At 72.9% G+C, this 53,026-nt stretch carries 45 protein-coding genes, 2 tRNA genes, 1 pseudogene and 1 riboswitch; of the genes and pseudogenes, 19 read left to right on the top strand and 29 right to left on the bottom strand.

What is annotated here, in order from left to right:
• The first annotated feature begins 162 nt into the window (after positions 1-162).
• Positions 163-822 (top strand): MOSC domain-containing protein, encoded by a 660-nt coding sequence (locus tag ABD299_RS12835; protein WP_344261670.1) that lies wholly within the window; start codon positions 163-165, stop codon positions 820-822.
• 34 nt (positions 823-856) lie between these two features.
• Here the strand turns inward: ABD299_RS12835 and hutI are convergent, their stop codons facing one another.
• From hutI to hutU, 4 genes are read right to left on the bottom strand one after another with little or no spacing between them, the layout of a single operon-like run.
• A complete protein-coding gene (gene hutI / locus ABD299_RS12830; protein ID WP_344261668.1) occupies positions 857-2,041 on the bottom strand; it encodes an imidazolonepropionase in 1,185 nt (394 codons plus the stop codon).
• A gap of 52 nt (positions 2,042-2,093) precedes the next feature.
• Positions 2,094-3,506, bottom strand: a complete 1,413-nt coding sequence (locus ABD299_RS12825; protein ID WP_425581323.1) for a formimidoylglutamate deiminase — start codon at positions 3,504-3,506, stop codon at positions 2,094-2,096.
• Complete coding sequence (locus ABD299_RS12820; RefSeq protein ID WP_344261666.1) at positions 3,503-4,723, bottom strand: allantoate amidohydrolase; 1,221 nt, start codon at positions 4,721-4,723, stop codon at positions 3,503-3,505. Before ABD299_RS12820 ends, ABD299_RS12825 begins: the two co-directional genes overlap by 4 nt.
• A complete protein-coding gene (gene hutU, locus ABD299_RS12815; protein WP_344261664.1) occupies positions 4,723-6,390 on the bottom strand; it encodes a urocanate hydratase in 1,668 nt (555 codons plus the stop codon). The genes ABD299_RS12820 and hutU overlap by 1 nt, the downstream gene beginning before the upstream one ends.
• A gap of 106 nt (positions 6,391-6,496) precedes the next feature.
• On the opposite strand from hutU, the gene ABD299_RS12810 reads away from it, so the two are divergent.
• Positions 6,497-7,804 carry a type III PLP-dependent enzyme domain-containing protein gene (locus tag ABD299_RS12810; RefSeq protein ID WP_344261662.1) on the top strand — a complete coding sequence of 436 codons (1,308 nt, stop codon included), beginning with the start codon at positions 6,497-6,499 and terminating at the stop codon, positions 7,802-7,804.
• A gap of 6 nt (positions 7,805-7,810) precedes the next feature.
• Here the strand turns inward: ABD299_RS12810 and ABD299_RS12805 are convergent, their stop codons facing one another.
• A complete protein-coding gene (locus tag ABD299_RS12805) occupies positions 7,811-8,677 on the bottom strand; it encodes a MurR/RpiR family transcriptional regulator (RefSeq protein ID WP_344261660.1) in 867 nt (288 codons plus the stop codon).
• Between the two features lie 76 nt (positions 8,678-8,753).
• On the opposite strand from ABD299_RS12805, the gene ABD299_RS12800 reads away from it, so the two are divergent.
• Positions 8,754-9,191 (top strand): hypothetical protein, encoded by a 438-nt coding sequence (locus ABD299_RS12800; protein WP_344261658.1) that lies wholly within the window; start codon positions 8,754-8,756, stop codon positions 9,189-9,191.
• A 283-nt stretch (positions 9,192-9,474) separates the two neighbouring features.
• On the opposite strand, the gene ABD299_RS12795 is transcribed toward ABD299_RS12800, so the two are convergent.
• Complete coding sequence (locus tag ABD299_RS12795; protein WP_344261655.1) at positions 9,475-10,857, bottom strand: cystathionine beta-synthase; 1,383 nt, start codon at positions 10,855-10,857, stop codon at positions 9,475-9,477.
• A 180-nt stretch (positions 10,858-11,037) separates the two neighbouring features.
• On the opposite strand from ABD299_RS12795, the gene ABD299_RS12790 reads away from it, so the two are divergent.
• From ABD299_RS12790 to ABD299_RS12780, 3 genes are all read left to right on the top strand, one after another.
• Positions 11,038-12,111, top strand: coding sequence for an SGNH/GDSL hydrolase family protein (locus ABD299_RS12790; protein ID WP_344261653.1), 1,074 nt, complete (start codon positions 11,038-11,040; stop codon positions 12,109-12,111).
• Positions 12,112-12,189: 78 nt separating this feature from the next.
• Complete coding sequence (locus tag ABD299_RS12785) at positions 12,190-13,410, top strand: acetyl-CoA C-acetyltransferase (RefSeq protein WP_344261651.1); 1,221 nt, start codon at positions 12,190-12,192, stop codon at positions 13,408-13,410.
• Between the two features lie 261 nt (positions 13,411-13,671).
• On the top strand, positions 13,672-14,556 hold the full coding sequence (locus ABD299_RS12780; RefSeq protein WP_344261649.1) for a hypothetical protein: 885 nt from the start codon (positions 13,672-13,674) through the stop codon (positions 14,554-14,556).
• Positions 14,557-14,598: 42 nt separating this feature from the next.
• On the opposite strand, the gene ABD299_RS12775 is transcribed toward ABD299_RS12780, so the two are convergent.
• The 3 genes from ABD299_RS12775 to ABD299_RS12765 form a co-directional block, all read right to left on the bottom strand.
• The gene (locus ABD299_RS12775) at positions 14,599-14,907 is read right to left on the bottom strand and encodes a hypothetical protein (RefSeq protein ID WP_344261647.1); all 309 of its coding nucleotides are present in this window, start codon (positions 14,905-14,907) and stop codon (positions 14,599-14,601) included.
• Positions 14,908-15,013: 106 nt separating this feature from the next.
• The gene (locus ABD299_RS12770) at positions 15,014-15,874 is read right to left on the bottom strand and encodes a Bax inhibitor-1/YccA family protein (RefSeq protein ID WP_344261645.1); all 861 of its coding nucleotides are present in this window, start codon (positions 15,872-15,874) and stop codon (positions 15,014-15,016) included.
• 213 nt (positions 15,875-16,087) lie between these two features.
• Positions 16,088-16,172: transfer RNA gene (locus ABD299_RS12765), tRNA-Leu, on the bottom strand.
• Positions 16,173-16,548: 376 nt separating this feature from the next.
• Between ABD299_RS12765 and ABD299_RS12760 the strand changes: the two genes are divergently transcribed.
• On the top strand, positions 16,549-17,331 hold the full coding sequence (locus ABD299_RS12760; RefSeq protein WP_344261643.1) for an ABC transporter ATP-binding protein: 783 nt from the start codon (positions 16,549-16,551) through the stop codon (positions 17,329-17,331).
• Here ABD299_RS12760 and ABD299_RS12755 read toward each other — a convergent pair.
• Positions 17,301-18,599 (bottom strand): class I SAM-dependent methyltransferase, encoded by a 1,299-nt coding sequence (locus ABD299_RS12755; protein ID WP_344261641.1) that lies wholly within the window; start codon positions 18,597-18,599, stop codon positions 17,301-17,303. The genes ABD299_RS12760 and ABD299_RS12755 overlap by 31 nt on opposite strands.
• Before the next feature lie 178 nt (positions 18,600-18,777).
• A complete protein-coding gene (locus ABD299_RS12750; RefSeq protein WP_344261640.1) occupies positions 18,778-20,190 on the bottom strand; it encodes an NAD(P)/FAD-dependent oxidoreductase in 1,413 nt (470 codons plus the stop codon).
• Between the two features lie 426 nt (positions 20,191-20,616).
• On the opposite strand from ABD299_RS12750, the gene ABD299_RS12745 reads away from it, so the two are divergent.
• Together ABD299_RS12745 and ABD299_RS12740 are read left to right on the top strand one after the other, a co-directional pair.
• A complete protein-coding gene (locus tag ABD299_RS12745; RefSeq protein ID WP_344261638.1) occupies positions 20,617-20,889 on the top strand; it encodes a type II toxin-antitoxin system Phd/YefM family antitoxin in 273 nt (90 codons plus the stop codon).
• On the top strand, positions 20,886-21,155 hold the full coding sequence (locus tag ABD299_RS12740) for a type II toxin-antitoxin system RelE family toxin (protein WP_344261636.1): 270 nt from the start codon (positions 20,886-20,888) through the stop codon (positions 21,153-21,155). Before ABD299_RS12745 ends, ABD299_RS12740 begins: the two co-directional genes overlap by 4 nt.
• Before the next feature lie 50 nt (positions 21,156-21,205).
• Here ABD299_RS12740 and ABD299_RS12735 read toward each other — a convergent pair whose 3' ends face one another.
• The 8 genes from ABD299_RS12735 to ABD299_RS12700 form a co-directional block, all read right to left on the bottom strand.
• Positions 21,206-22,165, bottom strand: coding sequence for a Ppx/GppA phosphatase family protein (locus ABD299_RS12735; protein WP_344261634.1), 960 nt, complete (start codon positions 22,163-22,165; stop codon positions 21,206-21,208).
• Positions 22,162-22,722 carry a DUF501 domain-containing protein gene (locus tag ABD299_RS12730; RefSeq protein ID WP_344261632.1) on the bottom strand — a complete coding sequence of 187 codons (561 nt, stop codon included), beginning with the start codon at positions 22,720-22,722 and terminating at the stop codon, positions 22,162-22,164. Before ABD299_RS12730 ends, ABD299_RS12735 begins: the two co-directional genes overlap by 4 nt.
• A 138-nt stretch (positions 22,723-22,860) precedes the next feature.
• Positions 22,861-23,358 carry an FtsB family cell division protein gene (locus tag ABD299_RS12725; protein WP_344261630.1) on the bottom strand — a complete coding sequence of 166 codons (498 nt, stop codon included), beginning with the start codon at positions 23,356-23,358 and terminating at the stop codon, positions 22,861-22,863.
• A 157-nt stretch (positions 23,359-23,515) separates the two neighbouring features.
• Positions 23,516-24,796: a phosphopyruvate hydratase gene (gene eno / locus ABD299_RS12720; protein ID WP_344261628.1), complete on the bottom strand. Its 1,281-nt coding sequence runs from the start codon at positions 24,794-24,796 to the stop codon at positions 23,516-23,518.
• Between the two features lie 239 nt (positions 24,797-25,035).
• Positions 25,036-25,701 (bottom strand): LysM peptidoglycan-binding domain-containing protein, encoded by a 666-nt coding sequence (locus ABD299_RS12715; RefSeq protein ID WP_344261626.1) that lies wholly within the window; start codon positions 25,699-25,701, stop codon positions 25,036-25,038.
• A gap of 3 nt (positions 25,702-25,704) precedes the next feature.
• A riboswitch (cyclic di-AMP (ydaO/yuaA leader) is annotated at positions 25,705-25,913 on the bottom strand.
• Positions 25,914-26,132: 219 nt separating this feature from the next.
• Positions 26,133-27,134 carry a transglycosylase family protein gene (locus tag ABD299_RS12710; protein WP_344261624.1) on the bottom strand — a complete coding sequence of 334 codons (1,002 nt, stop codon included), beginning with the start codon at positions 27,132-27,134 and terminating at the stop codon, positions 26,133-26,135.
• Between the two features lie 88 nt (positions 27,135-27,222).
• Positions 27,223-28,476: a cytochrome P450 family protein gene (locus ABD299_RS12705; RefSeq protein WP_344261682.1), complete on the bottom strand. Its 1,254-nt coding sequence runs from the start codon at positions 28,474-28,476 to the stop codon at positions 27,223-27,225.
• 122 nt (positions 28,477-28,598) lie between these two features.
• Positions 28,599-29,960, bottom strand: a complete 1,362-nt coding sequence (locus ABD299_RS12700; protein ID WP_344261622.1) for a sensor histidine kinase — start codon at positions 29,958-29,960, stop codon at positions 28,599-28,601.
• 176 nt (positions 29,961-30,136) lie between these two features.
• Between ABD299_RS12700 and ABD299_RS12695 the strand changes: the two genes are divergently transcribed.
• Together ABD299_RS12695 and ABD299_RS12690 are read left to right on the top strand one after the other, a co-directional pair.
• Positions 30,137-30,853, top strand: a complete 717-nt coding sequence (locus tag ABD299_RS12695; protein WP_344261620.1) for a helix-turn-helix domain-containing protein — start codon at positions 30,137-30,139, stop codon at positions 30,851-30,853.
• Between the two features lie 15 nt (positions 30,854-30,868).
• Positions 30,869-30,941: transfer RNA gene (locus ABD299_RS12690), tRNA-Gln, on the top strand.
• A gap of 23 nt (positions 30,942-30,964) precedes the next feature.
• Here the strand turns inward: ABD299_RS12690 and ABD299_RS12685 are convergent.
• Positions 30,965-32,224, bottom strand: a complete 1,260-nt coding sequence (locus tag ABD299_RS12685; protein ID WP_344261618.1) for a serine/threonine-protein kinase — start codon at positions 32,222-32,224, stop codon at positions 30,965-30,967.
• The gene (locus ABD299_RS12680) at positions 32,221-32,841 is read right to left on the bottom strand and encodes a hypothetical protein (protein ID WP_344261616.1); all 621 of its coding nucleotides are present in this window, start codon (positions 32,839-32,841) and stop codon (positions 32,221-32,223) included. Before ABD299_RS12680 ends, ABD299_RS12685 begins: the two co-directional genes overlap by 4 nt.
• 221 nt (positions 32,842-33,062) lie before the next feature.
• On the opposite strand from ABD299_RS12680, the gene ABD299_RS12675 reads away from it, so the two are divergent.
• Positions 33,063-33,746, top strand: a complete 684-nt coding sequence (locus ABD299_RS12675; protein ID WP_344261614.1) for a hypothetical protein — start codon at positions 33,063-33,065, stop codon at positions 33,744-33,746.
• A gap of 58 nt (positions 33,747-33,804) precedes the next feature.
• Here the strand turns inward: ABD299_RS12675 and mfd are convergent, their stop codons facing one another.
• Positions 33,805-37,359 (bottom strand): transcription-repair coupling factor, encoded by a 3,555-nt coding sequence (mfd, locus tag ABD299_RS12670; protein WP_344261612.1) that lies wholly within the window; start codon positions 37,357-37,359, stop codon positions 33,805-33,807.
• A 224-nt stretch (positions 37,360-37,583) separates the two neighbouring features.
• Entirely contained in the window at positions 37,584-37,907 is a 324-nt protein-coding gene (locus ABD299_RS12665; protein WP_344261610.1) for a hypothetical protein, read from the bottom strand.
• Positions 37,908-38,051: 144 nt separating this feature from the next.
• Between ABD299_RS12665 and ABD299_RS12660 the strand changes: the two genes are divergently transcribed.
• Both ABD299_RS12660 and ABD299_RS12655 read left to right on the top strand, forming a co-directional pair.
• Positions 38,052-38,903: a helix-turn-helix domain-containing protein gene (locus ABD299_RS12660; RefSeq protein ID WP_344261608.1), complete on the top strand. Its 852-nt coding sequence runs from the start codon at positions 38,052-38,054 to the stop codon at positions 38,901-38,903.
• A gap of 15 nt (positions 38,904-38,918) precedes the next feature.
• On the top strand, positions 38,919-39,128 hold the full coding sequence (locus ABD299_RS12655) for a DUF397 domain-containing protein (protein WP_344261606.1): 210 nt from the start codon (positions 38,919-38,921) through the stop codon (positions 39,126-39,128).
• 72 nt (positions 39,129-39,200) lie between these two features.
• Here ABD299_RS12655 and ABD299_RS12650 read toward each other — a convergent pair whose 3' ends face one another.
• The 3 genes from ABD299_RS12650 to ABD299_RS12640 all read right to left on the bottom strand — a co-directional run bounded on the left by ABD299_RS12650 (position 39,201) and on the right by ABD299_RS12640 (position 43,456).
• On the bottom strand, positions 39,201-41,786 hold the full coding sequence (locus tag ABD299_RS12650) for an ABC transporter permease (protein WP_344261604.1): 2,586 nt from the start codon (positions 41,784-41,786) through the stop codon (positions 39,201-39,203).
• Positions 41,783-42,571: an ABC transporter ATP-binding protein gene (locus ABD299_RS12645; RefSeq protein ID WP_344261680.1), complete on the bottom strand. Its 789-nt coding sequence runs from the start codon at positions 42,569-42,571 to the stop codon at positions 41,783-41,785. The genes ABD299_RS12650 and ABD299_RS12645 overlap by 4 nt, the downstream gene beginning before the upstream one ends.
• Positions 42,572-42,856: 285 nt before the next feature.
• Positions 42,857-43,456: a DUF4352 domain-containing protein gene (locus ABD299_RS12640; RefSeq protein WP_344261602.1), complete on the bottom strand. Its 600-nt coding sequence runs from the start codon at positions 43,454-43,456 to the stop codon at positions 42,857-42,859.
• A 289-nt stretch (positions 43,457-43,745) separates the two neighbouring features.
• Here ABD299_RS12640 and ABD299_RS12635 point away from each other — a divergent pair, with 289 nt between their 5' ends.
• The 4 genes from ABD299_RS12635 to ABD299_RS12620 all read left to right on the top strand — a co-directional run bounded on the left by ABD299_RS12635 (position 43,746) and on the right by ABD299_RS12620 (position 48,282).
• The gene (locus ABD299_RS12635) at positions 43,746-44,936 is read left to right on the top strand and encodes an acyltransferase family protein (protein ID WP_344261600.1); all 1,191 of its coding nucleotides are present in this window, start codon (positions 43,746-43,748) and stop codon (positions 44,934-44,936) included.
• A gap of 177 nt (positions 44,937-45,113) precedes the next feature.
• Complete coding sequence (locus tag ABD299_RS12630; protein WP_344261598.1) at positions 45,114-46,400, top strand: DUF6716 putative glycosyltransferase; 1,287 nt, start codon at positions 45,114-45,116, stop codon at positions 46,398-46,400.
• 150 nt (positions 46,401-46,550) lie between these two features.
• Positions 46,551-47,195, top strand: a complete 645-nt coding sequence (locus ABD299_RS12625) for a SurA N-terminal domain-containing protein (protein ID WP_344261596.1) — start codon at positions 46,551-46,553, stop codon at positions 47,193-47,195.
• Positions 47,196-47,256: 61 nt separating this feature from the next.
• The gene (locus tag ABD299_RS12620; protein ID WP_344261594.1) at positions 47,257-48,282 is read left to right on the top strand and encodes a nucleoside triphosphate pyrophosphohydrolase; all 1,026 of its coding nucleotides are present in this window, start codon (positions 47,257-47,259) and stop codon (positions 48,280-48,282) included.
• On the opposite strand, the gene ABD299_RS12615 is transcribed toward ABD299_RS12620, so the two are convergent.
• Positions 48,237-50,288 (bottom strand): polysaccharide pyruvyl transferase family protein, encoded by a 2,052-nt coding sequence (locus ABD299_RS12615; RefSeq protein WP_344261592.1) that lies wholly within the window; start codon positions 50,286-50,288, stop codon positions 48,237-48,239. The two genes, ABD299_RS12620 and ABD299_RS12615, sit on opposite strands and share 46 nt — an antisense overlap.
• Before the next feature lie 214 nt (positions 50,289-50,502).
• Between ABD299_RS12615 and ABD299_RS12610 the strand changes: the two genes are divergently transcribed.
• On the top strand, positions 50,503-51,837 hold the full coding sequence (locus ABD299_RS12610) for a PP2C family protein-serine/threonine phosphatase (RefSeq protein WP_344261591.1): 1,335 nt from the start codon (positions 50,503-50,505) through the stop codon (positions 51,835-51,837).
• A 27-nt stretch (positions 51,838-51,864) separates the two neighbouring features.
• Here ABD299_RS12610 and ABD299_RS12605 read toward each other — a convergent pair whose 3' ends face one another.
• Complete coding sequence (locus ABD299_RS12605) at positions 51,865-52,305, bottom strand: SUKH-3 domain-containing protein (protein WP_425581322.1); 441 nt, start codon at positions 52,303-52,305, stop codon at positions 51,865-51,867.
• A gap of 126 nt (positions 52,306-52,431) precedes the next feature.
• A pseudogene (locus tag ABD299_RS12600) lies at positions 52,432-52,893 on the bottom strand (YwqJ-related putative deaminase); the annotation flags it as partial.
• Between the last annotated feature and the right edge of the window lie 133 nt (positions 52,894-53,026).

Below are 53,026 nucleotides of genomic sequence, written 5' to 3'. Positions count from 1 at the left end.
GCGTCGAGCGCCGGCAGGCGGCGCCCGGCGCACCGTGCCGCCGCGCGACGCGCGGGCACGGCACCGGCCCCCGGGCCCGGCGCGAGAGCGCGTCCGCGGTCGGCCGTCCGGGCACCGGAACGGCCCGCGGGCCCTCGCCGGACCGTGGCTACGCTGACCGCCATGCGAGTCCTCTCCGTGAACCTGGCCCACCCGTTCACCACTCCTCACACCAGCGCCGAGGGCGGACTGACCGGCATCGACAAGCGGCCCGCCGACGGGCCGGTGACCGTCACCGCTCCCGCGTCCGGCGGGCGCAGCGGGCTGGCCGGAGACCTGATCGGGGATCCCGCGTTCCACGGCGGGCCCGACAAAGCCGTCTACGCCTACGCCCGGGAGGATCTGGACCGCTGGGAGAACGAGCTGGGCCGCCCCCTGGCCAACGGGATCTTCGGGGAGAACCTGACCACCGGGGGCATCGCCGTCAGCGACGTCCGCATCGGTGAACGCTGGCGGATCGGCGGCACTCTTCTGCTGGAGGCCACCTCACCGCGCATCCCCTGCCGCACGTTCGCCGCCTGGCTGGAGGAGCGGCACTGGGTCAAGCGCTTCACGCAGGCCGGCGCCCCCGGGGTGTACCTGCGCGTCCTCGAACCCGGCACGGTCCGGGCCGGGGACCTCGTGGAGGTCGTGGAACGGCCGGGCCACGAGGTGTCGGTGGAGTTCGTGTTCCGTGCCGTCACCGGCGCCACCGGGCTGCGGCCCCGGGTCATCGCCGCCGGCGAGGCGCTGGGCGCCGAGGAACTGGCACTGGCCCGCCGGTGGGCCGCCGCGGCGTCCTGACCCCCACGTGCTCCCCCGGCCACCGGGGACGCCCTCAGCCTCCGGGCGACCGGACCAGCCGTTCACCGCTCCGCCAGACATCCGTGACCAGCGGAACACCGGGACGGTAGACGAGATGAACGGGTGACGGGGCGTCCAGCAGCACCAGGTCGGCCCGGGCCCCCGGGGACAGCCGGCCGATGTCGGTGCGGCGCAGCGCGGCGGCACCCCCCGCGGTGGCCGACCACAGGGCCTCGTCCGGCGTCATGCCCATCTCCCGGACGGCGACCGCCATGCAGAACGGCATCGAACTGGTGAAGGACGAACCGGGGTTGCAGTCGGTGGACAGCGCGACGACCGCCCCGGCGTCCAGCAGCCGCCGGGCGTCCGGATACCGGGCACGGGTGGAGAACTCGCAGCCGGGAAGCAGGGTGGCGACCGTCCGCCCCTGGGCGAGGGCGTCGACGTCGGCGTCGGTGAGGTGCGTGCAGTGGTCGGCGGAGGCCGCCTCCAGTTCGACGGCGAGCCGCACACCGGGGCCGTACGTGAGCTGGTTGGCGTGGACCCGGGGCACCAGGCCCCGCGCCCGGCCGGCGGTCAGCACCGCGCGCGCCTGGTCCCCGTCGAAGGCTCCCTGCTCGCAGAAGACATCGATCCAGCGGGCGTGCGGCGCGCAGGCGTCCAGCATCGGGCCGGTGACCCGGGCCACGTAGCCGTCCGGGTCACCGGCGTACTCCGGGGCGACGATGTGGGCCCCCAGGTAGGTGACCTCCGCGGTGTGGCGGGCGGCGATCCGCAGCGCCCGGGCCTCGTCCTCGACGGTCAGCCCGTAGCCGGACTTGGTCTCCACGGTGGTGGTGCCCTGGCGGAGCATCTCCGCCAGGTGGCGGGTGAGAGTGGCGGTCAGTTCGCGGTCCCCGGCCTGCCGGGTGGCCGCCACCGTGGTCCGGATTCCTCCGGCGGAGTAGGGGCGCCCGCTCATGCGGGCGTTGAACTCCTCGGTGCGGTCACCGGCGAACAGCAGGTGGGAGTGGGAGTCGACGAACCCGGGGACAGCGGCCCGGCCGCCGGCGTCCAGCCCGCGGTCGGCGGCGGGCGCGGCGGCCGAGGGCCCCGCCCAGGCGACCGTGGTGCCCTCGATGACGAGGGCCGCGTCGCGGATCTGCCCGAGCGGGCCGTCGCCCAGCGCCGGGTCGTTGGTGACCAGGCAGCCGATGTTGGTGATGGCGGTGGTCGTCATGACGGGTGAGCTGCTCCTCGTGTGCTCTCCGCGGGTGCCGTGCGGGGACAGGTCACCGGCCGCGGACGGCCGCGACGGCGGCGGCCAGGGCGCCGGGGACGTCGGGCACCAGCTGGTGGGTGCCGTCCCGCACGATGTGCCGTCCGGCTACCACCGTGTCACGGATGTCGGCGGCACCCGCGGCGAAGACGACGGTCTCCGCGGCGAGCGCGGCCGGGGGGCCGGCGGTGCGCACGGTGTCCAGCGCGACGGTGGTGAAGTCGGCGGCCGCACCGGTCTCCAGCCGGCCGGCCTCGGGCCATCCGAGCGCGGCGTGACCGTTGCCGGAGGCGGCTGCCAGCAGTTCGGTGGCGGTGAAGTGGCCGCGCCGCCCGGTGGTCAGCCGTTCGTGCATCTCCACGGCCCGGGCCTCCTCCAGCAGGTCGATGACGGCGTGGCTGTCGCTGCCCAGGCTGAGCGCGACGCCCGCCTGCCGGAGCCGGCCGGCCGGGCCGATGCCGTCGGCCAGGTCGCGTTCGGTGGTGGGGCACAGGCACACGCCGGTGCCGCTCTCCCCGAGCAGCGCGATGTCCTCGCCGGTGAGGTGGGTCGCGTGGACGGCGGTGGTGCCCGGGCCGAGCACCCCGTGATCGGCGAGCAGCCGCGTGGGGGTGCGGCCGTGGGCCTCACGGCAGGCGTCGTTCTCGGCCGGCTGCTCCGAGAGGTGGACGTGCAGCGGTGCCCCCCGCTCGCGCGCCCAGTGCGCGACGGTGGACAGCGCCTCGGCGGGGACGGCGCGGACCGAGTGGACGGCCGCGCCGGTGCGCAGCCTCGGCCCGTCCCGCAGGGCACCGGCGCGCTCGGCCCAGGCGTCGGCGGTGCCGTCGGAGAAGCGCAGCTGCGGCACGGTGGGGCCGGTGCCGAACCCTGAGGTGAGGTAGCAGGTGTCCAGCAGGGTCAGCCGGATACCCGCCTCGGCCGCCGCGGCGGCCAGTGCCTCGCCCATGGCGTTGGGGTCGGCGTAGCGGCTGCCGCCGGGCGCGTGGTGCAGGTAGTGGAACTCACCGGCGCAGGTGATGCCGGCCAGCGCCATCTCTGCGTAGACGGCACGGGCGAGGGAGAAGTACGTGTCGGGGTCGAGATGGCCGGCCACCTCGTACATGGTGTCGCGCCAGCTCCAGAAGGAGCCGCCGGCCGCCGGGCCGCTGCCGCCGGGTCCGGGGCGGTGCAGATGGACCTCCCCGGCGCCGCGCAAGGCCCGGTGGAAGGCGTGGCTGTGGGCGTTGGCGAGGCCGGGGACGGTGAGGCCGCGCAGCGAGACGGCGCCCACCGGCGGGCCGGGCACCCGGGTGCGCAGGGCGGTGATGGTCCCGTCGGGTCCGGTGGTGACGACGACCCCGGGCTCGACGGCACGCCCGGCGGGCCCGGGGCCTTCGGGCGGACGGTCCAGCAGTGCGTACTCGGCCCAGTAGGTCTGTGCGGTCAGCGACACGTCAGTTCCTCCAGTACGTCGGCGAGCGCGGTGACCCCGGCGGCGCAGTCGTCCTCGGTGGCGGACTCGGCCGGCGAGTGCGAGACGCCGGTGGGGTTGCGCACGTACAGCATGGCGGCCGGGAGGGCCGCGGAGAGGACACCTGCGTCGTGTCCCGCGCCGGTGGGCAGCTGGGGCGCCGGCTGTCCGGGGGCGCCGAGCAGCCCGGCGATCTCGTCGCGCAGCCGGTGGGCGAACTCCACGAGGGGGGTGAAGGACTCCCGGGTGATCTCGACCCGCACCCCGTCGCGGGCGCCGCGCTCGGCGGCGGCGGTGCCGATCCGGGCGACCACCGCGTCGAGGGTCTCCTCGTCGGGGGCGCGGGAGTCGAGCCAGCCGCGCACCAGGGAGGGGACGGCGTTGACGCCGTTGGGTTCGACGGCGACCTTGCCGAAGGTGGCCAGGGCCCCGGCGAGCCGGGCCTTCTTGCGGGCCGCGAGCACCGTGGTGGCATAGGTGAGCATGGGGTCCCGGCGGTCCTCCAGGCGGGTGGTTCCCGCGTGGTTGGCCTCGCCGTGGAAGTCGAAGCGCCAGCGGCCGTGCGGCCAGATGGCGGAGGCGACCCCGACCGGGTGCGGGGTGTCCGCCAGCGCCCTGCCCTGCTCGATGTGCAGCTCGACGAAGGCGGAGAGCCGTTCCAGCCGCTCCGGGTCGGGTCCCAGCCCGTCCGGGTCGTGTCCGGCCCGCTCCATGGCCTGCGCCAGGGTGACCCCGCCCGCGTCGCGCAGGGCGCGGGCGCGCTCGGGGGCGAGCTGTCCGGTGGCCAGCCGGGAGCCGGTGCAGGCCACGCCGAAACGGGCTCCTTCCTCGTCGGCGAAGTTCACCACGGCCAGCGGCCGCCGGGGGGTGTGCCCGCGGGCTCGCAGCTCGTCCACCGCCGCGAGGGCACCGACCACGCCGAGCGGTCCGTCGAAGGCACCGCCGTCCGGCACGGAGTCCAGGTGCGAACCGGTGGCGACGGCGCCGGGCGCGGTGGCGTCGCCCCACCAGGCCCACTGGTTGCCGTTGCGGTCGGTCTCGCAGTGCAGGCCGCGGGCCAGGGCCTGGTCCCGGAACCAGGCGCGGCACTCGGCGTCGGCCTCGCTCCAGGCGTACCGGCGGTAGCCGCCGGTGGCCCGGGAGCGTCCCACGGGCAGCAGGTCGCGCCACATCTCGTGGAAGCCGGCCGGCATCAGCCCTCCTCGCGCATCGGGACGCGCACGGACCGTTCGGCGGCGACCTCGGCGGCGCGGGGGTAGCCGGCGTCCACGTGCCGGATGACGCCGGTGGCCGGGTCGTTGGTGAGGACGCGGCGGATCTTCTCGGCGGCCAGCGGGGTGCCGTCGGCGACGGTGACCTGCCCGGCGTGCAGCGAGCGGCCCATGCCGACGCCGCCGCCGTGGTGGAGGGAGACCCACGACGCCCCGGAGGCGACGTTGACCATGGCGTTCAGCAGCGGCCAGTCGGCGATGGCGTCCGAGCCGTCGGCCATCGCCTCCGTCTCGCGGTAGGGCGAGGCGACCGATCCGCAGTCCAGGTGGTCCCGCCCGATGGCCAGCGGGGCGGCCAGTTCCCCGGAGGCGACCAGGTCGTTGAAGCGCTCCCCGGCCCGGTCGCGCTCCCCCTGGCCGAGCCAGCAGATGCGGGCGGGCAGGCCCTGGAAGCGGACGCGTTCCCCGGCCAGCCGGATCCAGCGGGCCAGCGACTCGTTCTCCGGGAAGAGGTCGAGGACGGCGCGGTCGGTGGTGGCGATGTCCTTCGCCTCGCCGCTGAGCGCCGCCCAGCGGAAGGGGCCCTTGCCCTCGCAGAACAGCGGCCTGATGTAGGCGGGAACGAATCCGGGGTAGTCGAAGGCGCGCTCGTAGCCGGCCGCGCGGGCCTCGCCGCGCAGCGAGTTGCCGTAGTCGAAGACCTCGGCGCCGGCGTCCTGGAAGCCGACCATGGCCTCCACGTGCCGGGCCATGGATTCGCGGGCGCGCTCGGTGAAGCCCGCCGGGTCCTCGGCGGCGTACCGGGCCATGTCGTCGAAGTCGACACCGAGCGGGAGGTAGGCCAGCGGGTCGTGCGCGCTGGTCTGGTCGGTGACGATGTCGACGGGGGCCCCGGCCGCCAGCAGCCGGGGGACGAGGTCGGCGGCGTTGCCCAGCACGCCCACGGACAGCGGGCGGCGCCGGTCGCGGGCCTCGGTGACCAGCCGCAGGGCCTCGTCCAGGGAGTCGGCGCCCACGTCGAGGTAGCCGTGCTCGATGCGGCGGGAGATGGCGCGCGGGTCGCAGTCGACGCACAGGGCGACACCGTCGTTCATGGTCACGGCCAGTGGCTGGGCCCCGCCCATGCCGCCGAGCCCGGCGGTGAGGGTGAGGGTGCCGGCCAGGGAGCCGCCGAAACGCTTGGCGGCGACCGCCGCGAAGGTCTCGTAGGTGCCCTGGAGGATGCCCTGGGTGCCGATGTAGATCCACGAGCCGGCCGTCATCTGGCCGTACATGGTCAGCCCCAGCTGTTCCAGCCTGCGGAACTCCTCCCAGGTGGCCCAGTCCCCGACCAGGTTGGAGTTGGCGATGAGAACCCGGGGAGCCCACTCATGGGTGGTGAGCACGCCCACCGGGCGGCCGGACTGCACCAGCATGGTCTCGTCCCCGCGCAGGTCGCGCAGGGTGCGGACCATGGCGTCGAAGGAGCCCCAGTCACGGGCGGCCTTGCCCGTGCCGCCGTAGACCACGAGCCGGTCGGGGTGCTCGGCGACCTCGGGGTCCAGATTGTTCTGGAGCATCCGCAGGGCCGCCTCCTGCGGCCAGCCGCGGGCGCTCATCGTGCTCCCGCGCGGTGCGCGCACCGGCCTCGGTCCCGGCTGTGCGGACATGGACCCGCCTCCTTGTGACGATCGCTATTCACTCACTCTACGGACTGAATACTTTCAGTCAACAACCTGTGTGCCGATCCGGCCGGAGCATGCTTGTCTGACTTTCATGGCATCCACCATCCGACGCGACCTGGCCGTGCGAGCCGTCGTGGAACGCGAACTACTGGACGACCATGTACCGCTCGTCGCGCTGCTGGACATCGAGACCGTGCACACCGCCGCCCTCGCGCTGCACGCCGCGTTCGACGAGGTGACCGCGTCCGGCCGGCACGTGCTGCACACCTTCGCGGTGAAGGCCTGCTCCCTCGTTCCCGTCCTGCGGCTGCTGGACGGCTTCGGCATCGGGTGCGAGGTGGCCAGCGCCGGTGAGCTGGCACTGGCCCGCGCGGCCGGCGTGGCCCCCGACCGCATCGTGCTGGACTCCCCCGCCAAGACCGTGACCGAACTACGGGCGGCCCTCGACCAGGGGATCGCCCTCAACGCCGACAACCCCCAGGAACTCGCCCGGCTGGACGCCCTGATCGGCTCCGGGCGGCCACGCTCCCCGCTGGGGCTGCGGATCAACCCGCAGCTGGGCGCGGGCAGCATCGACGCGATGAGCACCGCCACCGCCACGTCGAAGTTCGGGGTGGCACTCAAGGACGAAGGGGCTCGCGACTGGGTGGTGCGCGCCTATCTGGACCGGCCCTGGCTCACCCGGATGCACTGCCACACCGGCTCCCAGGGCGTGCCGCTGTGGCTGATGGCAGCCGGTGTGCACGCGGTCCACGAGCTCGCCGAGGAGATCAACGCCGCCGCCGGACGGCAGCAGATCGACACCCTCGACATCGGCGGCGGGCTCCCGGTCAACTTCGCCGGCGACCTGGTCACCCCCACCTACCACGAGTACGCCCGGCTGCTGCGCTCCGAGGTGCCCGGCCTGTTCTCCGGCCGCTACGCGCTGACCACCGAGTTCGGGCGTTCGCTGCTCGCCAAGGCCGGCACCGTGCTGGCCCGGGTGGAGTACACCAAGGACGCGGGCGGCCGTCGGGTGGCGATCACCCACGCGGGCGCCCAGGTGGCGACACGCACGGTGTTCGCCCCCGACGCCTGGCCGCTGCGGGTCGCCGCCTACGACGGGCACGGCCGGCCGAAGAACGGCGGCATGCTGCGGCAGGACGTGGCCGGGCCGTGCTGCTTCGCCGGCGACCTGGTGGCCCGGGACCGGGAGCTTCCCGCCCTGGAGCCGGGCGACCTGGTGGCGCTGCTGGACACCGGTGCCTACTACTTCTCCACGCCCTTCGGCTACAACTCGCTGCTGCGGCCGGGCGTCCACGGCTTCTCCGTCGCCGACGACGGAGCGGTCACCTTCGCCACCATCCGCCGCCCGCAGACCTGGGAGGAGCTGATCACCGAGTCCGGCGGCGACCGCTGAAGCGCCTCAGCCCAGGAAGAGTCCGCGGTCGGCGGCACGGGCGTCGAAGCTCTCCAGCCTGGCCTGCGCCCCCGGCAGCGCGTCGCACATGGCCTCCAGCAGGACCCGGCCCAGCAGCATCGGAGCACAGGCGGTGTCGAAGGCGAGCGCGGTGCTCACCGCGGCGGGCAGCAGCAGGTCGCCCTCGGCGGCCACCGGGGCGAAGACGCTGTCGGCCACGGTGACGATCCGCAGGCCGGCCCCGCGGGCGAGGCCGAGCGCGTCGGCGGTTTCGCGGGGATGCCGGGGCAGCGCGAAGCACAGCAGCGCGCTCGCCCCGGCGGACACGGCGGTCTCGATCCGGTCGGCCAGCATCGAGCCGCCCTCGTCGAGCAGCCGGATGTCGGGGTGCACCTTGGCCGCGAAGTAGGCGAACCCGCGGGCCTGTGCGGCCGCCGCCCGCAGCCCCAGCACCGGCAGCGGGCGGGAGGCGGCCAGCAGCCGGCCGGCCTCCTCCACGGGCGCCGGATCGGCCAGCAGCGCGGACAGCTGACGGAGATTGTCGATCTCCGTCTGCACCGCCTGCTGATACGCGTTGGCCGTCCGGCGCACCGCCGCGCCCTCCCCCGCCGTCCGGTCAGCGGTGACCGTCCCGGGCTCCCGCAGGCTCTCCCTCAGGTGGCGGCGCAGCGCCGGATATCCGTCGAAGCCCAGGGCCACGGCGAAGCGGGTCACCGACGGCTGGCTCACCCCGGCCAGCTCGGCGAGCTCCACGCTGGACAGGAAGGGGGCCTCGGCCGCCCGGCGCACCATGCAGTGCGCGATCCGCCGCTGTGTCGGGGTCAGCCGGTGTCCCTCGAACAGTCTCAGCAGCCGCGTGCTCGCCTCATGCATCTGCATAATCCTATGCAGCCCGGGCGGGGGGTTATCCCCAGTGCACCCGCCGGGGTGTCCGGCATAGCGTTCGGGCATGAACACTCGCGATCCCGACCCGCTCCGCGACCCCGAGCTCAAGGGCGACCTGGAGGCCACCCTGCAGACCCGCAAGGAACTGGGGGAGGGATACGAGTCGGAACTGGTGGACGCGTTCCTGGAGAAGGTCGAACGGCGGATCGACACCGCCGTGGACCGGCGGGTCCGCCGGCGGCTGGCCGAGGAGCAGATGGCCCCCGGCAGGACGGCCCGGGGCCGGCCCCGGGGCAATGGCTCGAACGGTCCGGGGCCCGCCTTCGGCCTGGCGGCACTGTCCTTGATGATGGCCATTCCGCTGTCCGCGATCGCCGCGGCCAACGCGGGGCTGCCCGGCCTGCTGATCTGCTGGGGCGGCATCGTCGGGGTGAACGCCTGCTACGCGGTGGTGACCGGCGCGCTGCGTCCGGGACGGAACGCCGGCACGGACGCGGACTGACCTGCCGCGGGCAGGAGATGGGCGGGGACCGCCGCACCCCGGCGTGAGCCGAGGGCGGGACGACGGCGGTCCCCGCGCGGACACGGGCCCGCGGGGCCCGGCGTCCTGGCGTCCAGGGAGGTCCGGGAGCCGCTCCGGAGGTCCTTGGCGCCGACATCCAGAACTCTGCCGTACCGGTGTTAACCAGGCATTGCCCCGCCATGACGGCCCGGGTTCGTTTTCCGGAGCACGCTCCCCCGGCCACCGGACGCCCGGGCGGGGGAGCACCGCGGTCCGGGCCTCCTCAGGTGGTCCGGGCGAGGAAGGCGAGCAGGTCCTGGCGGCTGACGACTCCGGTCGGCTTGCCCTCGACCAGCACGACGGCGGCGTCCGCCTCCTGGAGCACCGCCATCAGGTCGGAGAGCGGTTCGCCGGAGCCGACGTGCGGCAGGGGGCGGCTCATGTGCTTCTCCAGCGGGTCGTTCAGCGCGGCACGCTGGGCGAACAGCGCGTCCAGCAGCTCGCGCTCCACCACCGAGCCGACGACCTCGGCCGCCATCACGTCCGGGTGACCGGCGCCGGGCTTGACGATCGGCATCTGCGAGACGCCGTACTCCCGGAGCACGTCGATGGCCTGGCCGACGGTCTCCTCCGGGTGCATGTGGACCAGCGAGGGCAGCCCGCCCTCCTTGCGCCGCAGCACGTCCGCCACTCTGGTCTGCGGCTCGCCGCCCTCCAGGAAGCCGTAGTCGGCCATCCACTCGTCATTGAAGATCTTGCTGAGGTAGCCGCGTCCGCCGTCCGGCAGCAGCACCACCACGACGTCGTCGGGGCCGAGGCGCCGGGCGACCTCCAGGGCGGCCACCACCGCCATGCCGCAGGAGCCGCCGACCAGGAGTCCCTCCTCGCGGGCCAGCCGCCGGGTCATCCGGAAGGAGTCCTTGTCGGAGACGGCGACGATCTCGTCGGCGATGTCCCGGTCGTAGGCGTCCGGCCAGAAGTCCTCGCCCACCCCCTCGACGAGATAGGGCCGGCCGGAGCCCCCGGAATAGACCGAGCCCTCCGGGTCGGCCCCGATCACCCGCACCCGGCCCTCACTGGCCTCCTTCAGATAGCGGCCGGTACCGCTGATCGTGCCGCCGGTGCCGACACCCGCCACGAAGTGCGTGATGCGGCCCTCCGTCTGCTTCCACAGCTCCGGTCCCGTGGTCTCGTAGTGGGAGCGCGGGTTGTCCGGGTTGCTGTACTGGTCGGGCTTCCAGGCGCCGGGGGTCTCCCGCACCAGCCGGTCCGACACGTTGTAGTAGGAGTCCGGGTGCTCGGGGTCCACCGCGGTGGGGCAGACCACGACCTCGGCACCGTACGCCCGCAGCGTGTTGATCTTGTCCGTGGACACCTTGTCCGGGCAGACGAAGACGCAGCGGTAGCCCTTTTGCTGGGCGACGATCGCCAGCCCCACCCCGGTGTTGCCCGAGGTCGGCTCCACGATCACCCCGCCGGGCCGCAGCTCCCCGGAGCGTTCGGCGGACTCGATCATCCGCAGGGCGATCCGGTCCTTGACCGATCCGCCGGGGTTGAAGTACTCCACTTTGGCCAGCACGGTGGCCTCGATGCCCGCTGTCACGCTGGTCAGCTTGAGCAACGGAGTGTTGCCGACAAGGTCGATCATCGACTCGTGATACTGCACTGTGGTCTCCGCAGGTCCGGGACGGGTTCTCCACCCACTGGCAGCAACTCTAGGGCCCGGGCGGTCTCCGCGGGGCCCGTCGGAGCCCCTCCAACGGCGGACGGGTTGACGCGCGTTGCGAACGGGCATCGGCTGGGCAGCAGTGCACACGAGCGAAACCGAGGGAGGCGGGACGACCACATGTCGACGGCGAGAGTGGCTCGCAGGATCGCGACGGCCGCCGCGTACGGCAGCGGCGGCCTGGGGATCCTGGGCGGGGTCGCGGTCGGGCTGCTGCTCACCGAGATGCAGCTCGCCCGCCGGCAGATCCCGGTCTCCACCGACGAGCCCCCGGTCGCCGACGGACTCTACGGTGCCGCCCTGGCCGCCCGCCACGGCCCGCCGTGGCGGCTGGCGTTCCTCGGCGACTCCACGGCCGCCGGCCTGGGGGTCCACCGGGCCGCCCAGACCCCCGGGGCACTGCTGGCCTCGGGCCTGGCGGCGGTCTCCGAGCGTCCGGTGCTGCTGCGGAACGTCGCGCTGTCCGGCGCCCAGTCCGACGACCTGGAACGGCAGGTCTCGATGCTGCTGGCGGAGCCGCGGCCCGCGCCTGCGCCGGACATCTGCGTCATCATGATCGGTGCGAACGACATCACCGGACGGGTCCCGATGGCGCGCTCGGTGCAGTACCTCTCGGAGGCCGTGGCCCGGCTGCGGACCGCCGGCTGCCTGGTGGTCGTCGGCACCTGCCCGGACCTCGGCTCGGTGGAACCGGTGGTGCAGCCGCTGCGCTGGATCGCCCGCCGGCTGTCCCGGCAGCTCGCCGCCGCGCAGACCATCGCCGTGGTGGAGCTGGGCGGGCGCACCGTCTCGCTCGGCGACCTGCTGGGCCCGGAGTTCGCCGCCAATCCGCGGGAGATGTTCGGCCCGGACCGCTACCACCCCTCCGCGGAGGGGTACGCCACCGCGGCCATGGCGATCCTGCCGACGCTGTGTGCCGCCCTGGGGGTGTGGCCGGAGGACGGCGAGCGGGTGGACACCTCGCGCCGGGAGAGCATCCTGCCGGTCGAGGACGCGGCCGCCGCCGCTGCCGCGGAGAGCGGGACGGAAGTCACAGCGGCCACGGCCGCGCGCAGGGCGCCCTGGGCCCTCCTCAAACACCGGCGGAGGCGTAGACTGACGGAAGAAGAGCCTGAGCAAGCGCTTAGACACCCCGAGGCGGCGGCCGGAACCGGACCGCCGTCCGGGGAACCGGCCCCCGGACCGCACGGCTGAGGGGGCGGCGCGGGCCCCGGCGCTTCCGCGCGGAGCCGCCGCGCACCGTTGTCCGCAGACCTCCCGGGAGTGACCCTCATGCCCGAAGCAGTGATCGTCTCCACCGCCCGTTCGCCGATCGGCCGCGCCTTCAAGGGCTCGCTGAAGGATGTCCGTCCCGACGACCTCACCACCGGGATCGTCCGGGCCGCACTCGACAAGGTCCCCGAGCTGGACCCGGCCGACATCGACGACCTGATGCTGGGCTGCGGCACGCCCGGGGGCGAGCAGGGCCACAACCTCGGCCGCATCGTCGCCGTGCAGCTGGGCATGGACCACCTGCCGGGCTGCACCATCACCCGGTACTGCTCCTCCTCCCTGCAGACCACCCGGATGGCGCTGCACGCCATCAAGGCGGGCGAGGGCGACGTGTTCATCTCCGCCGGTGTGGAGACCGTCTCGCGCAGCGTCAACGGCACCTCCGACGGCCTGCCCGGCACCCACAACCCGCTCTTCGCCGACGCCGAGGCGCGCACGGCGCAGCGGGCCGAGCAGGGTGGCGACGAGTGGCGCGACCCCCGCGAGGACGGTCTGCTGCCGGACGTCTACATCGCAATGGGCCAGACCGCCGAGAACCTGGCCCGGCTCAAGGGCGTGAGCCGCCAGGAGATGGACGAGTTCGGCGTCCGCTCCCAGAACCTGGCCGAGAAGGCCATCGCCGACGGCTTCTGGCAGCGCGAGATCACCCCCGTCACCACCCCCGACGGCACCACGGTCAGCGCCGACGACGGCCCGCGCGCGGGCGTCACTCTGGAGGGTGTCCAGGGCCTCAAGCCCGTCTTCCGCCCCGACGGGCGCGTCACCGCCGGCAACTGCTGCCCGCTCAACGACGGCGCCGCCGCCCTGGTCATCATGTCGGACACCAAGGCGCGCGAACTCGGCCTCACCCCGCTGGCCCGCATCGTGTCCACCGGCGTGTCCGGGCTCTCCCCCGAGATCATGGGCTACGGCCCGGTCGAGGCGTCCAAGCGGGCACTGGCGCTGGCCGGACTGTCGATCGGCGACATCGACCTGGTGGAGATCAATGAGGCGTTCGCCGCCCAGGTGATCCCCTCCTACCGCGACCTGGGCATCGACCTCGACCGCCTGAACGTGAACGGCGGCGCCATCGCGGTGGGCCACCCCTTCGGCATGACCGGCGCCCGCATCACCACCACCCTCATCAACTCGCTGCAGTGGCACGACAAGCAGTTCGGCCTGGAGACGATGTGCGTCGGCGGCGGCCAGGGCATGGCCATGGTCATCGAACGCCTGAGCTGACCGGCGGGCATGCGTGACGGCGCCCGCCGCCACGCCGGGGCACCCGCGGTACCCCCGTGTATACACCAGCGATACCGAAGCGCCCCCGTGATGTGACCCAGCCCCAGGCGCCCCGCATCCTTCCAGGTCAGAAGGGTGCGGGGCGTACCCCTGGGACCAATGGCCCCCTCATTTCATGACGTTTTGCACTCCCGCCCGTGGCATCGCTGCGGAAAGCTGAGATAGGAAGGCAGGGGACCGACAGCTACTGGGAGATCGTCCGTGAGCGCCATACCCCTCATCCTGCTGGTCACCGCGCTGGTCGCGGGAGGCGTCTCCGTGTGCCTGGGAGCCGCCGCCCTGTACGCGGCCCGCGGCCTGCGTACGGAGGTCGCGGCCCTGCGGGCCGGCCTGGACCGGACCGTTCCCGGCCCCCCCGTGCTGCCTGCTCCCCGGCCCGCCCCGGGCGCCGAGGAGATCCGCATCGCCGTCGCCGAAGCCCTCGCCGAGGAACGCGAACGCGAACTGGCGGAGGCCCGTGCCTTCTGGGCGGATCAGGACGCCCGGCAGCTTCGGGGCACGGGTGCCTACGACGCCGCCGAGGACGACGACGCACTGCTCGACGCGCTCCTGGAGGAGTACCTGACCTCCGAGCAGGACCCGGACGCGTCCGGGGACCGTGACCCGCGCGACAGCTCGGTCTTCGTCCCCCGGCAGCAGGGCCCGCTCCGGGACACCGACGACTCCGCCGACGACGGCGAGTCCGCCGAACTGGCGGCCGCCCGGCGCCGCCACCCCTCCCACCCGGGCTTCACTCTCTCCGGCACCCCGGCGGACCGCCCCGGGGCCCCGGACATGGCCACCGCGGAGGAAGTGCGGCGCGTCACCGAGCAGCTGTCCCGGCTCGCCGAGGCCCGCACGCCGCTGGCCGATGTCCGTCCCGGCCCGCTGGGCACCCTGGACGTCTACCTGTTCGCCGACGGCACCACCGTCTGCCTCACCCCCGGGCACCACAGGACCGCCGAACGCCTGGCGGAGGCGGTCCGGGACGGCACGCCGCCGGTCCTGCTGGGCGGTTCGGGCGTTTCCGGCGGCTACGCGCTGACGTTCTCCTGCGGAAGCGACAGCCTCTACCTGCTGGCCGACCGGGTCGTCACCTCGCTGTGAACGCGGGCCCGCCCGCGTTCACCGACGCGGCGCGGCCCGGCATCAGCGGACGGAGCGCACCAGCGCCAGGGCCTCCCGCAGTTCCGCGTCCGCACCGGGCATCGCGCGCAGCGCGTCGGCCAGATCGTGCCCGGCCACCGCGACCTGGTCCCCCACGGCGAACATGCCCGCATCCGGCATGACGGCCGGCTCCCGGCCGGGCCGCTCCAGCAGCTGGGCCCGCCGGGCGAGTTCGCGCGCGCAGCGCAGCCCGGCCGCGCCCGCCCCCGCGCGCAGGGTGCTCTCCGGGAGCCTGCGCAGCCGGTCGGCGAGGGCGTCCACGGCGTCGTCCAGCGCGCTGATCCCGTCCATGCCGCCGAGCATACGCACAGCCCTTTTCCCCGCCCGCGCACAGCCGAGGGCCCCGCGGAGAACGCTGCCCGCGGGGCCCTCGTGGCTGCTCGGTGACGTCCGGGCGTCAGTCGCCCTGGAGAATCGCGATGAGCCGCAGGAACTCCAGGTAGATCCACACCAGGGTGAGGGTCAGACCGAAGGCGGCCAGCCAGGCCTCCTTCTCCGGCGCACCGTAGGCGACACCGTCCTCGACCATCTTGAAGTCCAGCGCCAGGAAGCAGGCGCCCAGGATGATGCCGATGACGCCGAACAAGATGCCCAGACCACCGGAGCGCAGGCCCAGACCGTCACCGCCGCCGATCAGGGCGACGATCATGTTCACGGCCATCAGCAGCACGAAGCCGATGGCGGCCGCCATCACGAACTTCGTGAACCGGGCGTTCACCCGGATGATGCGCTGCTTGTACATGAAGAGCACACCGGCGAAGACCGCCATCGTGCCCAGTACCGCCTGCATCGCCGCGCCGGGCGCGAACTGGTTGATGTAGTTGCTGATGACGCCGAGGAAGACACCCTCGACGGCGGCGTAGGACAGGATCAGCGCAGGCGAGGGCTCGCGCTTGAACGACTGCCACAGCGCCAGGCCCATGCCCACCAGGGCGCACAGGATGCCGATGCCCAGGGGCAGGTCCATGATCCAGGCGACCGCCGCGGTGGCGACCACGGTGCCCAGCGTGATGGCGGTGCGCTGGACGACACTGTCGATCGTCATCACACCGGCGCCGGCCGGGGCACCGGGCGGCATCATGCTGCCGTCGGGGCCGACCTGCGGCTGCGCGTACGGGTTGCCTGGCTGCGCGTACGGGTTGTTCGGGCTGCCCGCGTACGGAGTCCCGGTCTGCGGCTGCGGCCCGGCGTTGAAGCCGGCGTAGCCGCCGTCCCGACTGAACCCCCGACGCGTGAAGACCGGGTTGCTGCTCCTCATCTCACTCCTCCATGGCCGCACGGCACGGCCTTTGAGCTCCAGAGTAATGTGTTAGCAAAGACCGCACGGTAGTGCACTGGTAACAACGTGGAAAAGGGGCGTGTTCGTTCCGCTACTCAGCGGAATCGCTCCACGTGGCCGCCGGACCTCCATGGCGGCGGGACGGCGCCCGGCGCGAGGGGCCGGCGCGAGGGCCCGGGGACGGACGGCGGGTGGTGCCCGGAGCCGGACTTGAACCGGCACGGCCCTAAGGCCAGCGAGTTTTAAGCTCGCCGTGTCTGCGTTCCACCATCCGGGCACAGAAGTTCCCTGGCCGTAGCGGGCGCGGTGCGCCCCTGGGAGCGTTCCGAGCTTAACCGGGGCAGCCAGCCGAACACCCGTGCTCCACAAGGGAGTTGTCTGATTTTATGAGCCCCTGGGGCGGCTTCCGGGCGCCTTCCGCCCGGCGGGGGGCTTGCAGCCGGTAGCCGGGAGAGCACAGAAATGACGCGTTCTTGCCCCACCCCGGGCCCTGGCCACCCCGCCCCGGCCACCGGCCCCTGTCGCCGTCCGGGCCCCGGACCGGGCCGGAAGATGCGGTGCGGCCGGTACCCGGGGCGCTGCCGCGGGTACGGGAGGAGAACCGGTACGCCACCGGCCGGCCGCAGCAGCCCGCACACACCAGGAGAGTGACCGTGTCCGCTCCCGCCGCAGACGCCGCCCCCGCACCGAGCGGCGCCGTCGCCGCCCGCGCCCGTGAACTCACCAAGATCTACGGAGAGGGCCCCACCCGGGTCGTCGCCCTGGACCGGATCTCGGTGGAGTTCCACGAGGGCGAGTTCACCGCGATCATGGGCCCCTCGGGCTCCGGCAAGTCCACGCTCATGCACTGCGTGGCGGGCCTGGACTCCGTCTCCGGCGGCTCCGCCCGCATCGGGGACACCGAACTCAACGGCCTCGACGACAAGCGCCTCACCCGGCTGCGCAGGGACCGGGTGGGCTTCGTCTTCCAGGCGTTCAACCTGCTGCCCACCCTCAACGCCATCGAGAACATCACCCTCCCGATGGACATCGCCGGCCGCAAGCCCGACCGCGAGTGGCTGGACCACGTCGTCGGCACGCTCCGGCTGACCGACCGTCTCAAGCACCGGCCCGCCGAACTCTCCGGCGGCCAGCAGCAGCGAGTCGCCGTCGCCCGGGCCCTCGCCTCCCGGCCCGACATCGTCTTCGCCGACGAGCCGACCGGGAACCTCGACTCCCGGTCCGGCTCGGAGGTGCTCGGCTTCCTGCGCGACGCGGTGCGCGACCTGGGCCGCACGGTGGTGATGGTGACCCACGACCCGATGGCCGCCGCCCACGCGGACCGGGTGATCTTCCTCAACGACGGCAGGGCAGTGGCCGAAATGCGCGACCCCACGGCCGAGCGGATCCTTGCGCAGATGCGGTCCTACTCCGACGGATCCGGCCCCGCCTCCTGAAGCCAGGCGCGGGTCCGCAGGGGCAGCCCCGAGCCGCCGTCCCCCGTGGCCCGCACGGCGAGGACCTGGTTGATCCCGATCTGAGCCCGCTCGAACGCGACCGCGGAGGCCGCCATGTACAGCCGCCAGACCCGGGCCCGGCCCTCGGTGGTCAGCGAGACCGCCTGCGGCCAGTTCTCCTCCAGATTGCGCACCCACTCCCGGAGCGTCAGCGCGTAGTGCTCGCGCAACGACTCCAGATCGCGGACCTCGAAGCCCGCCTGCTCGAGCAGCGCGACGGTGCGGCCGACCGGCGCCAGCTCGCCGTCCGGGAAGACATAGGCGTCGATGAACGCGTTGAGCTCGTAGGGCTCGTCGTCCGGGTCCGGGCGGCGCGCGATCTGGTGATTGAGCAGCCTTCCCCCCGGGCGCAGCAGAGCCAGGAGCCGGGCGGCGTACTCCCGGTAACGGTCGTCGCCCACGTGCTCCGCCATGCCGATCGAGGAAATGGCGTCGAACGGCCCGTCCGACGTCCGGCGGTAGTCCTGCACCCGGATCTCGATCCGGTCCGCCAGCCCCGCCTCCGCCACCCGCTTCCGGGCGCAGGCGGCCTGCTCCTGGGACAGGGTGATGCCGACCGCCCTCACCCCGTACTCGCGGGCTGCGTGCAGCACCATCGAGCCCCAGCCGCAGCCCACGTCCAGCAGCCGCTGCCCCTCGCGCAGGTCCAGCTTGCGGCAGATCAGGTCGAGCTTGGCGGCCTGCGCCTGCTCCAGGGTCCGCGCCTCTCCGCCCCAGTAGGCGCAGGAGTAGACCATCGAGGGCCCGAGCACCAGTTCGTAGAAGCGGTTGCCCACGTCGTAGTGGTGACTGATCGCCTCCCGGTCACGGCGCAGCGTGTGACGGCGGCCGGTGCGACGGCGGATCTCCTCCGGCGGCGGCGGGGGCGGCAGCTGCGGCCCCGCCAGGGCCAGCAGGCCCGGAACGGCCTGAAGCGCGGCGCGTTTCGAGGGCTGGGCCTCCCGCTCCCACAGCAGGCCGCTCAGCCGGTGCAGCAACTCGTAGAGGTCCCCCTCCGCGTCCAGGTCGCCGGCCACCCAGGCACGCGCCAGGCCCAGTTCACCGGGACGGAACAGCATGCGCCGCAGCGCGTCCCGGTTCCGCACGACCAGCACCCCGGGACCGGGCGGGCCCGTCTCACTGCCGTCCCAGGCCCGCAGACGGAAGGGGAGTTCCTCCCCCAGAAGCCGTCCCAGAAGATTCGCGATCCGCTCAGCCGCACTTCCCATGGCCCACACCTCCGGCAGCATTCTGCTCGATGAGCGGGCGGCTCGGGGGCCCATTCGCAACTTCCCCCGGACGTGGCGCGCGGCCCGCCCCGTTCCCGGGGCGGTCACGGCATGCGCCGGGGGCGGCAGCACGGATGCTGCCGCCCCCGGGTGGTGCGGTGCGGCCGGGCCGGTCCGCTCAGCGGGCGTTCGCCCGCTGCCGGCGGCCGGTGTTCCCCGCCCGGCGGTCGTCGCTCTGCCCTGCCGCCGAGGCCGTGACCGGGGCGGCGGCCTCGTAGAACTCCTCGCGCGGGTTCTGGATCGCACCCAGCGAGACGACCTCGCGCTTGAGGAACAGTGCCAGCGTCCAGTCGGCGAAGACCCGGATCTTGCGGTTCCAGGTCGGCACCGCCATGCCGTGGTACGTCCGGTGCAGGTACCAGCCGAGCCGGCCGCGCAGCCTGAGGGTCAGCGGGCCGAGCTTGATCATGGCCACGCCCTTGCGCAGGCCGAGGCCCGCCACGGCGCCCTTGCTGGCGTGCCGGTACTCGGTCTCCGGGAAGCCGCGCAGCGCGGCCACCACGTTGTCGCCGAGCACCTTGGCCTGCCGCAGCGCGTGCTGGGCGTTCGGCGGGCACCAGGCGTTCTCCTGCCCCGCCTCCCGCGCGGCCAGGTCGGGCACCTGGGCGTTGTCACCGGCCGACCAGATGTGGCCGGTGCCCTTGACCCGGAGGGTGGCCTCGGTGTCCACGTGACCGCGGGGGCCCAGCGGCAGGCCGTAGCGGGCCAGTGCCGGGTTCGGCTTGACGCCCGCGGTCCACACGATGGTGTCGGAGTCCACCTCGATGCCGTTGCTGAGCACCACGTGGCCGTCCACACAGGACGTCATGGACGTGCCCAGGTGCACCTCGATGCCGCGCTTCTGCAGGTGCTCGCGACCCCACTCGCCGAGCTTGGGGCCGACCTCCGGAAGGATCCTGTCGGCCACGTCCACGAGCAGGAAGCGCATGTCCTCGCGCCGGATGCCCGGGTAGTACGTGGTGGCGTCCCGGGCCAGGTCCTCGACCTCGCCGATCGTCTCCGCCCCGGCGAAGCCGCCGCCGACGAAGACGAAGGTCAGTGCCTTGCGGCGGATGTCGGGGTCGTTCGTCGAGTCGGCCTTGTCGAACTGCTCCAGCATGTGGTTCCGCAGCCCGATGGCCTCCTCGATCCCCTTCATGCCGATGCCCTGCTCGGCCAGGCCGGGCACCGGGAAGGTGCGGGAGACCGCACCCAGGGCCACGATCAGGTAGTCGAAGGGCACCTCGTACGCCTCCCCGACGAGCGGGGCGACGGTGGCGGCCTTGCGGTCCTGGTCGATGGAGGTGACCCGGCCGGTGAGGACCTCTGCCTTGGGGAGCACGCGACGCAGCGGCACCACGACGTGCCGCGGGGAAATGCTGCCTGCGGCAGCCTCGGGGAGGAAGGGCTGGTACGTCATGTACGAGCGCGGGTCGACGACGGTGACGGTGGCCTCGCCGTACCGCAGCTTCTTCAGGATGCGGCGTGCGGCGTACAGGCCCACGTACCCGCCACCCACGACGAGGATTCGGGGTCGCTCCGTGGTGCTCATGCTTCGAGTATCCCCCCGCCCGGGAGCCTTACGGGCGGGGCCTCGTGATGCCCTTCACAAGCTTCCCCGAAGTTGCGTTATACTCCCGCGCCCGCCGCCGGGACTCTTCCGCAACGCGTCCGCCCGGCCCGGGGGGCGACCCCTCTGAACTGCGCGTTCGACCGGCCGTCCCGCCGCCCGCGCGAACAGGACACCCCGCCGCCATCCGCCCGAAACGCCCTGGACAACCGCCCGGCCACGGCCCGCGAGGGGGCCCGGGCCCGCGAAGCCGGGCGGACCCGCCGATCGGACGGATCTCTCATGTGAAGAATTTCACGAGCCCTCGGCGCGCCCGATCCCGCACGCACCCGGCCAGAACCCCGGGCGCCCCCGGCGGCGGCGCAGAACCCCGGAACGCGTGTACGCGGAAGTGCGTACACTGGACTCATGGCAGAGGACACCGTCTCTATGCGGGAAGCCCGCGCTCACCTCGCGGAGCACATCAATCGTGCGGAGCAGGGCACGCCGACAGTGATCACCCGGAATGGCGCCCCGGTGGCAGCCGTGGTGCCGATCGCGGACTTCGAAGCGCTGGAGGAAGCCGCCGACGTGATGCTGGCGCGGGAGGCGGAAGCGATCCTCGCTGAAGACGGGCCCACCGTGACGATGGCCGAACTCCTGGCGGATCTCTTCAGCGAGCACAACCCCGAAGCGGCGTGAGGTACACCTTCCGGTTCACCTCGGCGGCACAGCGGCAGCTGCGGGCCATCAACCGGCACGACGCCATGCGCATCCTGACCGCGCTGACAGCCCTCGGCGAGGACCCCTACCGTCAGGGACCCGACGTCAAGAAGCTCACCGGCCCGTCCGGGCTCTACAGACTCCGGGTCGGCTCCTATCGGATCGCGTACCAGGTGGACGACGGCGAGTTGCTCGTCCTCGTCGTGAAAGTCGGTGACCGACGCGACGTCTACCGGGGCCTGTGAGGCACGGACGACACATCCTGCAGGCCCCGGCCCCGGCCCCGGCCCGTCGGTCAGCTCGGGGCGGGGGCCGCGGACCAGGCGATGCCGTCGAGAATGTCGTGCTCGCTGACCAGAACCTCCCGGGCTCCGGTCCGCCGCATCACCGTCAGCAGCACCAGCGCGCCGGCACCGATCACGTCCACCCGCCCGGGGTGCATGACCGGGATGGCGGCGCGCTCCTCGTGCCGGGCCGCCAGCAGGCGTTCGGTGACCTCCCGCACCTGGTCCAGGCCGATCCGCGCGTGGTGGATGGCCTGCGAGTCGTACCGGTCGAGGCCCAGGGCGATACCGGCCACCGTGGTCACCGACCCGGCCAGGCCGACCAGTGTCCCGGCCCGCTCCAGCGGCACCTGACGTGCCGCGAGGTCCACGGCCGCCTCGATGTCCGCGGTGATGGCGCCGATCTGCTCACCGGAGGGCGGGTCGGCGAGCCGTCCGCCCTCCAGCAGATGCCGCTCGGTCAGCCGGACACAGCCGATGTCGACACTGCGGGCGGCCTCCACCCCGTCCGTCCCCAGCACGAACTCCGTCGACCCGCCGCCGATGTCCAGCACCAGGTAGGGCGGTGCCAGACCGGGGAGGCCCGGCAGTTCCCTGGTGGCCCCGGTGAAGGACAGTCCGGCCTCCTCGTCGCCGGTGATGACCTCCGGCTCCACGCCCAGGATGTCCTTCACCCCGCGCACGAAGTCCTCGCGGTTCTCCGCGTCCCGGGACGCGGAGGTCGCCACGAACCGCAGCCGCCCGTCCGCCACACCGTGGCCGGCCACGACCTCGGCGTACCGCCGGCAGGCCGCGAAGGTGCGTTCCAGCGCCTCCGGGGCGAGGCGGCCCGTACGGTCCACGCCCTGCCCCAGCCGGACGATCTCCATCCGGCGGTCCAGACTCCGCAGCGTCCCGGACTCCGGGTCGAGGTCGGCGACCAGCAGCCGGATGGAGTTGGTGCCGCAGTCCACGGCGGCGACCCGTGTCATGTGTGATTCCCTTCACAAGCGTCCTCGGGCCGGTCCGCCGGGTCGTCCGGACGCACGCACGGCCCCTTGCGCCACCACTCCGGCAGCATCGCCAGGGCCTCGTCCCCCAGCGGATTCACCCCCGGCCCGGCCGCCAGCGCGTGCGCGACCAGGACGTGCAGGCACTTGACCCGGTCCGGCATGCCCCCGGCGCTAGGGAATCCCTCCAGCACCTCGATGGCGTCCCGGCGCGCGATGTAGTCCTCGTGCGCCCGCCGGTAGGCGGCCGCCAGTTCCGGATCGGACGCGAGCCGCTCCGTCATTTCCTTCATCACGCCGTTCGCCTCCAGGGTGCCGATGGCGGAGGCGGCGCGCGGACAGGTCAGGTAGTAGGTGGTGGGGAAGGGCGTGCCGTCCGGCAGCCGGGGAGCGGTCTCCACGACATCGGGGTTGCCGCAGGGGCAGCGGTGCGCGACGGCGCGCGTTCCGCGCGGCGGGCGGCCCAGCTGGAGCCGGACGGCCTCGATGTCCGTGTCGGTCGGCGGGGACGGCTCGATGGGAGGAGGTGGGGTGTGCATCAGTACCAGACGAAGTAGAAGCCGACGGGGAACAGAGGGGCATCACGGCGGGCGGCAGGCGGCGGTCGGAAGGGAACACGGAACGGCGGACGGCGCGCGGCCGGGAGACCCGCACCGCCCGGTGCGGCCCGCGCCGGATCAGCGCCGCCGGTCGGCCCGGTCCACACCATTCCACAGATTGTCGTACCACGGGCGGCCCGCAGCCCCGTGGTCGCGGCGCCCCTGGCCGTCCTCACCGTCCTCGTCCTCCCCCTCCACGGGGGGCATGAGAAAAGCGGTCTCACCGGGGCGCACGAACTGCAGATGCCGGCGTGCCTGCTGTTCGACATAGGCGGGATCCTGCCAGCGGGCCTTCTCGTCCCGCAGCTCCTCCACCCGCTGCCGGGCCTCCTCGGCCTGCCGGCGCTGATCGCCGATCTCGGACCGCTGGGAGACGTACTGGCGCAGCGGATAGGCGAGCGCCACCACCAGCGCACAGACCACCAGGGCCAGCACCGCCGCCCGGCCGGTGAGCCGGCTGCGCCGCGGCGGACGCCGCAGCCGCCGGCTCTGGGCGCGGTAGACGCGGGCCGCGGCCTGCTCACCGAGCACCCTGATCCTGGTCGCCGTGGAGAACCGGTCACGTTCCGCGGCCACATCGCCTCCCTCGCTCCGCCCGCCCGGGCCCCGGGCCCCACGAGAAGGCCCGGTCCGCGGACACCTGTCCCCGGACACCGTACGGGAGGGTGTCCGGGGATACGGGTGACGACGGGCCGTCAGGCAGTGCGGGACCGCGCCCGGCCGCGCGGTGGGCTCAGCCCTGGAACCGCGGGAACGCACTGCGCCCGGCGTACACCGCCGCGTCGTCGAGGATCTCCTCGATGCGCATCAGCTGGTTGTACTTGGCCACCCGCTCGGAGCGGGCCGGGGCACCGGTCTTGATCTGGCCGCAGTTGGTGGCGACCGCAAGGTCCGCGATGGTGACGTCCTCGGTCTCGCCGGAGCGGTGCGACATCATGCACTTGAAGCCGTTGCGCTGAGCAAGCTCGACGGCGTCCAGCGTCTCGGTGAGCGAGCCGATCTGATTGACCTTCACCAGCAGCGCGTTGGCCGAGCCGTTGTCGATGCCGCGCTGCAGCCGCTCGGGGTTGGTCACGAACAGGTCGTCACCGACGATCTGCAGCCGCTCGCCGAGACGGGCGGTCAGGGTCTGCCAGCCCTCCCAGTCCTCCTCGTTCAGCGGGTCCTCGATGGAGACCAGCGGGTAGGCGTCGGCCAGCTCCGCGTAGTAGTCCGTCATCTGCTCGGCGGTGCGCGCCGATCCCTCGAAGGTGTAGACACCGTCGCTGTAGAACTCGGTGGCGGCCACGTCGAGCGCGAGCGCGATGTCCTGGCCGGGGGTGTAGCCGGCCTTCGTGATGGCCTCGACGATCAGGTCCAGCGCCTCGCGGTTGGAGCCCAGGTCGGGGGCGAAGCCGCCCTCGTCGCCCAGGCCGGTGGCCAGACCGCGCTCCTTCAGCACCGACTTGAGCGTGTGGTAGACCTCCGCGCCCCAGCGAACCGCCTCGGAGAAGGACTCCGCGCCGATCGGGGCGATCATGAACTCCTGGATGTCCACGTTGGAGTCCGCGTGCGAGCCGCCGTTGAGGATGTTCATCATCGGGACCGGCAGCAGGTGCGCGTTGGGGCCGCCCAGGTAGCGGAAGAGCGGGAGGTCGCGGGACTCGGACGCGGCGTGGGCCACGGCCAGCGACACGCCCAGGATGGCGTTGGCGCCCAGCGAGGACTTGTCCGGGGTGGCGTCCAGGTCGAACATCGCCTGGTCGATGAGGCGCTGCTCGGTGGCGTCGTACCCGACCAGCTCCGGGCCGATCTGCTCGATGACGGCCAGGACGGCCTTCTCCACGCCCTTGCCGAGGTAACGGGCCTTGTCACCGTCACGCAGTTCCAGGGCCTCGAAGGCACCGGTGGAGGCACCGGAGGGCACCGCGGCGCGGCCGGTGCTGCCGTCGTCGAGGCCGACCTCGACCTCGACCGTGGGGTTGCCTCGCGAGTCGAGGATCTCGCGGGCTACGACGACGTCGATGGACGGCACGAGCATCTCCTTCATAGGGGACGATTGCCGGCCCGGCCGGGCCGGGGAAGCGGTCTTCAGCCCCCTGAGCCTAACCGGCCGGGGGCGCGGAACGTCTCCTCAGCTCGCCCCGTGGACGGCGTCGGCCCGCATTCGCCCTGGTCGGAGCAGATGCCATCTTTTTGTTTACAAGGTGAAGAAAACCCGGTGGAGGGCACCGCGCCGTGGCGCGGGCCCTCCACCGGACGGGTCGCCGTGGCTCAGAGGGAGAGCTTCTGACCGGGGAAGATCAGGTCGGGGTCGCCACCGACCACGGACTTGTTGGCCTCGTACACCTGCTGCCAGGTGGTGCCGTGGGCATCGGCGATCCGGCCCAGGGTGTCGCCGGCCTCGACCACGTACTGCTGGCCGGCCTGACCCGACGGGGCCGGGGCCTGCTGCTTGGGCTGCGCCGGGGCCTGCTGCTGCTCGGGCTGCGCCGGGGCCGCCTGCTGCTGCGGCGCGGCACCGCCCTGACCGCTCCCGGCGTCCACATTGGCGGACGGGCCGCCGGCGGACAGCCCGGCCTTCTGGCCGCAGTGCGGCCAGGCGCCCGGGCCCTGCATGGCGAGCAGCTTCTCGGCGGTGGCGATCTGCTGGCCCTTGGTGGCCAGGTCGGCGCGCGAGGCGTACTGGGTGCCACCCGCGGCCTCCCAGCTGGACTGGGAGAACTGCAGGCCACCGTAGTAGCCATTGCCGGTGTTGATGGACCAGTTGCCGGTGGACTCGCACTGGGCGACGGCGTCCCAGGTCTCCACGGAGGCGGCCTGGGCGCTCTGCGCGCCCACGATCGGAAGTGCGACGACTGCGCCGGTCACTCCGGCCGCGACGGCCACACGGGCCGGCTTGGACGGACGGCGGTGGCGACCCTTGCCCGAAAAGAGCATGACGCTCCTTCTCACCGACGCCTGCGAGGTGAGCTGTCGGGTTCGGGTGTGAGCTACCCGGCCGGACGGAACGTTTCTCCTGCTCCGGCTTCACCCCAAGCCGTTCCGGACAGCGATGCCCGGACCGGCACTTACCTGGGTCCCCCGCTCCTGCCTGCGGTGGTGCACGACGGACTTCCGGGGCCGGCGGCAGGATTCGGCGTTTCGACCCTCGGTGCCCGCATTGGCGGGCAGAGGGACAGTAGGCACACCGCGCCTAACGATTCAAGAACGATGAAGATCACCGACACGCCGCTGCTTGACTGGAACGATCACATGTCTTCGCAGGTCAAGGACTAAACGGACAGTGCGGACCACCCGGACAGTCTCATGGAAGTTCGAGAGGATGGTCACACTTACGCGAGAGGGAAATCCCTCCGGTGGCTCACGGCCTAACGCGCCATGACGTCCAAGTCCAGCTCCTGACCCGGGAGGATATGGTCTGGATTGTCACCGATGACCGATTCGTTCAGCTCATAGAGGGCAGGCCAGCCGCCCGGGACCGCCTGCCGGTCCGCGATCAGGGACAGCGAGTCGCCGGCCCGGACCTCGTAGGCGTCGGCGGCCTGCTCCCGGGACCGGCCACGGTCCGCGTGGCGCCCCGATCCGGCCTCCTGGGCACGCTCGTCCTCCTGCGGGTCCGGCAGGCCACGGTGCTTGCCGCCCGGGGCCTCCTGACCCCGTTCCCCGGCGCCGGCCTCTTCTCCGGCCCACGCCTCCCCCTCGCGCTCCTCGGGGGCCTCGCCCGTCGAGCCGCCGGTCCGGCCGTCCCGCGCGCCGCCGGCTCCGGCGCCGGCGCGCTGCCGGTCCGCCGAGTCTCCGGCCTCGGCCCCCTCCGGCGTCTCCCCGGCGCCGGAGCCGGCCCGCTCCCGGCCGTTCCCCTGGCCACCCTCGTGCCCGGTCGCGCCGGTCCGCTCTCCCGGCTCGCGCCCGGTGCCGTCGGCCTCATCCGCGCCCGGCTCCCGGCTCTCCTTCCCGCCTTCCCCTCCGGCGGCCTTGCGCGATTCCTGCCACAGGCCCGTGGTGACCGCGCAGGTAGGAAAGGCCTGCGGGCCCTGGGCGGCGAGAATGCGCTCGGCCACGGTGATCTGCTGACTGCGGCTGGCGAGGTCGGGGCGCTCGGCGAAGTCCAGACCGCCGAACTCCTCCCACATTCCCAGCGTCAACTGCAGGCCGCCGTAGTACCCGTTGCCGGTGTCGGCGCTCCACACGCCGTCACTTTCGCAGTCGGCGACCAGATCCCAGGTCTCCCCGGTGACCGCCTGGGCGGCACCCGCCCCCAGCAGTGGCATCGCGAGGCCGGCGCCGGTGACGCCTGCTGCGACGACAAAAGCGGGAGCCTGGCGAGGGCGACGGTGACGGCCGTTCCCGGAGAGCATGTGCGGACCTCTCATGCGAACAACGTTGCGGTTGAGGGCAGAACCTAGCCCGTTTCGCGGCCCCATCACAAGTCGGTCCCACCGATATCACGCGGAGATCACACTACTGACTTTGCGTCACCTTCGCCGGGTCGAATTCCACCGGAAGTGACCGGAGTCCACGCATGATCAGACCGCCACGCCACCGCAGATCGCCGGGATCCACCGCAAGCCGGACACCGGGCAATCGCCGCAGCAGCGTGGCAATCGCCGTCTTCCCTTCCAGCCGGGCCAAGGGGGCGCCGAGGCAGTAATGGATTCCGTGCCCGTACCCCAGATGCGGATTGTCCCGCCGCGTCAGATCCAGCCGGTCCGGGTCGGCGAACCGGTCCGGGTCCCGGTCCGCCGACGCCAGCACCACCAGCACCGGGTCCCCCGGCTCGATGCGGCACCCGCCCAGGACCAGCGGCTGGGTCGCGAACCGCCAGGTCGCCAGCTCCACCGGGCCGTCGAACCGCAGCAGCTCCTCCACCGCGGCCGACAGCACACGGTCGTCCCCCGCCTCCAGCGAGCGCTCCAGCAGCTCCCGCTGGGCGGGGTTCCGGAACAGCGCGTGCAGCCCGTTGCCGATGAGATTCACGGTGGTCTCAAAACCGGCAAAAAGGAGAATGAAGGCCATCGCCGCGGCCTCCTCCCCGGTGAGATGCTCACCGTGATCCGAGGCCCGGATCAGGGCGGTGATGAGGTCATCACCCGGATTCTTCCGCTTGCGCTGGATCAGCTCCCCCAGATATCCGCGCATCCGCTTCACCGAGCGCCCCACTCCGCCACGTTTGCCGGAAGTGTGCAGCATCATTCCCGCCCAGTCACGGAAATCGTCCTGATCCTCCGCCGGGACCCCCAGCAGATCGCAGATCGCGTAGATCGGCAGCGGAAAGGCATAGGAATCGATGAGATCCGCCCTCCCCCGCTCCGCGCCCGACTGCCCGGCCAGCATGTCGTCGATCAGCCGGTCGGCGAGCTCCTGCACCCGCGGGGCGAAGGCCGCCACCCCGCGGGGCGTGAACGCCTTGGACACCAGCCGGCGCAGCCGGGTGTGATCCGGCGGGTCGATGTTCAGCAGGTGCGTCATGAGGTTCGCGCCCCGCTCACCCGGGATGCCCACCCGTCCCCGGCCGTGCGCGGCCGCGCTGTGCCGCTCCGGATTCTTGCTCAGCCGCTGGTCCGCCAGCGCCTGGCGGGCGTCCGCGTACCGCGTCACCAGCCACGCCGACACCCCGCTCGGGAGCACCGCCCGGTGCACCGGCGCGTGCTCCCGCAGCCAGGCGTAGGCCGGATAGGGATCGGCGGCGAACTCCCGGCCGAACAGCTCGGGCATCCGCGTCGGGTCTTCTCGCTCCTCCACCCCCCGACGCTAACCCGCGCCCGCCCCCGCCCCTCCCCGCACCTCTGCCCTCCGGTACCCCCGCTTCGGCACCGCCCGCCCGGCCCCCTGCCGGCTCAGCCGCCTGCGGCCGGCCGGCGACTGCCCGCCCTGTCGGGTATCACCGCCGAGACCCGGAAGCCGCCACCCTCCGTGGGGCCCGACACGAAGCCGCCCCCCAGCCCCGTCACCCGCTCCCGCATCCCCACCAGGCCGTTCCCCCCGCTGGGCAGCCCGGCCCCCGACGGCCCGCCGCCACCGCCGGCCGGAGCCTCGTTCTGCACCAGCACGGCCACCTCCCCCTCCCGGCACGCCAGCCGCACCCGCGCCCGGGCCCCCGCCGCGTGCTTGTGCACATTCGTCAGTGCCTCCTGCACCAGCCGGTACGCCGTCTGTTCGACCTGCGGTGCGTAGGCGCGCTCCTCCCCCTCGACCGCCAGCTCCACGGCCATGCCCGCCGCCCGGGACTGCTCCACCAGCCCCGCGACCTGGTCCAGCGACGGCCCCGGCCGCCCCTGCCCGTCCTCCGCCCGCTGCTCCGCTCCGCCAAAGGCCCCGCCGGGCGCCCCCGCGCCGGTGACGCCCGGCCCGGCCGGTGCCGCGGCACCGGCCGGCGACTTCTGGTCCGCCCGCAGGACCCCCAGCATCGTCCGGAGCTCGGTGAGCGCCTGCCGCCCCATGTCACCGACCAGTGCAGCGTTCTCCGCAGCCTTCTCCGGATCCTTGCGGGCAATCGCCTGCAGCGCCGCCGAGTGCACCACCATCAGACTCACCCGGTGCGCCACCACGTCGTGCATCTCCCGGGCGATACGGGTCCGCTCCTCGCTGCGCGCCCACTCCGCGCGCTCCTCGGCGCGCTCCGCCAGCAGCGCCAGTTCCCGCTCCAGGCCGTCCGCCCGGTCCCGCAGCGACTCCACCAGGCGGCGGCGGGCCCGCACGTACATGCCCAGCAGCACCGGGGGCACCACCGCCACCACCCCGAACAGCGCCGCCACGAGGACCGAGAACCACACCGGCATCTCGGGATCGTGGGGGTCCAGGCTCTGGTCCATGAGCAGGTAGGTGACCACCATGGTCCCCACCCCCAGCATCGCCGCGAGAGCCCCGGTGATCCGCCGCGGCGCCTCCGAGGAGGCCAGCGTGTAGAGCCCCACCAGCGCCAGCAGGTTGCCCATCTGAGCAGGCAGTACGGCGATGGCCACGAGAAGTACGGCAAGCGGCCGGCGCCGCCGCACCAGCAGCGTCAGCCCGGCGAGGGCCCCCAGCAGAGCCAGCGGCCCGGAGGGCAGCCCGGTGCGGTCCGCGAACGCAGCCGCCTGCAGCACGCACTCCACCCCCGAGACCAGCGCGAGAGCGCTGTCCAGGACGACGCTGCGCCGACGGGGCCACCACAGCAGACCGGACTCCCGCCCCTTTCCGGCTGCCCCCGCTTCACTCATGGGGACCAGCCTAAGGGCGCGGTCCACCGCTTTTCCGGGGGAGTTCCGGTGGGCTCCCCGGGAACCGCACAACCCCGCGGCCGGTCCGGCACTCCGGGTACCCCGCCCCTCACTCGAACTGGTGAATCGCTGACACTTTCGATCCGCCGGGGGGCTTTCCGGGCCATCCTGCCGTCATGCACACGAACCAGGACTCAGCACCCGCCCGGCGCGGGCCGAACGCCCGGCCGGATCTGCGCGAGACCGCCCGGGAGCTTCGCCGGGCCGGGCACACCTACGACCGGATCGTCGACGAGCTCGGTGTATCGAAGAGCTCCGTCTCGCGCTGGGTCAGAGACCTCCCGGCGCCCGCCCCCTCCCCGAAGCACATGCACCGGATGCGGGAAGCCCGCTGGGCACCGCACCGCCGCCGGCAGACACTCGCCCGGTGGAACACCAAAATGGCGGCGGGCAACGAGATCGGCCGCCTCACGGACCGCGAGCTCTTCCTCGTCGGCGTCGGCCTGTACTGGGCAGAAGGGGCCAAGAGCAAACCCCACCGCCTGCGCGAGGACGTTCACTTCGTCAACAGCGACCCCGGCATGATCGCGGTGTACCTCGCCTGGCTACGGCTGCTCGGCGTCACACCGGATCGTCTCCAGTACCGGGTCATGATCCACGAGTCAGCCGACGTGGCCGGGGCCGAGCGCTACTGGGCCGATGAGGCCGGGGTGCACCCGTCCCGTCTGGACAGGACCACTCTCAAGAGGCACCAGCCGAAGACCCGCAGGAAGAACACGGGAGACAGCTACCGAGGATGTCTCGTCGTGCGTGTCCGCGGAGGCGCGGAACTGTACCGTCGTATCGAAGGCTGGTGGACTGGCATAGTGTTGGGTGTCGGGTCGGGAGTGTGAGCCATCGGCCCACCGTCCCCTGTGGTGTAACCAGGCAGCACACTGAGTTTTGGTCTCATTGGTTCAGGTTCGAATCCTGGCAGGGGAGCACATGACCGGCGTGGATTCGGCTCACGCCGGGCGCAGGCTGCTCAGGCAGAGCTGTTCGTCGGCGCGGAGCTGGTGGACGACCGGATCGTAGAGTCCGCGCTCGGCGGAGAACTCCTGGATCAGGCGCTGGATCTCCGGCAGCGCCCGCGCGTACTGACCGGTGTCGAGCAGCGTGGCCGCGTACTGCTTGCGCAGGCTGCGGACCACCGGCGAGGCGTCCCCGTACCTGGCAGCGGCGGCGGGAAGGGCCCGGCTGAGCAGATCGGCGACCTCCGGGTAGCGCCGCTCGGCGAGAAGTCCCCGGACCTCCTCGAGGACGGCACCGAGATCGGGTGCGGTGGCCCGGCGGGCGGGCCAGGGTGCCATGGGGCGCCGGTAGGGGCGCGTGGGGTCCAGCGGACGCGCGTCGTCGGGCTCGGTGAGGTCGGGCCGGGGCAGCAGCGGGGCGAGGGCGGAGCAGATCCGGCTCGCGTCCGCCGGGCGGTCGGCTGCTTCCCTGGCGAGAAGGCCATGGACGAGGGCGGCGAGCGGCTCGGGCACCTCGGGCCGGAGGCTGCGGACCGGTACGGGCTCCTCGTACCTCTTCCGGTAGAGCAGTCCGGCCGGGTCGGAGGCGGAGAACGGAAGCTCCCCGGTCAGCAGTTCGTAGCCGATGGCGCCGAGCGCGTAGAGGTCCGCGGCGGTACCCACGGGAGAGTCGCCGAGGGACTGCTCGGGTGCCATGTAGAGGGGGGTGCCCAGCAGGGCGCCGGTGCGGGTCAGCCGGGTCTCCTCCCCGCCGCCCCGGACGGCGGCGATGCCGAGGTCGAGGACGGTGACACGGCCGTCCGGCCGGACCATGATGTTGCCCGGTTTCAGGTCGCGATGGATGATGCCGGCGTCGTGGACCGCGGTGAGCACCGAGCCGATCTGGGCGAGCACGGCGGCGGCCCAGGGCCACGGATAGGGCTCGTGCTCGGCCAGGTGGTCGGCGAGGCCGGAGCCCTCGACGAGCTGCATGACGAGATACAGCTCCTCACCCTCCCGCCCGGCGTCGTGGACGGTGACCAGGCCGGGGTGGTCGACGCGGGCGGTGACGCGGCATTCGCGCAGGAAGCGGCGGCGCAGTTCCTCGGGGTCGCTGGTGCCGGAGAGGGACGCCAGCCGGCCCGCGTGCAGGAGTTTGACGGCGACGCGCCGGTCTCCCAGAGCGGTGTCGCGGGCGGCCCAGACCTCGCCCATGCCGCCCTTTCCGAGAGGTTCGGCCAGTTCGTAGCGACCGCCGAGCCGGCGCCCGGTCACCGTCCGCCCTCGTGCTTGCGCAGCAGGTCGCCGAGTTCGTCGAGTTCGGAGGCGACCTGCCGCATCCGCGGGGACGGCGCGGGCGCGGCCGGGCCGGGCGGCGGTGCGGGACTCGCCGCGGCGGGCGAGGCCGGTGTCGCAGCGCTCGGCGGATAGCCGTAGCCGTGCGTCGCGGGGGTGTGTCCGGGAGCTGGAGCGTGTCCGTAGGTGACGGACGGAAGCGTCGGAGCGGAGTACGGGAAGTGTCCGTTGTGCGGGGCAGGAGGCGCGTCGCCCGGGCGCGGGAAGAGGTCGCCGACCACGGCGTGCGTCACGGTGCCGGCCAGGAACAGCAGAACGTAGGCGCCTGCCAGGGCGTTGAGGTTGTCGGCATCGTCCGGCAGCGCCACCAGCAGGACGACGTACAGCACGGTCATGGCCAGGACGGCGCCGAACACCAGCCAGTCCCAGGGGCGTCTGCGCAGGACGGCGAAGCGCAGGGAGGGGACCCAGGCCAGCAGGCCGAGGGACCAGAGCGGGAAGGACGCGAAGAGCAGGCGCACGGTGATGGCCACCGCCCTGCTGCGCGGGCGGTGCCGCTCCACGGGCCGCGCCCCGACCGGCGGGGGTCCGTACACAGCTCCCCCTCCCCCCAGATGGTTCCGTCTTCGAACCGCACCAGGCTAAGGGATGTGAGGAGATCGGGCGCCCTTTGTACGGATCACCGGCTCCGGGAACACACAACACGGTGTTACGAACTCGACACACACAAGCTCTGTTAACTCCATTCACACCCCTATAGTCTGTGGGCCGAACCGGTTCGCGGAGGGCCGGTCCGCCGCCCGGAAGAGGAAGAGACATGATCGACGAACAGCGCGTGCCCGCCGCCGCGGAGGAGACCGCCCAGCAGCCGAGGCCGCGCCGCTTCGGCAGGAAGCGGATGCTGGCCGTCGCCGGAGCGGCCGGGGCAGCCCTCGCCCTCGGCGGGCTGACCGCCTGCGAGACCGACGAGCCGAAGCGGGACACCGGCAGCGCCCAGGACGAGCCCGCGGACGAGAGCGAGGACGGGGACGAGGACACCGACGACGACGCTTCCGGCTCCGAGGAGGGGAAGGGCGAAGAGAAGCCCGTCGACAGCCGCGAGCTGTCGGCCGGGGACACTGCGGTCTGGGAGAGCGGGCTCAAGGTCACCGTCTCGGAACCGGAGGCGTACACGCCCGGCGAATGGGCCATGGGTCACACCGAGGGCAACGACGCCTACACCTTCACCCTCGTCATCGCCAACGAGACGGAGGAGGACGTCGACGCCGACATGCTGCTGATACGGGGCCGCGCAGGGGAGGAAGGCGTGGCCGCCGAGGAGATCTGGGACAGCGAGAACAAGATCGGCCTTGACATGCTCGGCACCACCGTGCGGCCGGGCAAGAAGGCGACCAGCACGATCGCCTTCGGCGTCCCAGCCGGGGCCGGGTTCATCGACCTGGAGATCGAGCCCCTTTTCTACTGGGACGCCAAGCCGGCGTTCTGGAGGATCGACTTCTGAGACCCCTGGCCCGCACCGGCAACTCCGGTGCGGGCCCGGCCTCGCGCGGCGGCGGCTGTCAGGACCCCGGGACGGTGGTCAGGAACTCGCCCGTCCAGGCCAGCAGCTCCCGGCCGGTCAGCGGCTTGCCGCCGATCCGGGCGGTCGTCGGCCGGGGTACGAGAACCTGCCGGGTGCCCGCCTTGACGACCGAACCGGGGTAGACCCGCTTCAGGCGCAGCTCCTGCGACTCCCGCAGCTCCACCGGCGTGAACCGGATCTTGTTCCCCTGGAGGGTGATGTCGGTCACGCCGCAGGAGCGGGCCAGCATCCGCAGCCCCGCCACCAGCAGCAGGTTCTCCACCGGCTCGGGCAGCGGCCCGTAGCGGTCGGCCAGCTCCTCGCGGACCGCGCGGATGTCGTCCTCGGAGTTGGCCGCGGCGATCGCGCGGTAGGCCTGGAGCCGCAGCCGCTCGCCGGGGGCGTAGTCGTGCGGGACGTGCGCGTCCACCGGAAGCTCGATCTTCACCTCCAGCAGCGTCTCCTCCGGCTCGCCGCCGGTCTCCAGCGTCGCCCGGTAGTCCGCCACCGCCTCGCCGACCATCCGCACGTACAGGTCGAAGCCGACGCCGGCGATGTGTCCGGACTGTTCACCGCCCAGCAGGTTTCCGGCTCCGCGGATCTCCAGGTCCTTCATCGCCACGTACATGCCCGCGCCCATCTCGGTGTGCTGGGCGATGGTCGCCAGCCGCTCGTGCGCGGTCTCGGTCAGCGGCTTCTCCGGCGGGTACAGGAAGTAGGCGTAGCCGCGCTCCCGGCCCCGGCCGACCCGGCCGCGCAGCTGGTGCAGCTGGGACAAACCGAAGTTGTCGCCGCGTTCCACGATCAGCGTGTTGGCGTTGGAGATGTCGATGCCGGACTCGACGATCGTGGTGGAGACCAGCACGTCGGACTTCTTCTCCCAGAAGTCGACGACCACCCGCTCCAGCGAGGATTCGCTCATCTGCCCGTGTGCGGTGGCGATGCGCGCCTCGGGCACGATCTGCCGCAGCCGCGCCGCCGCCCGGTCGATGGACTCCACCCGGTTGTGGATGTAAAAGACCTGGCCCTCGCGCAGGAGCTCGCGGCGGATCGCCGCTCCGATCTGCTTCTCGTCGTACGGGCCGACGAACGTCAGCACCGGGTGGCGCTCCTCGGGCGGCGTGGTGATCGTCGACATCTCACGGATGCCGGTGACCGCCATCTCCAGGGTGCGCGGAATGGGCGTGGCCGACATGGTCAGCACGTCCACGTTGGCGCGCAGCTTCTTCAGCTGCTCCTTGTGCTCGACGCCGAACCGCTGCTCCTCGTCGACGATGACCAGGCCCAGCTCCTTGAACCGGGTCTCGGAGGAGAACAGCCGGTGGGTGCCGATCACGATGTCCACCGAGCCGTCCCGCAGCCCGTCCAGCACCGCGCGGGCCTCGGCGTCGGACTGGAAGCGGGACAGTGCCCGGACGTTGACGGGGAACTGCGCGTAGCGCTCGGAGAACGTCCCGAAGTGCTGCTGCACCAGCAGCGTGGTGGGCACCAGAACCGCGACCTGCTTGCCGTCCTGGACCGCCTTGAAGGCCGCCCGGACCGCGATCTCCGTCTTGCCGTAGCCGACGTCGCCGCAGATCAGCCGGTCCATGGGCACGGATTTCTCCATGTCCTCCTTGACCTCGGCGATGGTGGTGAGCTGGTCGGGCGTCTCGGCGTAGGGGAAGGCGTCCTCCAGCTCCCGCTGCCAGGGGGTGTCGGGGCCGAAGGCATGACCCGGCGCCGCCATCCGGGCCGAGTACAGCTTGATCAGGTCGGCGGCGATCTCCTTGACGGCCTTCTTGGCCCGCGCCTTGGTCTTGGTCCAGTCCGCGCCGCCGAGCCGGTGCAGGGACGGCGCCTCGCCGCCCACGTACTTGGTGACCTGGTCGAGCTGGTCGGTGGGCACGAACAGCCGGTCGCCGGGCTGGCCGCGCTTGGCAGGGGCGTATTCGACCAGCAGGTACTCGCGGGTGGCGCCCTGCACGGTGCGCTGCACCATCTCGACGTAGCGGCCCACACCGTGCTGCTCGTGCACGATGTAGTCGCCCGCCTCCAGGGTGAGCGGGTCGAGCGTCTTGCGGCGCCGGGCCGGCATCCGCACGCCGTCCTTGCCGGCCGCCTTCTGCCCGGTCAGGTCGGTCTCGGTGAGCACCGCCAGCCGGCGGCCCTCGTCGAGGAAGCCGTGCTCGACCGACCCGCAGGTGACATGCACGACGGACGGCTCGATCGCGCCGTCCAGGGAGGGGTCGAGGCGGGCCGCGATGCCCTCGCCGCCCAGGACCTCCGCGGTGCGGGCGGCCGGGCCGTGGGCCTCGGTCAGGTAGACCACCCGCCAGCCGTCGGCCAGCCAGCCCTTGGTGTCCGCCAGGGCCCGGGCCGTGTCCCCCCGGTAGCTCTCGGGTGCGCGCATGGCCAGCCGGAGCGTGTCGTCCGCCTCATCGGCCTCCTCGGCCTCGGGCGTCGCGGCGAACTGGCTCACCGACCACCACAGCATGCCCAGCCGCCCGCGGGCGTGCTCCCGCACGTCGGCGAGGGTGCGCAGCGAGGCGGCGCCGACATCGATGGGCGCCTCGCCGCCGCCCGCGGTGGCGGCCCAGGAGGCCTGGAGGAACTCCTGGCTGGTGGCCACCAGGTCGGCGGAGCGGGTCCGCACCCGCTCGGGGTCGCAGACGACCGTCATGCTGCCGGCCGGCAGCACGTCGAGCAGCAGTTCCATGTCGTCGACGAGGACGGGGGCGAGGGACTCCATGCCCTCCACGGCGATGCCCTCGGCGATCTTCCCGAGCAGTTCGCCGAGCTCCGGATGCTCCTCGGCGAGTTCCGCCGCCCGCCGCCGGACGTCGTCGGTGAGCAGCAGCTCGCGGCACGGCGGCGCCCACAGGCCGTGTTCGGCCACCTCCAGCGACCGCTGGTCGGCGACCTTGAAGTACCGGATCTCCTCGATGTCGTCGCCCCAGAACTCCACCCGCAGGGGGTGCTCCTCGGTGGGCGGGAAGACGTCCAGGATGCCGCCGCGCACGGCGAACTCGCCGCGCTTCTCCACCAGCTCCACCCGGGAGTACGCGGCGGCCGCCAGCGCCTCGGTGACCTCCCCGAGGTCGGCGGAACCGCCGGTGCGCAGCGACACGGGCTCCAGCTCGCCCAGCCCCTTGACCTGCGGCTGGAGCACCGAGCGGACCGGGGCGACGACCACCGAGACCGGGCCGGCGCCGGGGTCGTCGGCGCGGGGGTGGGCCAGCCGCCGCAGCACCGCCAGCCGGCGGCCGACGGTGTCCGAACGCGGCGAGAGCCGCTCGTGCGGCAGGGTCTCCCAGGCGGGGAACTCCACCACCCCGTCGGGGGGCAGCAGGGAGCGCAGCGCCCCGGCCAGGTCCTCGGCCTCCCGGCCGGTGGCGGTCACCGCCAGGACCGTCCGCCCGGCGGAGCGGGCCAGCGCGGCCACGGCGAAGGGCCGCGCGGCAGCCGGGCCGACGAGGTCGACGTGGTGGCGGTTGCCGTCGGCGGCGGCCTGTACGGCCTCAGCAAGCGCGGGATCGCGCACGACGGCGTCGAGAAGACCGGTGAGACTCATGAAGAGGTGGAATCCGTCCCGAACAGGTGACAGGGCAACGCGAACACCCCGACACGCGACGCGGCCCGGGTTCCGTTCCAGCGTACGCCGCCCGCCGGACACCCGCGGCTCCTTCCCCACGAGCCACCCCGGCGCCACCGCCGCGCCCCTCCGGGCCCTGTTCCGCCAATCTGCCCGGCGGAACAGGGCCCGGTACCGCACACGCCTGCCGGCACCTCCCGCTGTCAGTGGTCCGGTGGCGCGGGAGCCCTCTCCGCTCCCGGCCGTTCCAGCCGGATTGGGCCGCCGGTGAGCCGGGTCAGCCACCACACGGCCCGGTCCACGGATCGGAGCCTCATCAGCCGCCGCCCTTCCTCACCCATGACCACCACCCCGCCGTCCTGGTACTCGATGCCCCATGCCGCGACGTAGGCGTCCAGGTCGGCGGGGTCCTCGGTCGCGGGTGTGTGGTGCACCAGGGCGAACACCCTGGGCGCGGTGTCGCTCACCAGGTCACGGATCTCCTGGACGAACTCCTGCGGCAACGTGTCCGGCACTACGGTGGCCATCAATGCGTCTCCCGGGGTCACGAGTAAGTCACTGACAGTCACACCCTAGGCGGCGTGTCGGATGGTTTCTACAGAATCAGCGAAACCATCTAACACTTACCTCGTACAGGCGAGGTACCGGCAAGACGTACGAGTGGAGGGAACATGCCGCCCCGCCAAGCACCCACAGCACGGCAGCTTCGACTCGGGCTGGAACTGCGCAAACTCCGGGAGCGCGCAGGACTCACCGCCCGGGAGGCGGGAGAACTCATCGGTGCGAACCAGGCTCGCATCAGCAATATCGAGACAGGACGCTTCGGGCTGAGCGAGCAGCGGGTCCGGACCTTGGCTCACAACTACGGCTGTCAGGACTCGTCACTGGTCGACGCCCTCGTGAGCATGACCGGCAAACAGCAACGGGGCTGGTGGGAGGAGTACCGGGGCATCCTCCCCGCATCTCAACTCGACCTGGCCGAAGTCGAGCATTTCGCGACATCCGTTCGCGTCGGGAACGTCCTGCACATTCCCGGTCCGCTGCAAACGGTCGATCACGCCCGCGCCCTCTTCGCGGAGGGGGTGCCGCCCATGCCACCTCCAGATGTGGAGCACCGTGTCTCCTTCCGTATCAAGCGCCAGGAGATTCTCTACCGGGAGCAGCCTGTCCCTTACCGCTCCGTGGTCCATGAGGCCGCACTGCGCATGCGCTTCGGAGGCACCCGCACGTCCCGTGCGCAGCTCGCTCACCTTCTGGAGATGAGCGAGCGGGACAACATCACCCTCCGTACCATCCCGTTCAGCAATGGCGTCTTCCCCGGCTCCGGCCAGTCGGTCAACTACTTCACCGGGGCAGTGCGGCAGCTCGACACCGTTCAGCTGGACCAGTCCCATGGCACGCTACTGCTCGACGCAGAAGCACAGTTGGCGAAGTACCGGCTGCTGCTGGACCGGATGGAAGCGACCGCGCTCCCACCCGAGGAGTCACGCGACTTCATTCTCAGCCTGATACGAGAACTGTGAACCGCAAGGAGTGTTATGGACACGATCAACTGGCAGCTGTCCTCCTTCTGCCAGGAGGGTTCTTCCTGCCTCAACGTCGGCGAGATACCCGGCAGTCCCATCGGCATGGTCGCCGTTCGGGAGAGCGACGACCCGGCGAACGTCGTCGTCGCCCGGCCGGAACGGCTCGGGGCACTGCTGCGGAGCATCAGGACCGGCCGCTTCACCGCACTCTCCGGGCGGTGACGGAACGGCCGACGGCCGGGGCGCGGGATCGTCTCCCGTGCCCCGGCCGTCCGGCGCCGTCCCGTGCGGGTGCTACTCGGTGGCGATGGCGTTGAGGACGTTCATCCGGCCCGCCCGGAAGGCCGGCATCAGGGCGGCCAGCAGACCGACCAGTGCCGCGCCGACGAACACCCCGATGATCGTCCCCCAGGGGATCTCCAGGACCTTCATGCCCTCCATGGCCAGCAGCTGCTGTCCGGCCGCGCCCCAGGCCAGGCCCAGTCCCACTCCCAGGAGTGCGCCGAACAGGGCGATGACCACCGACTCCAGGCGGATCATCCGCCGCAGCTGGAGGCGGGAGAGACCGATGGCCCGCATCAGGCCGATCTCCCGGGTGCGCTCCACCACGGACAGGGCCAGGGTGTTCACCACGCCGAGGATGGCCACGATGATGGCCAGCGCCAGCAGTCCGTAGACCATATTGAGCAGCTGCCCGACCTGGCCTTCGATCAGCTCCTTGTACTCGGCCTGGTCGCGGACCTCCATCTGCGGGTAGGGCTCCAGGGCCGCGTCGAGGGCGGCACGGGCCTCGTCCTGCATGCCGTTCTCCGCCTTGGCGAAGAGCACCATCGGCAGCGGCAGGTCTTCCTCCGGTACGTGCTCACGGACCGTCTCCAGGCCGACCGACCAGGTCTCGCTCTCCATGGTGTCGTCGAACTCGACGAAGGCGCGCAGGGTCAGCCGGGCACTGTCGCCGCCCTGGAAGGAGACGTCCACCTGGTCTCCGATGGACAGTCCGTGCTGCTCGGCGTAGGCGGTGCCGATGGCCATGCCGCCCGGCCCGTAGGCCTGGGCGAGGTCGCCCTCCGCGACGCTCGCACGGAGGTCCTGGGCGAACGTGGGCGGCGCCACGCTCAGGGTGCGTTCGGTGCTCTCGCCGTCCGCGAAGGTGACCTCCGCCTCGATCTGCCGGAGCTCGGTGACGTGGGCGAGGTGGTCGGTGTCGTGCACGGCCGCTGTCGCCTCGGGCAGCACGGGCATCCAGTTGCTGCTCATGATGATGTAGTCGGCACCGACGGTGTTGTCGATCTCTTCGCTGGCGCTGGCGACCATCGAGGAGCCGACCACCGAGAGCCCCGCCACCAGCGCCAGGCCGATCATCAGGGCGGAGGCGGTGGCGCCGGTCCGGCGAGGGTTGCGCAGCGCGTTGCGCTCGGCAAGCCGGCCGATCGGGCCGAAGACGCGGAGCAGCACGAAGCTGAGGCCCCGCACCACCAGGCCGACCAGGATGGGCGCGGCGAGGATGAGGCCGATCAGGGAGAGCACGATGCCCAGGCCCAGGTAGCCGCCGGCGGTGGCCGCCTCGTCCGTGGTCGTGGTGGCGGCCAGGGCTGCCGCGCCGATCAGGGTCAGCACGATGCCGATGCCCGCGCGGACGCGGCCGGCCCGGATGTCACCGGGCATCCCGGCGTCCCGCAGGGCGGCCATCGGGGTGATCCGCCCTGCCCGGCGGGCGGGGATGTAGGCGGCGAGCATGGTGACGAGCGTGCCGAGCACGATGCCGATGACCGGCACGTTCCAGCCGATGGTGAGGTCGTCGGTGCTCAGGTTCATGCCCAGGGTGCTCATGAGCGCCATCAGGCCGACGGCCAGACCGATACCGGCGCCGAAGCCGATGACGGAGCCGACGACGCCGAGCAGCAGGGCCTCGATGAGCACCGAGCGGTTGATCTGCCTGCGGCCGGCCCCGATGGCCCGCATCAGACCGATCTCCCGGGTGCGCTGGGCGACCAGCATGGAGAAGGTGTTGACGATGAGGAAGATCCCGACCAGCAGCGAGATCCCGGCGAAGCCGAGAAGCACCCACTGGATGACGCCCATGACCTCGGCGAAGGCGTTCTGGTTCTCCTCGACGAACTCGGCCTCGGTGAGCAGCCGGTAGTCGTCCTCGCCGATGGCGGCGGCCACGCGGTCCCTCAGTTCCTCGTCACTGAACTGTCCGTCGCTGTCGACGTAGATCCGGGTGAAGACGTCCCGGGCGCCGAGCAGGTGTTCCTGCGCGGTGGGCAGGTCGAGGTAGACGATGGCCGCGCCGGGGTTGGTGATCTGGAAGGTGGCGATGCCGCTGATGGTGACGGGCAGATCCCCGGTGGCGCTGAGGATTCTCAGTTCGTCGCCCACAGTCAGGTCGTGCTTGTTGGCGGTGTCGGCGTCGATCATCGCCTCGGAGGAGCCCGAGGGCGGGCTGCCCTCGGTGACCTCCATGGACCGCAGTTCGAGGTCGGACCAGTTGAGGGCGACCGTGGGGGCGCCGGTGGTGGGGCCGACGTTCTCGTTGTCGCTGTCGACGATCACGACGTTGGCCGAGTCGGCCAGGCCGGTGGCCTCGGCGACGCCGTCGACCTGCTTGATCTCCTCGACCAGCGAGGCGGGCAGCGTGTCGGGGCGCCCGGTCCGGGAGCCCTCGCTCGCTTCGACGTCGGAGCCGCTGTCGGCCGGGGAGACCATCACGTTCGACGCCGATTCGGCGAACAGCTTGTCGAACGTGGTGGTCATGGTGGCCGTGAAGACCAGCGTGCCGCACACGAAGGCGACCGACAGCACCACGGCCATTCCGGCCAGGACCATGCGGCCCTTGTGGGCGAAGAAGTTGCGCAGGGATGTCTTGGCGACGCTCACGACACCCGTCCCTGCCCGTCGAAGTGACGCATCCGGTCCAGGACCCGGTCGGCGGTCGGCTCGGTCATCTCGTCGACGATCCGGCCGTCGGCGAGGAAGACGATGCGGTCCGCGTAGGCGGCGGCCACCGGGTCGTGGGTGACCATGACGATGGTCTGGTCCAGGTCGTCGACGGAGCGGCGCAGGAACCGCAGCACCTCCGCGCCGGCCCGGGAGTCCAGATTCCCGGTGGGCTCGTCCCCGAAGATGATCTCGGGCCGGGAGGCGAGCGCACGGGCGACGGCTACCCGCTGCTGCTGGCCGCCGGACAGTTCGGCGGGCCGGTGCTTGAGGCGGTCCGCCAGGCCGACGGTGGTCACGACCTGGTCGAGCCACTCCTGGTCCGGCTTGCGGCCGGCGATGTCCATCGGGAGGGTGATGTTCTCGATGGCGTTGAGGGTGGGCAGCAGGTTGAACGCCTGGAAGATGAAGCCGATGTTGTCCCGGCGCAGGCGGGTCAGCTTCTTGTCCTTGAGCCCGGTGATCTCGGTGTCACCGATCCAGATGCGCCCGGAGGTGACGGAGTCCAGCCCGGCCAGGCAGTGCATCAGGGTGGACTTGCCGGACCCGGAGGGGCCCATGATCGCGGTGAAGGCACCGCGGTGGATGTCCAGGCTCACCTGGTCCAGGGCGAGTACCCGGGTCTCCCCCTCGCCGTAGGCCTTGGTGACGTTCTCGGTTCGCGCGGCCACGGCTGCGTGCCCTCCGCTGCCCCCGGTCTCCGGATTCGCTACAGCCGTTGTCACGGTGTTCTCCTCGGTCTGCTCTTGACTCGTCATGCGTCTTCTTGTCCTACGACACTAGGCAATGACGGGGCCCGGCTCGTCCTGCCGCAGGACGAACCGCGGGTCGGAGCAAAGTCGCAGGGATCCCCTAGGGGACCGGTACCGGAGGATGGCACCTCACGCGGCGTGAGGCGCAAACGTGGCGCGCCCGCTGCCCGCCGCGGGCAGCGCGAAGCGGCCCGTGCCCTCCCCTGTGAGGCACGGACCGCTGGTCGCGAGGCCGCCGCGCGGGCGGCGGTGTGCGGCTCAGAGCCGCAGGTTCCAGTACGCCTTGTCCAGGCCGCCCCCGACAGGGTTGACCTCCACGTCGACGAACCCGGCGCCGTCGGGCACGTCGAAGGCGATCTCCCCGGTCATGGAACGGCCGGGCTTGACGGCACCGTCGGGAGCCCGCTCCAGCAGGGCGCTGTCGTAGATCTGGGCGGCGTCGCCGCCCCGGTCGCCGGCCCGCGCGCTGTAGAGCAGGGAGGCCAGGTAGTCGCTGTCGCCCCCGTTGTGGACCGTGACGGTGACCTTCCAGGCGGTGCCCTGGACCTCGATGTGGTCGCTGGGGGTGTACTCCTCGGCCGCGGAGAGCGTGATCTCCACGCCGTTGTCCCAGGCCTGGGTCTCCCCCGCGGCGAGGAAACCGTCGTCCGCCCCCGGGCGGTCGGCGGCGTCGCCGCCCTCCCCCGGTCCGCCGCCCTCGCCGCCCTCGACGACGTCGGGGGCGGGCGCCGGCGTCTCGGGCTCGCACGCGGCCAGGGCACCCGTGGCGAGCACGACGGCGGCAGCCGCGGCGAGAGCCCGTACCCGCCGGCGGCGGACACGTGCGAAGGGCTGCTCGGTGGTCTCCTGCTCGGCCATGCTCCGGTGTCCCTCTCTGACGCCGCGGCGGCTCCCCGCGAACCGCCGCACCCACATCGCACCAGGCTCGCGGCCGTGGATCCAGGGCTGTTGCGACGCCGGGACACGGCCACGACCGAAGGCTGACGATCATGACCGGCCCGTGTCACACGTCACCTGTTCCCTGTCCGCACGCCGGGACTGCACCCACTGTTCACCCGGCCGCCGGTTTCCGTGCATCAGGCGGGGAACGCGCGGCGCTAGCGTCGCCTGCCGGGCCGGGCTTGGGACGGACACGGAGGAGTCGGGTGTGCTGAAGGTGCTGGGGCGGCCACTGCGCGGGCGGCCGGTGAGAAAGGCCTCCCGGGACCCGCACTGGGACAACATCCGCTTCCTGTCCGGCACCCTCGTGGTGACCGGGCACGCCATCGACCAGGTGCGGGACGTGGACGGGCTGCGCTGGCTGTACGTGGCGAGCTGGGCGATGCGGGTGCCGGTTTTCGTCATGGTGGCCGGATACTTCAGCAGCGCCGGTCCGCTCACGCCCCGGGAGGCGCGCCGGCTCGTGGAGTCGGTCCTGGTGCCGTATCTGCTGATCGGCCTGCTGCACACCCTCCAGATGCGCTGGTACAGCGAGAACGGCGAGTGGACGTTCCACACCGTCAACCCGGCCTGGGGCCTGTGGTTCCTGCTGTCGCTGCTGTTCTGGCGGGCCGGGCTGCCCTTTCTGGCCCGGCTGCGGTACCCGCTGGCCGTCTCGGTCGTGGTGGCACTGCTGGCCGGATACGTGCAGCGGTTCGACACCACGTTCTCCCTCTCCCGGACCCTGTGCTTCCTGCCGTTCTTCCTGCTGGGCTGGAAGCTCGGCCAGGGACTGTTCGCCGACCTGATGCGGGCCCGGTGGACCCGGCACGCCGCGCTGGGGATGATGGCCGCGGTGCTCACCGCGTCCTGGTTCGCCCGCTGGGAGGTGAAGCTGGGCTGGCTGTTCATGAAGGGCCCCTACGGGCAGGGTCACCTGCTCCAGGCGCCGCTGTCCTGGGTGCCGCGGGGGGCGGTACTGCTGGCGGGCATGGTGATCGCCCTGTGCTTCATCCGGCTGGTCCCCCGCCGTCATCTGCCGGTCATCACCTTCCTGGGGGCCGGCGGGCTGTACATCTACCTGCTGCATCCGCTGGTGCTGCGTTTCCTCGTGCAGAACTACGGGGCCGGCTGGGTGGGGCCCTGGCCCGACCAGCTGGCACTGGTCGCGGTGTCGGTGGCGGTCGCGGTGGTGCTCGCCTCCCCGCCGGTGCGGGCCCTGGCCAGGCCGCTCGTCCAACCCCGGCTGCCGTGGCTGTTCCGCCCCGACGACGCACCGGCCGACGGGCGGGCGGCTTCCCCGGCCCCCGCACCGATGCCCGTCCACGGCACGCACACAAAATCCCCGGCGGGCGCGGCCGGCCGCCTCTCCGACAGTCATCGCCCCGACCGGGTGCCGGCCGGGCAGCCACCCCGGTGACATCGGTCACATGACGGCCACCTCCGGGTGCGGCGGCGCGACCCCCGTGTCACCCGCCGTTCACCCGCAGGCCAGTCACCCGTCGTACGCGATCGGTATCACTGGGACGCACCCGGCGACGGCACCCGGCCGGACAGCACAACGGGGAACACACGTCCCGGCGAAGGGAACTCACCGATGGGTAGCGCCGCACCACGCGCTGTCGTGCTCGCGGACTCGGACAGCCGCTGGAAGTGGGCCGCCTCGGTCGCCCGTGAACTGGCCCCCGGGCACGCCCTGGACGCCCGCTTCATGCGCACCGCCAGCGCCCCCACCGCCCGGCAGATCGCCGAGGTGGGGATCGTCCCGGACACCAGCGGGTGGACCGACTGCGCCGAGTTCGTCCGGGACCCGGCGGTGGCCGGCGCCGACCTCCTGGTCCTGGGCACCACCGGCGGCACCGTGCTCTCCCTCCTCCACAGCCTGCGGGTCACCCGGGACGAGGGGCGGCCGCGCCCGGTGGTGGTGACCGGCTACGTCGGGGTGGTCTACGAGAACATGGTGGACGGACTGCTGCTGCGGGCCGGCTCCGACATCGTGCTGGCCAACAGCGCGCACGACGCCGAGCGGTTCCGCGAGGTGTACGACGCCCTGGGCCTGGAGCGGGACTGCGTGGTGGAGGCCGGTCTGCCGTTCCTCGGCGGCGCCCCCCACGACCCCTCGGCGGCCGGTGACACCAGGCCGTTCACCGTCTGCTTCGCCGTCCAGCCGTCCGTCCCGGCCGGGCGGGCCGCCCGCGCGGGCCTGCTGGCCAGGCTCCAGCGGCACGCCCGGACGCACCCGGACCGGGAGGTGCTGGTGAAGCTGCGGAACAAGCCGGGCGAGGCCGTCACCCACACCGAGCGCCACTCCTACCAGCTGCTGTACGAGGAGCTGCCCTCGCCGCCGGAGAACCTGAAACTGGTGTACGGCGACATGGGCGAGGTGCTGGACCGCACGGACCTGCTGGTGACGGTCAGCTCCACGGCCGCCGTCGAGGCCATCCACCGGGGCATCCCCACCGCGATCCTCACCGACTTCGGGGTGCGCGAGGCGCACGGCAACCACTACTTCCTGCGCTCGGGATGCCTGGCCTCCTGGGCGGAACTGGACGCCGGCCTGGTCCCCACCGCCTCGCCGGAGTGGGCCCGCCGCCACGGCGTGGGCCTCGGCGACCCCTACCGGGCGGCCCGCGACCGGCTGGCCGCGCTGCGTTCCGCCGGTGCGCTGCCCCCGCTGCGCCCGTACTACACGCAGGAGCGCGCCGGGGACTACCTGGCGCAGCTTCTGGAACGGCGCGGCCTGGACCTGCTGGGCAGGCCGCTGCCGCACCCCGCGGACGCCGCCGGCACCGCGATGCGGCGGCTGGTGCGGCGCGGCGCGGGGGGACTGTACCGGGTCGGCCGCCAGCGGGTGGCACCGATGATCCGCCGCTGGGCCCAGTGACGGCGGGTGACGTCCGCAGGGCCAGGGGCTCGGCCCCCGCACCCGCCGGGTGAGCGGGAGAGAGCCGAATCGCAGGGGGGAGCGGTAGTCACGGCCGCGTCCGCTGCTTAGGATCACGGTCATCGCATTGAATCCACGCCGGGAGTCCCAGTGAAGCGCCGCTTGTCCGCACTGTCCGTCTCCGCCGCAGCTCTGCTGGTGGCAGCGCCGCTGCTCACCGGCTGCACGACCGACTCCCGGCCCGGTATCGCCGCCGTCGTCGGTGACGAGCAGATCAGCCTGTCGCAGGTGCAGAACCAGGTGGAGGCCGTCCGGCAGGCGCAGCGCGAGGACGAGAACGCCGACCAGCTCATCGCCGCCTCCGCGCAGCTCCCCCGGGAGACCGTGAACTACCTCGTGTACCAGGAGGTCGTGGAGCTCGCCGCGGCGGACGCCGGGGTGGACGTGTCGCGGCGCGAGGTGCAGCAGGAGCGGGCCAACCTGGAGGAGAACGCCGGTGGCGTCGAGGAGCTGGAGCGCGCGGCGCTGATGCAGAACGGCCTGCCGCTGGCCTCCGAGCACATCGACGGGGTGCTGCGCACGCAGCTGCTGATCCAGCGGCTCGCCGAGAAGATCGGGGCCGGGCCGGACGAGCGCGGCCAGGAGATGCTCGGGCAGCTGCTGGCGAACACCGGCGAGGAGGCCGGGGTGCAGGTGAACCCGCGCTACGGCCGGTGGGACCCCGAGGTCCTGTCGCTGGTCGACGCGGACACGCCGTGGCTGCGGGTGCCCACCATGGACGACGAGGAAGCCTGACCGCGTCCGGGCCACGCGGCGGGCCGCCCGCCGCACCCCGGTCGTGCGTTACGTTCGGGGCGTGACCTCCACCGCTCTTCCCGGGGCAGGCGCGTCCGCCGCCGCGGACCCCGGCCGTATCGTCCTGCTGACCACCAGCCACCGGGTCGCGCCCGGCATGCTGTCCTGGCCCGCGTGGGAGGTGCTGCGCACCGCCGACCGGGTCCTGTGCCGGGACGCCGGGCATCCGCAGCTGCCGTACCTGGCGGAGGCCGGCGTGTCCGTGGAGGTGGCCGGGCCGGACGCCGGGGAGCTGGTCGAGGCGTGCTCCGGCGGGCACACGGTGGTGGTGCTGTCCACGGCGGAGGGCGAGCCGCGGCTGACGGACGCGCTGGCCCGGCTCGCGGGCTCGGGCCGGTACGCGATGCCCGCGCTGGAACTGCTGCCGGGCTCCTACGACCTGCCCGGCGCACGGCTGCTGGACGTCGTCCAGGTGATGGACCGGATCCGCGCGGAGTGCCCGTGGAGCTCGCTGCGCACCAGCGCCGACATCGCCCGCTACGGCCTGGAGGAGATGTACGAGCTGGTCGAGGCGATCGAGGCGGGGGACCGCACCGAGCTGCGCGAGGAGCTCGGTGACGTGCTGCTCCAGGTGGTGTTCCACGCACGGATCGCCGAGGACGACCCGCGGGAGCCGTTCTCCGTGGACGACGTGGCGGCGGTCCTGGTGGAGAAGCTGGTGCACCGCCACCCGCACATCTTCGGCGACGAGAAGGCGGAGACCCCGGAGGACGTCAAGGCGCACTGGCTGCGGACCAAGGCCGAGGAGAAGCGGCGCGGTTCGGTGACCGACGGGGTGCCGCTGGGGCAGCCGGGGCTGGCCCTGGCGGCGAAGCTGTCGGGCCGGGCGCGGGCGGCGGGGCTCGACGTGCCGCTGCCGCCGGCCGGTGGGGAGGGCACCGGCCCGGACGGCGGTTTCGGGCGGCGGCTGCTGGAGCTGGCGCGGGAGGCCGAGGCGGCCGGTGTCGATCCGGAGACCGCGCTGCGGACGGCGGCCCGCGACTACCGGGACGCGGTCCGGGCGGCCGAGGACGCGGCCCGCGGCTGATCCTCCGCCGGGGCGGCGCCGGGGGCTTCGCCGCCGAACACGGCGGTGAGCCCGGCGGTGTTCTCCCTGGTGACCCGCCACAGCTCGCGCTGCCGGGCGTGCACGTCGGCCACCGCCGCGTCCTGGCCGTCCAGCAGGTCCGCGGCACGTGCGGCGAGCCGCTCGGCCAGGTCGTCGGCGTGCACCGGGATCCCCCATTCGGGGCGGCCGATGTCCTCCAGGAAGTAGGCCATCTTGGGGTGCGAGACCAGGCTGAGCACAGGGGTGCCGCAGCCGAACGGGATCATCGTGGCGTGCCCGCGCATGCCGATGACCAGGCGGGCGTCCCGGTAGACCGCGCGCACGGCGCTGTTGTCAAGGGCGTACAGGGCGTCGACGGGGAGCGTCATGCCATGTTCGCGGCGCAGGTCGTGGACGAACTTCTCGTCGGACGGCGCGTGCGCCGCGTACCGCACCTCACCGTGCTCCGAGAGCCGGCGCACGGCCGTGGCGAGCTGGGCCAGCACATACGGGTAGTCGTGGCCGAAGCGCAGCCCGGCACGGTCGAAGGCGCAGTTGAGCAGCACCGGGCCGGTGCGGCGGGCCGGGTCCGTCCAGCCGGGCACGAGATGGCGCGCGACCGTGGTGGGGCAGGGCTGGTACTCCACCCGGTCCCGCAGGGAGGGGGGCAGCAGTTCACGGACCCGTTCCACCGAGCCGCGGTTGCGCAGCCCGAAGAACACCGACCGCTCGGCCAGCGCGCGCAGGCTTCCGGCCAGCCGGTCGCGCGCGTAGTCCTGTCCCTGGAAGAGGTTGAACCCGACCGCGAAGACGGCGAGCGGCACGGTGATCCGGGCCAGTGCCTCGTCCGGGACGTTCCACTGCCAGCCGCTGTTGCCGTTGGGCCAGGTGTCGGGCAGGAACAGCCCGCCGCCGCCCACCACGACGCCGCGCAGGGCGTTCAGCTGCTCCAGCACCGCGTCGTCCACGAGCCGGTGGACGTGCACCGGGTGCCAGCGGCGGGGCCCGGTGTCGGTGTCCAGGCACATCCGGACGGCCTCCGGCAGCAGCTTGTCGCCGGCGTTGTCCAGCCCTGACGCGTACAGCGCGACATGGGCGAGCCGGCCGCCCGGGCGGGGTGCCTCCGGCTCCGCGCCGCCCCCGGGGCGCGGCCGGGTCCGGCCGAGCATCGTGCGGCAGGTCCGGTCGGTGGGGTCCGCGTCGAGTCCTTCCCGGGCGTACCCGTGGGCGGTGCCGTCCTTGCCGCGCAGCCAGGCGAGCTGGGCCAGCCGGCCGTAGGCGCGGGCCGCGACGGCCGGATCGGCGGTGGCCAGCAGCAGGTGGGTCTCGGCCTCCTCGTGGCGGGAGAGCGCCATCAGGGCGGCGCCGAGGGCCTCCTGCAGGCGGGCGTCACCGGCGTGGGGGGCGGCGGCCGACAGGACCTCGGCGGCCTCGGCGAAGCGCCCCTGCCGGTACAGCGCGGTGCCGGCCGCCCGCACCAGGCCCGGCGGGGCGGGCGGGGCCCCCGGGCCGGGCAGCGGGAGAGCGCAGTGGACGAGGAGTGCGGGGTGGCGGGGGCCGGGCAGGGCCCGGAACGCCGCGCGGAACTCCTCGTCGCTCATCGGCCCGCCGTCCGCTCCGCCGGGACCGCACCGTGGGCAGGCCGTGTCCGGCGGGTCCGGGCTCACCAGCGGCTCCCGGCTGCGCAGGAAGGGGCCGAGGTCGCCGCCGATCCTCCCGCCGGGCGGCAGCACGACGACCGTGTCGTAGTCCGCCGGCGGCTCCACCGGGTCGGTCGCGGCCCGGCCCGGCGCGAGCCGCGGCACGACGCGCGGGTGCACGCGCCGGGCGGCGTCGAACGCCGTGTCGGGCAGGCCCGGGTGGAGCACCACCACGTCCTCGCAGACCGCCGGCTGGGACAGCACGAGACCGCGCAGCAGTCCTTCGAGGGCGGGCAGCCGCGGCCCGTCCGTACGGACGGCGAACGCGATCCGCCGTCTGCCGGTCACCGCGGATCCGTGCCCCATCGCCACTCCTTCGAGCCTTCCCCGGCCGGGCCGGCCGGGGAGCCCGACTGTGCGGCACGCTCCGGTGCCCGCGGTGAGTTCCGGGCGCACTGCGCGTGAACATCGGCCGACGATCGCGTGAGGGGCACCGGCCGTCCGGGCCGGTCATGCGGGTTTCCGGAGGGCGTGCCGCTTACTGTGGGCCGGTGAGCAGGGTGAGCGGGGTACGGGCGTGATGGCGGGGCCGGAGCCGGCCGGCGGGCCGGACGCCGCGCGACCGGCGCGGGAGTCCGGCGGGCCGGCGCAGGACGTCGCCCGGGAGCTCACCGAGCTGGCCCGGGCGCAGGACAGGGTGCACGGGCTGCTGGACGCCGTGCTCGTCATCAGCGGGCAGCTGGACCTGCCGACGGTGCTGCGCCGGATCGTGGAGACCGCCATGGACCTGGTGGACGCCCGGTACGGCGCGCTGGGGGTTCTCGCTCCTTCGGGAGACAGCCTGGAGGAGTTCATCACGGCCGGGCTGTCGCCACGGGAACGTGCCCGGCTGGCGGGGGTCGGCTTTCCGCACGGCCGCGGTGTGCTGGGGCACCTGATCCGTCACCCGGAGCCCCTGCGGGTGAGCGACATCCCCTCCCATCCGGCATCGGTCGGCTTCCCTCCCGGCCACCCGCCGATGCGGACCCTGCTGGGCATGGCGATCACCGTCCGGGGGGAGATCTACGGTGATCTGTACCTGTCCGAGCGGCGCGACGGCCGGCCCTTCGACCAGGACGACGAGGACATCGTGCGCGCGCTGGCCGGCGCGGCCGGGGTCGCGATCGAGAACGCCCGGCTGTTCCGGCACGCGCGGGAGAGCGCCGAGCAGTTCCAGCGGCTGCTGCTGCCCGCACTGCCCGATCTCGCGCCGTTCTCCGCGGCCGCCGTCTACCGTCCGTCCGCCGAGCCGGCCGGGGTCGGCGGCGACTGGTACGACGCCATCCTGCTTCCCGACGACGCCTGCGCCGCGGTGATCGGCGACGTGGTGGGCCACGACCTGCACGCGGCGGCCGCGATGGCGCAGGCCCGGAACATGCTCCGGGCACTGCTGTACGACCGCCGGACCCCGCCCAGCAGCGTGCTCGCCCAGCTCGACAGCACCGTGCACGCGATCACCGACCTGCCGGTCACCACCGCCTGCCTGGCCCGGATCGAGCCGGCGGGCCGGGACTGGCTGATCCGCTGGAGCACGGCCGGGCACCTGCCACCGCTGCTGCTCCATCCGGACGGGCGGACCGAGTACCTGCACGCCGAGCCGGGGGTTCCGCTCGGCGTCGACCCGGACATCCACCGCCCCGACCACACCCGCCCCCTCCCGGCCGGGGCCACGGTGCTGCTGTACACCGACGGCCTGGTGGAGCACCCGGGGCACTGCCTCGACGAACAGCTGGACGCCCTGGCGGACCTGGTGGCCGCCCACGCCGACCTGCCGCCGGAGGACCTGGTCGGCGTCCTGGCCGAGCGGCATCCCAGTGACGGCCACGACGACATGGCCTTCGTGGCGCTGCGCGTCCCTGCCCTGCCGTCAACTTGACCCGGCCCGGGACCGGCGCCGCCTGGGTCAGGGCGGGCTCAGGCGTGCGGGCGGTGTCCCGGCGAGCAGGGTGGCCAGGGCGGTACGGATGTCGGGCCCGAGATACCAGTCGCCGGAGTGGTCGAGGCAGTAGACGCGGCCGTCGCGGTCCACGGCGAGCAGCGCTCTCCCGCCGTCCTCGGCACCGAGCGGGCTGAGTTCGGTGTCCAACGCGCGCCCCAGATCGCCGAGGGTCCGGGCCCAGTGCAGTCCGAGCAGGGGGTCGAGGGACACCGGGCTGGGGGCGAACTCGTGCCCGGGGCCGGGGGGAACCAGTCGCAGGCCGCCGTACTCGGCCCAGATCTCGAAGGCGACGGGGAAGATGCGGTGGGCATGTCCGGCCGGAGAGAGGTGGGCGCGCAGGGTGTCGGCCCACTGCTCGGCCGGCGCCCCCTCCCGGCGGCCCGGCTGCCAGCCGGCGGCCAGCAGTGCCTCCTCGACGACGGTGCCGGCGTCGCCGGGGGCGCGGCCGGCGGACCTGCGGGTGGTGCGCCGGCCGGGGACGCGGGGGGTGTCCTCGCCGGCCGGACTCACGCTGCGGACCCCGAAATGTCCCAGCAGCGCGGTGCAGGACCGGCAGTGGGGGGCGTACTCGCCGTGCCGCGGGTCGCCGTCCTCGCGGATGTACCGGGTGGTGATCCGGGCGTTCTTCAGGGCACGCCGGACCTGGCCGGACCGCTGGGCCCCGGAGGCGGTGAGATGCCGGGAGAGCAGGACGGCCTCCGGACAGCGCCCGCCGTGCCGTTCGCGCTGCTCGGTGGGAAGTCCGTCGAGCACGTCGCGGACCGCGGGGTGGAGGGCGGGGGGCGGCCCCGAGCGGCTCGCGGTGCCGGTGAGCGGGTGGTCCCGGCCGGGCAGCGACAGCGCCGCCGCGACGGTGGGCAGGATGCCGTCCCGCCGCTGCCGGAGAACGGGTACGGGCGGGCGGCCCCAGCCGAGCCGGGGGTCGCCCGGTGGCCGAGGGCCGGGGCCCGGGGACGGCGGTACGTCCCGGATGCCGGATGTTTCCGAATACACGTGCACGCTTACGCTTCCTCCCCCCGTGCGAGGTCCTTCCCCCGCGGTCGTCAGCTTGCCACACGGCACTCGGCCGGACCGGCCCGGCGGCCCGCGGCCGCAAGGCGCGTGTGGCGCATGTCATGCCCGGGGC

Source organism: Streptomyces sodiiphilus (assembly GCF_039529215.1).
Taxonomy (GTDB): Bacteria; Actinomycetota; Actinomycetes; order Streptomycetales; family Streptomycetaceae; genus Streptomyces; species Streptomyces sodiiphilus.
Note: the sequence above shows the minus strand (reverse complement) of the source record. Positions and strands in the feature narration are given on the sequence as shown.

What these genes read in the sequence shown, in the direction of transcription:
- ABD299_RS12835 (WP_344261670.1), top strand. Translation starts at nt 163, where the DNA reads ATGCGAGTCCTCTCCGTGAACCTGGCCCACCCGTTCACCACTCCTCAC.
- hutI (WP_344261668.1), bottom strand. Translation starts at nt 2,041, where the DNA reads ATGACGACCACCGCCATCACCAACATCGGCTGCCTGGTCACCAACGAC.
- ABD299_RS12820 (WP_344261666.1), bottom strand. Translation starts at nt 4,723, where the DNA reads ATGCCGGCCGGCTTCCACGAGATGTGGCGCGACCTGCTGCCCGTGGGA.
- hutU (WP_344261664.1), bottom strand. Translation starts at nt 6,390, where the DNA reads ATGTCCGCACAGCCGGGACCGAGGCCGGTGCGCGCACCGCGCGGGAGC.
- ABD299_RS12810 (WP_344261662.1), top strand. Translation starts at nt 6,497, where the DNA reads ATGGCATCCACCATCCGACGCGACCTGGCCGTGCGAGCCGTCGTGGAA.
- ABD299_RS12805 (WP_344261660.1), bottom strand. Translation starts at nt 8,677, where the DNA reads ATGCATGAGGCGAGCACGCGGCTGCTGAGACTGTTCGAGGGACACCGG.
- ABD299_RS12800 (WP_344261658.1), top strand. Translation starts at nt 8,754, where the DNA reads ATGAACACTCGCGATCCCGACCCGCTCCGCGACCCCGAGCTCAAGGGC.
- ABD299_RS12790 (WP_344261653.1), top strand. Translation starts at nt 11,038, where the DNA reads ATGTCGACGGCGAGAGTGGCTCGCAGGATCGCGACGGCCGCCGCGTAC.
- ABD299_RS12785 (WP_344261651.1), top strand. Translation starts at nt 12,190, where the DNA reads ATGCCCGAAGCAGTGATCGTCTCCACCGCCCGTTCGCCGATCGGCCGC.
- ABD299_RS12775 (WP_344261647.1), bottom strand. Translation starts at nt 14,907, where the DNA reads ATGGACGGGATCAGCGCGCTGGACGACGCCGTGGACGCCCTCGCCGAC.
- ABD299_RS12770 (WP_344261645.1), bottom strand. Translation starts at nt 15,874, where the DNA reads ATGAGGAGCAGCAACCCGGTCTTCACGCGTCGGGGGTTCAGTCGGGAC.
- ABD299_RS12755 (WP_344261641.1), bottom strand. Translation starts at nt 18,599, where the DNA reads ATGGGAAGTGCGGCTGAGCGGATCGCGAATCTTCTGGGACGGCTTCTG.
- ABD299_RS12750 (WP_344261640.1), bottom strand. Translation starts at nt 20,190, where the DNA reads ATGAGCACCACGGAGCGACCCCGAATCCTCGTCGTGGGTGGCGGGTAC.
- ABD299_RS12745 (WP_344261638.1), top strand. Translation starts at nt 20,617, where the DNA reads ATGGCAGAGGACACCGTCTCTATGCGGGAAGCCCGCGCTCACCTCGCG.
- ABD299_RS12735 (WP_344261634.1), bottom strand. Translation starts at nt 22,165, where the DNA reads ATGACACGGGTCGCCGCCGTGGACTGCGGCACCAACTCCATCCGGCTG.
- ABD299_RS12730 (WP_344261632.1), bottom strand. Translation starts at nt 22,722, where the DNA reads ATGCACACCCCACCTCCTCCCATCGAGCCGTCCCCGCCGACCGACACG.
- ABD299_RS12715 (WP_344261626.1), bottom strand. Translation starts at nt 25,701, where the DNA reads ATGCTCTTTTCGGGCAAGGGTCGCCACCGCCGTCCGTCCAAGCCGGCC.
- ABD299_RS12710 (WP_344261624.1), bottom strand. Translation starts at nt 27,134, where the DNA reads ATGAGAGGTCCGCACATGCTCTCCGGGAACGGCCGTCACCGTCGCCCT.
- ABD299_RS12705 (WP_344261682.1), bottom strand. Translation starts at nt 28,476, where the DNA reads ATGCCCGAGCTGTTCGGCCGGGAGTTCGCCGCCGATCCCTATCCGGCC.
- ABD299_RS12700 (WP_344261622.1), bottom strand. Translation starts at nt 29,960, where the DNA reads ATGAGTGAAGCGGGGGCAGCCGGAAAGGGGCGGGAGTCCGGTCTGCTG.
- ABD299_RS12695 (WP_344261620.1), top strand. Translation starts at nt 30,137, where the DNA reads ATGCACACGAACCAGGACTCAGCACCCGCCCGGCGCGGGCCGAACGCC.
- ABD299_RS12675 (WP_344261614.1), top strand. Translation starts at nt 33,063, where the DNA reads ATGATCGACGAACAGCGCGTGCCCGCCGCCGCGGAGGAGACCGCCCAG.
- mfd (WP_344261612.1), bottom strand. Translation starts at nt 37,359, where the DNA reads ATGAGTCTCACCGGTCTTCTCGACGCCGTCGTGCGCGATCCCGCGCTT.
- ABD299_RS12665 (WP_344261610.1), bottom strand. Translation starts at nt 37,907, where the DNA reads ATGGCCACCGTAGTGCCGGACACGTTGCCGCAGGAGTTCGTCCAGGAG.
- ABD299_RS12660 (WP_344261608.1), top strand. Translation starts at nt 38,052, where the DNA reads ATGCCGCCCCGCCAAGCACCCACAGCACGGCAGCTTCGACTCGGGCTG.
- ABD299_RS12655 (WP_344261606.1), top strand. Translation starts at nt 38,919, where the DNA reads ATGGACACGATCAACTGGCAGCTGTCCTCCTTCTGCCAGGAGGGTTCT.
- ABD299_RS12640 (WP_344261602.1), bottom strand. Translation starts at nt 43,456, where the DNA reads ATGGCCGAGCAGGAGACCACCGAGCAGCCCTTCGCACGTGTCCGCCGC.
- ABD299_RS12630 (WP_344261598.1), top strand. Translation starts at nt 45,114, where the DNA reads ATGGGTAGCGCCGCACCACGCGCTGTCGTGCTCGCGGACTCGGACAGC.
- ABD299_RS12615 (WP_344261592.1), bottom strand. Translation starts at nt 50,288, where the DNA reads ATGGGGCACGGATCCGCGGTGACCGGCAGACGGCGGATCGCGTTCGCC.
- ABD299_RS12610 (WP_344261591.1), top strand. Translation starts at nt 50,503, where the DNA reads ATGGCGGGGCCGGAGCCGGCCGGCGGGCCGGACGCCGCGCGACCGGCG.